At 66.7% G+C, this 54029-nt stretch carries 45 protein-coding genes and 1 pseudogene; 19 read left to right on the forward strand and 27 right to left on the reverse strand.

Features of this window, described 5'->3' with window-relative positions:
* Positions 1-244, reverse strand: a pseudogene (locus tag D580_RS15410) (IS5/IS1182 family transposase); the annotation flags it as partial.
* A 69-nt stretch (positions 245-313) separates the two neighbouring features.
* On the opposite strand from D580_RS15410, the gene D580_RS15415 reads away from it, so the two are divergent.
* Complete coding sequence (locus D580_RS15415) at positions 314-856, forward strand: TIGR02444 family protein (protein WP_081617270.1); 543 nt, start codon at positions 314-316, stop codon at positions 854-856.
* A gap of 236 nt (positions 857-1092) precedes the next feature.
* Here the strand turns inward: D580_RS15415 and pepN are convergent, their stop codons facing one another.
* Positions 1093-3732, reverse strand: coding sequence for an aminopeptidase N (gene pepN, locus D580_RS0110130; RefSeq protein ID WP_018954275.1), 2640 nt, complete (start codon positions 3730-3732; stop codon positions 1093-1095).
* A 319-nt stretch (positions 3733-4051) separates the two neighbouring features.
* Between pepN and D580_RS0110135 the strand changes: the two genes are divergently transcribed.
* The 5 genes from D580_RS0110135 to D580_RS0110155 all read left to right on the forward strand — a co-directional run bounded on the left by D580_RS0110135 (position 4052) and on the right by D580_RS0110155 (position 7610).
* Entirely contained in the window at positions 4052-4489 is a 438-nt protein-coding gene (locus D580_RS0110135; RefSeq protein ID WP_018954276.1) for a rhodanese-like domain-containing protein, read from the forward strand.
* 217 nt (positions 4490-4706) lie between these two features.
* On the forward strand, positions 4707-6578 hold the full coding sequence (locus D580_RS0110140) for a methyl-accepting chemotaxis protein (RefSeq protein ID WP_018954277.1): 1872 nt from the start codon (positions 4707-4709) through the stop codon (positions 6576-6578).
* A gap of 67 nt (positions 6579-6645) precedes the next feature.
* On the forward strand, positions 6646-6867 hold the full coding sequence (locus D580_RS0110145; protein ID WP_018954278.1) for a hypothetical protein: 222 nt from the start codon (positions 6646-6648) through the stop codon (positions 6865-6867).
* 235 nt (positions 6868-7102) lie between these two features.
* Positions 7103-7420, forward strand: a complete 318-nt coding sequence (locus D580_RS0110150; protein WP_018954279.1) for a BolA family protein — start codon at positions 7103-7105, stop codon at positions 7418-7420.
* 4 nt (positions 7421-7424) lie between these two features.
* Positions 7425-7610: a hypothetical protein gene (locus tag D580_RS0110155; protein WP_018954280.1), complete on the forward strand. Its 186-nt coding sequence runs from the start codon at positions 7425-7427 to the stop codon at positions 7608-7610.
* Between the two features lie 113 nt (positions 7611-7723).
* On the opposite strand, the gene D580_RS0110160 is transcribed toward D580_RS0110155, so the two are convergent.
* From D580_RS0110160 to D580_RS0110170, 3 genes are all read right to left on the reverse strand, one after another.
* Entirely contained in the window at positions 7724-9892 is a 2169-nt protein-coding gene (locus tag D580_RS0110160) for an HAD-IIB family hydrolase (protein WP_018954281.1), read from the reverse strand.
* Positions 9889-11265, reverse strand: a complete 1377-nt coding sequence (locus D580_RS0110165; RefSeq protein WP_026289890.1) for a glycoside hydrolase 100 family protein — start codon at positions 11263-11265, stop codon at positions 9889-9891. Before D580_RS0110165 ends, D580_RS0110160 begins: the two co-directional genes overlap by 4 nt.
* Before the next feature lie 192 nt (positions 11266-11457).
* Entirely contained in the window at positions 11458-12525 is a 1068-nt protein-coding gene (locus D580_RS0110170) for an EAL domain-containing protein (protein ID WP_018954283.1), read from the reverse strand.
* A 119-nt stretch (positions 12526-12644) separates the two neighbouring features.
* Here D580_RS0110170 and msrB point away from each other — a divergent pair, with 119 nt between their 5' ends.
* Positions 12645-13052 carry a peptide-methionine (R)-S-oxide reductase MsrB gene (gene msrB, locus D580_RS0110175; protein ID WP_018954284.1) on the forward strand — a complete coding sequence of 136 codons (408 nt, stop codon included), beginning with the start codon at positions 12645-12647 and terminating at the stop codon, positions 13050-13052.
* 82 nt (positions 13053-13134) lie between these two features.
* On the opposite strand, the gene D580_RS0110180 is transcribed toward msrB, so the two are convergent.
* The 4 genes from D580_RS0110180 to D580_RS16985 form a co-directional block, all read right to left on the reverse strand.
* Positions 13135-16251 carry an efflux RND transporter permease subunit gene (locus D580_RS0110180; protein ID WP_018954285.1) on the reverse strand — a complete coding sequence of 1039 codons (3117 nt, stop codon included), beginning with the start codon at positions 16249-16251 and terminating at the stop codon, positions 13135-13137.
* Positions 16248-17351: an efflux RND transporter periplasmic adaptor subunit gene (locus D580_RS0110185; RefSeq protein WP_018954286.1), complete on the reverse strand. Its 1104-nt coding sequence runs from the start codon at positions 17349-17351 to the stop codon at positions 16248-16250. Before D580_RS0110185 ends, D580_RS0110180 begins: the two co-directional genes overlap by 4 nt.
* Positions 17352-17379: 28 nt before the next feature.
* Complete coding sequence (locus tag D580_RS0110190; protein WP_026289891.1) at positions 17380-18363, reverse strand: glutathione S-transferase family protein; 984 nt, start codon at positions 18361-18363, stop codon at positions 17380-17382.
* 185 nt (positions 18364-18548) lie between these two features.
* On the reverse strand, positions 18549-18683 hold the full coding sequence (locus D580_RS16985; RefSeq protein ID WP_018954288.1) for a hypothetical protein: 135 nt from the start codon (positions 18681-18683) through the stop codon (positions 18549-18551).
* Between the two features lie 128 nt (positions 18684-18811).
* Between D580_RS16985 and D580_RS0110200 the strand changes: the two genes are divergently transcribed.
* From D580_RS0110200 to D580_RS0110215, 4 genes are all read left to right on the forward strand, one after another.
* Positions 18812-19801, forward strand: a complete 990-nt coding sequence (locus tag D580_RS0110200; protein ID WP_026289892.1) for a LysR family transcriptional regulator — start codon at positions 18812-18814, stop codon at positions 19799-19801.
* A 162-nt stretch (positions 19802-19963) separates the two neighbouring features.
* Positions 19964-22615: a serine/threonine-protein kinase gene (locus D580_RS0110205; protein WP_018954290.1), complete on the forward strand. Its 2652-nt coding sequence runs from the start codon at positions 19964-19966 to the stop codon at positions 22613-22615.
* A 60-nt stretch (positions 22616-22675) separates the two neighbouring features.
* Positions 22676-23995, forward strand: coding sequence for an HD-GYP domain-containing protein (locus tag D580_RS15420; protein WP_018954291.1), 1320 nt, complete (start codon positions 22676-22678; stop codon positions 23993-23995).
* Positions 23992-25515, forward strand: a complete 1524-nt coding sequence (locus D580_RS0110215; protein WP_018954292.1) for a methyltransferase regulatory domain-containing protein — start codon at positions 23992-23994, stop codon at positions 25513-25515. The genes D580_RS15420 and D580_RS0110215 overlap by 4 nt, the downstream gene beginning before the upstream one ends.
* 167 nt (positions 25516-25682) lie before the next feature.
* Here the strand turns inward: D580_RS0110215 and gshA are convergent, their stop codons facing one another.
* Complete coding sequence (gene gshA / locus D580_RS0110220; RefSeq protein WP_018954293.1) at positions 25683-27257, reverse strand: glutamate--cysteine ligase; 1575 nt, start codon at positions 27255-27257, stop codon at positions 25683-25685.
* Between the two features lie 148 nt (positions 27258-27405).
* On the opposite strand from gshA, the gene D580_RS0110225 reads away from it, so the two are divergent.
* Together D580_RS0110225 and D580_RS0110230 are read left to right on the forward strand one after the other, a co-directional pair.
* Positions 27406-28164, forward strand: coding sequence for a zinc-dependent peptidase (locus tag D580_RS0110225; RefSeq protein ID WP_018954294.1), 759 nt, complete (start codon positions 27406-27408; stop codon positions 28162-28164).
* Between the two features lie 171 nt (positions 28165-28335).
* The gene (locus D580_RS0110230) at positions 28336-28755 is read left to right on the forward strand and encodes a flagellar basal body-associated FliL family protein (protein WP_018954295.1); all 420 of its coding nucleotides are present in this window, start codon (positions 28336-28338) and stop codon (positions 28753-28755) included.
* A gap of 72 nt (positions 28756-28827) precedes the next feature.
* Here D580_RS0110230 and D580_RS0110235 read toward each other — a convergent pair whose 3' ends face one another.
* The 3 genes from D580_RS0110235 to D580_RS0110245 all read right to left on the reverse strand — a co-directional run bounded on the left by D580_RS0110235 (position 28828) and on the right by D580_RS0110245 (position 32094).
* Complete coding sequence (locus tag D580_RS0110235; protein WP_018954296.1) at positions 28828-29451, reverse strand: MarC family protein; 624 nt, start codon at positions 29449-29451, stop codon at positions 28828-28830.
* 267 nt (positions 29452-29718) lie between these two features.
* Positions 29719-30015 carry a hypothetical protein gene (locus D580_RS0110240; RefSeq protein ID WP_026289893.1) on the reverse strand — a complete coding sequence of 99 codons (297 nt, stop codon included), beginning with the start codon at positions 30013-30015 and terminating at the stop codon, positions 29719-29721.
* A 186-nt stretch (positions 30016-30201) separates the two neighbouring features.
* Positions 30202-32094 (reverse strand): ATP-binding cassette domain-containing protein, encoded by a 1893-nt coding sequence (locus D580_RS0110245; RefSeq protein WP_018954298.1) that lies wholly within the window; start codon positions 32092-32094, stop codon positions 30202-30204.
* A gap of 211 nt (positions 32095-32305) precedes the next feature.
* Here D580_RS0110245 and D580_RS0110250 point away from each other — a divergent pair, with 211 nt between their 5' ends.
* Entirely contained in the window at positions 32306-33223 is a 918-nt protein-coding gene (locus D580_RS0110250) for a GGDEF domain-containing protein (RefSeq protein WP_018954299.1), read from the forward strand.
* Positions 33224-33491: 268 nt separating this feature from the next.
* Here D580_RS0110250 and D580_RS0110255 read toward each other — a convergent pair whose 3' ends face one another.
* The 11 genes from D580_RS0110255 to D580_RS0110305 all read right to left on the reverse strand — a co-directional run bounded on the left by D580_RS0110255 (position 33492) and on the right by D580_RS0110305 (position 44410).
* Complete coding sequence (locus D580_RS0110255) at positions 33492-33956, reverse strand: hypothetical protein (RefSeq protein WP_018954300.1); 465 nt, start codon at positions 33954-33956, stop codon at positions 33492-33494.
* 137 nt (positions 33957-34093) lie between these two features.
* On the reverse strand, positions 34094-34771 hold the full coding sequence (locus D580_RS0110260; protein ID WP_018954301.1) for a c-type cytochrome: 678 nt from the start codon (positions 34769-34771) through the stop codon (positions 34094-34096).
* A 13-nt stretch (positions 34772-34784) separates the two neighbouring features.
* Positions 34785-36131 (reverse strand): NAD(P)/FAD-dependent oxidoreductase, encoded by a 1347-nt coding sequence (locus tag D580_RS0110265; RefSeq protein WP_018954302.1) that lies wholly within the window; start codon positions 36129-36131, stop codon positions 34785-34787.
* Positions 36132-36136: 5 nt separating this feature from the next.
* Positions 36137-36469 carry a c-type cytochrome gene (locus tag D580_RS0110270; protein ID WP_018954303.1) on the reverse strand — a complete coding sequence of 111 codons (333 nt, stop codon included), beginning with the start codon at positions 36467-36469 and terminating at the stop codon, positions 36137-36139.
* 17 nt (positions 36470-36486) lie between these two features.
* Complete coding sequence (locus D580_RS0110275) at positions 36487-37713, reverse strand: hypothetical protein (RefSeq protein ID WP_018954304.1); 1227 nt, start codon at positions 37711-37713, stop codon at positions 36487-36489.
* Between the two features lie 4 nt (positions 37714-37717).
* Complete coding sequence (locus tag D580_RS0110280) at positions 37718-39139, reverse strand: c-type cytochrome (RefSeq protein WP_018954305.1); 1422 nt, start codon at positions 39137-39139, stop codon at positions 37718-37720.
* A 317-nt stretch (positions 39140-39456) separates the two neighbouring features.
* Positions 39457-40782: a sigma-54 interaction domain-containing protein gene (locus D580_RS0110285; protein ID WP_018954306.1), complete on the reverse strand. Its 1326-nt coding sequence runs from the start codon at positions 40780-40782 to the stop codon at positions 39457-39459.
* A gap of 305 nt (positions 40783-41087) precedes the next feature.
* On the reverse strand, positions 41088-42233 hold the full coding sequence (locus D580_RS0110290; RefSeq protein ID WP_018954307.1) for an NAD(P)/FAD-dependent oxidoreductase: 1146 nt from the start codon (positions 42231-42233) through the stop codon (positions 41088-41090).
* Positions 42234-42389: 156 nt separating this feature from the next.
* The gene (locus tag D580_RS0110295; RefSeq protein WP_018954308.1) at positions 42390-42560 is read right to left on the reverse strand and encodes a rubredoxin; all 171 of its coding nucleotides are present in this window, start codon (positions 42558-42560) and stop codon (positions 42390-42392) included.
* A gap of 101 nt (positions 42561-42661) precedes the next feature.
* Positions 42662-43156: a rubrerythrin family protein gene (locus D580_RS0110300; protein WP_018954309.1), complete on the reverse strand. Its 495-nt coding sequence runs from the start codon at positions 43154-43156 to the stop codon at positions 42662-42664.
* Between the two features lie 324 nt (positions 43157-43480).
* Entirely contained in the window at positions 43481-44410 is a 930-nt protein-coding gene (locus D580_RS0110305; protein ID WP_018954310.1) for a hydrogen peroxide-inducible genes activator, read from the reverse strand.
* 218 nt (positions 44411-44628) lie between these two features.
* Here D580_RS0110305 and D580_RS0110310 point away from each other — a divergent pair, with 218 nt between their 5' ends.
* The gene (locus D580_RS0110310) at positions 44629-46647 is read left to right on the forward strand and encodes a TonB-dependent copper receptor (RefSeq protein WP_018954311.1); all 2019 of its coding nucleotides are present in this window, start codon (positions 44629-44631) and stop codon (positions 46645-46647) included.
* A 140-nt stretch (positions 46648-46787) separates the two neighbouring features.
* On the opposite strand, the gene D580_RS0110315 is transcribed toward D580_RS0110310, so the two are convergent.
* From D580_RS0110315 to D580_RS15425, 3 genes are all read right to left on the reverse strand, one after another.
* Positions 46788-47753 (reverse strand): sigma-54 interaction domain-containing protein, encoded by a 966-nt coding sequence (locus tag D580_RS0110315; RefSeq protein WP_018954312.1) that lies wholly within the window; start codon positions 47751-47753, stop codon positions 46788-46790.
* A 78-nt stretch (positions 47754-47831) separates the two neighbouring features.
* Entirely contained in the window at positions 47832-48500 is a 669-nt protein-coding gene (locus tag D580_RS0110320) for a sulfite exporter TauE/SafE family protein (RefSeq protein WP_018954313.1), read from the reverse strand.
* A complete protein-coding gene (locus D580_RS15425; RefSeq protein WP_155999812.1) occupies positions 48500-48820 on the reverse strand; it encodes a DUF3301 domain-containing protein in 321 nt (106 codons plus the stop codon). Before D580_RS15425 ends, D580_RS0110320 begins: the two co-directional genes overlap by 1 nt.
* 131 nt (positions 48821-48951) lie before the next feature.
* On the opposite strand from D580_RS15425, the gene D580_RS0110330 reads away from it, so the two are divergent.
* The 4 genes from D580_RS0110330 (at position 48952) to D580_RS0110345 (ending at position 53856) form a co-directional block, all read left to right on the forward strand.
* On the forward strand, positions 48952-49776 hold the full coding sequence (locus tag D580_RS0110330; protein ID WP_018954315.1) for an inositol monophosphatase family protein: 825 nt from the start codon (positions 48952-48954) through the stop codon (positions 49774-49776).
* A complete protein-coding gene (locus D580_RS0110335) occupies positions 49773-51236 on the forward strand; it encodes an adenylate/guanylate cyclase domain-containing protein (RefSeq protein ID WP_018954316.1) in 1464 nt (487 codons plus the stop codon). Before D580_RS0110330 ends, D580_RS0110335 begins: the two co-directional genes overlap by 4 nt.
* The gene (locus D580_RS0110340; RefSeq protein ID WP_018954317.1) at positions 51233-52297 is read left to right on the forward strand and encodes a hypothetical protein; all 1065 of its coding nucleotides are present in this window, start codon (positions 51233-51235) and stop codon (positions 52295-52297) included. Before D580_RS0110335 ends, D580_RS0110340 begins: the two co-directional genes overlap by 4 nt.
* Positions 52298-52653: 356 nt before the next feature.
* Entirely contained in the window at positions 52654-53856 is a 1203-nt protein-coding gene (locus tag D580_RS0110345; protein ID WP_026289895.1) for a TraB/GumN family protein, read from the forward strand.
* Positions 53857-54029 lie beyond the last annotated feature (173 nt).

Raw genomic sequence — 54029 nt, forward strand, 5'->3', positions numbered from 1 at the left:
TCACCCGCGAGGAAAACACCCCGTTGGCGTAGGCATACGTCAGCACCTTCACCATCATCGCCGGATCAAACGGCTGTCGGCGCCTGCCATCGCCTTCATAGCGGGCATGAAACGCCGTGAGATCCAAGGCGTCCACCGCATCGGAGACGAAGTAGGCCAAATGCTGCTCCGGAAGCCACTCCTTGAGCGACGCGGGCAACAGTAACTGCTGATCGGGATTGTAGGGGCGGTAGGTCGTCGGCATAGCCAATTCTAACGCTGCAGGTTTCTACCGCCCAGGCTCCTAGCCCCGGCGCTTCCGTTACCATGGGGCATGGATGCCCACCCACCGCCACTATCGGATCCTGCACCCCGTCTCTGGGACTACGCCTGTGCCGCCTATGCCCGCCCGGGCGTGGGCGAGACCTGTCTCGACTGGCAGGCCCGCTACCAGGCCGACATCCCCCTGGTGCTGGCCCTGTGCTGGCAGGCGGCGCGTCGGCGCGCCATGCCGGATCCCGCCGGGCTGTGCGCGTTGCGCGAGGCGCTGGCGCCCTGGCGCGGCGCTACGGTGCTGCGCCTGCGCGCCCTGCGCACCCGCCTCAAGCCCCTGAGCCCGCCTCGGAGCCGCGGCGCGCAACTGCGCGCCGCCGTGCTGGCGGCGGAACTGGAGGCGGAACGGGTGCAGCTGGAATACCTGGCCCGGGCACTGCCGGACGCACCAGGACAGGAGGCATCCACCGGGCCGGCCCGACAGGCGCTGGCGCACTATCTGGCAGGGCTGGGGGTGCCGGACGGCGAGCGGGATCAGGCCGTGGCGACCCTGCTGAGGCAGCTCGATGCCCCGCCTCACGATGGCCTGGAAACCGGGCGCTGACCCGTCGGGCTTGTTCGGCGCATCCCTGCGCCTCACCCCATGGGGGCTCGCGCGACGAATCGCTCCCGGCGATTCGTTCAGCCCGACCCGCATGCCTGCGGCAGTGAATTTGTGAGTCCGGGTATCAGTGCACGGGAGATGCATAGGACACCATGGGTTTCGGTTCAATCCATGTTCCCGCGTCCCTGAACTCCCCACGCGATCAGCGGTGTCCGCATCCGCCAAAAAGGCACCGCTCACTCCAGGCTGCGGCTGGCGATCTCGTAGACATCCCGCGACAGCCCGTGGGTGTCCACGATGCGCTTGAGGGCCTGCCGCATCAGCTTCTGACGGCCCGGATCGTAGCGTTTGAAACGGCTCAGGGACTTCACCAGCCGGGCGGCCACCTGGGGATTAAGGGGGTCCAGGGCGAGCACCTGGTCTGCCAGGAACTGATAGCCCGAACCATCGGCGGCATGGAAGTGCACCGGGTTGGCGGTGGCGAAGGCGCCGATCAGCGCCCGCACCCGGTTGGGGTTGCGCAGGTTGAAGCCCGGGTGATCCATCAGGCGCTTGACCCGCTCCAGGGCGCCGGGCAGACAGGTGGCGGCCTGCAGGCTGAACCACTTGTCCAGCACCAGGGGTTCGTCCTTCCAGCGCGCCTCGAAGGCGGCCAGCGCCGCCTCCCGCTCCTCGCAGGGGCAGTCCATGAGGGCGCGCAGCCCACCCATGGACTCGGTCATGTTGCGGGCATGGCGGAAACGGGCATAGGCCAGGGCGCGGCCATCGCCGTCACCGGTGGCGGCCAGGTAGGCGTAGGCCAGGTTGGCCAGCCGGCGCCGGCCCATGGTGGTGGCGTCCAGGGCCAGCGGGTCGGTGTCACCGTGCCGGTCGACGATGCCTCGCCAGCCCTGGCCGAGGCGATCCCCCAGGCCCCGGCGCAGGAACTGCCGGGCCTGGTGAATGGCATCCACGTCCACCACCTCCATCTGCTCCGCCAGGTAGCTCTCCCCGGGCAGGCTCAGGGCCTCGGCCACCAGGGCCGGGTCCAGTTCCCGGTCGTCCAGCACCCGGGCCACCGCCTCGACGAAGCGCGCGTCCAGGGCGGGCTTGCGCCCGGCCTGCAGCTCGGCCACCAGCTTGAGCAGGATGCGCACGGCGTACTGCTGGCCCGCCTCCCAGCGGTTGAAGTCGTCGCCGTCGTGGGCCATGAGGAAGGCCAGCTGCGTGTCGCTGTAATCGAACCTGAGCTTCACCGGTGCGGAGAAGTTGCGCAACAGTGAGGGCACCGGCGCCTCGGGCACGTCCTCGAACACGAACACGTGATCCGGCGCGGTCAGCTCCAGGACCCGTTCGCCGCCGGCGGCACGACGCTCGCCCTCCAGGCGCAGGGGGATCTCCCGTCCCTCGCTGTTCAGCAGGGCCATGGCCAGGGGGATGTGCAGGGGCAGCTTCTCCGCCTGGCCCGGCGTGGGCGGGCAGGACTGGCGCACCGTGAGCCGGTAGCGCCGGGTCTCGGCATCGTAGGCCCCGGCCACATCCAGCACCGGCGTGCCGGCCTGGTCGTACCAACGGCGAAACTGGGAGAGGTCCCGGGCGCTGGCGTCCTCCATGGCGCGCACGAAATCGTCGGTGGTCACCGCCTGGCCGTCGTGGCGCTCGAAATACAGGTCCAGCCCCTGGCGGAAGCACTCGCGGCCCAGCAGGGTCTGGATCATGCGCACCACCTCGGCGCCCTTCTCGTACACCGTCATGGTGTAGAAGTTGTTGATCTCCATGTACGACTGGGGACGCACCGGGTGGGCCATGGGGCTCGCGTCCTCGGGGAACTGCAGGCTGCGCAGGCGCTGCACATCGTCGATGCGCTTGACCGCGCGCAGGCTCTGGTCGGCGGTGAATTCCTGGTCCCGGAACACCGTCAGCCCTTCCTTCAGGGACAGCTGGAACCAGTCCCGGCAGGTGACCCGGTTGCCGGACCAGTTGTGGAAATACTCGTGGGCGATGACCGATTCGATGGCCACGAAGTCCTCGTCGGTGGCGGTGTCGGCACGGGCCAGCACGTACTTGGAGTTGAAGACGTTGAGGCCCTTGTTCTCCATGGCCCCCATGTTGAAGTCATCCACGGCCACGATCATGTAGACGTCCAGGTCGTACTCCCGGCCGAAGGTCTGCTCATCCCAGGCCATGGACTTCTTGAGCGAACGCATAGCGTGGTCGCACTTGTCCAGGTTGTGCCGCTGCACGTAGATGCGCAGGGCCACCTCCCGCCCGGAGCGGGTCACGAAGCGATCCTCCTGGCAGGCCAGATCGCCGGCCACCAGGGCGAACAGATAGCTGGGCTTGGGGAAGGGATCGTGCCACAGGGCGTAGTGCCGGCCGCCGGGCAGGTCGCCGCGCTCCAGCAGGTTGCCGTTGGACAACAGCACCGGGAAGGCCGCCTTGTCGGCACTCATGCGCACCGTGTACTCGGCCATCACGTCGGGACGGTCCGGGAACCAGGTGATGCGCCGGAAACCCTCCGCCTCGCACTGGGTGCAGAAATTGCCGCCGGAGACGTACAGCCCCTCCAGGGCCGTGTTGCGCTCCGGGTGGATGAGGGTCTCGATGGCCAGCTCGCAGCGCTCAGGCAATCCCTGGATCCACAGCTGATCCCCCTCGATGCGCCAGGAGGCCGCATCCAGGGCGCGGCCGTCCACGGCCAGGGAGACCAGGGTCAGATCCTGGCCATAGAGCATCAGAGGCTGGCCGTGCGCGCCCTGTTCACGGGCGATCGAAAGCCGCGAACGCACCCGGGTCTCGGCGGGGTCCAGCTCGAAATCCAGGCTCACCCGCTCCACCCGCCAGGCGGGCGGCGTGTAGTCCTTGAGGTAGATGGTGCGCGGGGCGGCGTCTTTCATGGAGCGAGTCCTGGGGCTGGAGGTGCCCGGAGGCGGGGCAGAAGATGGATTCAAGACTATAGCCTCAGCCGGCACCGGGAGACCAGACGACCTGGGGCCAGTGAGGCTTTACAGCGCTGAACTTAACAAAATTGTCATGTTTCGGACGGGCGGTAGAAAAGCCGGGCACAACCGTGCATGGGTCTCACTTTTCCAAACACTGTATTCAATCTAGCCTTACACACAAGGGCAACGCTAACGGTTCGCAGGGAAACCGATGGATACGCGGCCCCACATGTCAACACACCAAATAAGACCCGCATCACCTGGAGTTGAAACCATGAAAACCAAGAACCTGTTCGCCCGTCTGAGCCTGATGCTGTTCTGCCTGCTGCCCGTCGTGGCCGCGGCCAACTACGCCTCCCCCGAGACCGTGCCCGGCACCACCTACGTGAGTCCCGCCGATGCCAAGGCCCTGTTCGACCGTGGCGTGCCCTTCGTGGACGTGCGCACCGCCTCCGACTTCGAGGCCGGCCGCATCCCCGGCGCCGAGAACCTGACCGTGGAGCGTGACCAGTCCCAGAGCAAGATCACCGAGCAGAGCCTGCTGGAAGTCATCGGCTCCAAGGACGCCGAAGTGGTCCTGTACTGCAACAGCACCCCCTGCTGGCGCACCGCCGTGGCCGCCGAGCGCGCCGTGGAATGGGGCTTCACCAAGGTCTACTACTACCGTCTGGGCTTCCCCTCCTGGCGTGACGCCGGCTACCCGGTGGAATAAGCGGGCCTGAACACCGGCGCGCCCCGGACACCGGGCGATGCGCCCACGCAGGGAAGGCGCGCAAGGCCTGTTTCTATGGAAACGCCTTGCGCGCTTTTTTTTGCCCACCCCGATGCCCCGAGCATCCTAAAGACCCACCGCGCTCGGCCGACAAACATACAAGAACCATAACAAGGCGCACCACAGCGCCGACACGAACTGCACAGAGGAGTTTTCCATGTCCCTGAAGATGCGACTGACGCTGCTCGCCCTGGGCGCCCTGCTGTTCGCCTCCATCGCCCTGATCGGCACCGCGCGCATGGCCCAGAGCGAGGCAGAGACACGCTTCGAGGCCCTGATTCTGAGCAGCAAGGCCGAGCTCTGGGGCAAGATCCTGAGCACCGAGGTGGAGCGCATGGGTACCGGCATGCAGGGCCTGACCCGGGATCGCAACACCCTGGCGGCCATGGCCGCCGGTGATCGTGCCGCCCTGGCCGACAGCGCACGCCCCACCTTCAACCGCCTGAGCGCCTCGGAGACCATCTCCCGCCTGCAACTCACCGATACGAGCGGCCAGGTGCTGTTCTCCGCCCCGGCGGATTTCACCGGTGTCACCCGCAAGGCGGTGGTGCAGCAGGCACTGGCGGAGCGCGCCGTGGTCCAGGGCTTGCAGCGGGACGAGGACGGCACCCTGGTCACGGTGCTGGCCTTCCCCATGTACCAGCGCGGCCAGCTGGCCGGTGCCGGCGTGTTCATGCGTACCCTGGACACGGCACTCTCCGACCTGTCCATGGCCAACGAGTCGCGCAACTTTATCGTCGGTCAGCGGGGCGTGGAGTACAGCACCGACGAGGGCTTCCTGCAGACCATCACCGGCGACACGGCCCGGCTAGTGGCCGGTGAGCCGGTGCAGCGGGTCCGGGATCGCGACGGCCGCTGGTACTCCGTGGCGGTGATCCCCGTGACGGCCCCCGACGGCCAGGCCCTGGCGCACCTGGTCAGCGTCAGTGACTACACCGAGAGCTTCAATTCCCAGGCCAACATCAACCGCCTGGCGATCCTGATCTCCGTGCTGGTGCTGGTGGTGCTGGCGGTGCTCATCTACTGGTACACACAGCGCGCCTTCGCGCCGCTGCTCGGCGCCGTGGACACCCTGGACGCCATCGCCAAGGGCGACCTGAGCCACGACCTGCCCGAGATCAACCGCCGCGACGAGACCGGCCGGCTGATGACCGCCATGCGCACCATGCTGCTGCGCCTGCGGGACATGATCAACGAAATCAACGCCGCCACCGGCCAGGTGGCCGCGGCGGCGGAACAGATGTCCGCCACCACCCAGCAGACCAGCGCCGGCATCCAGCGCCAGCGCGGCGAGATCGAGCTGCTGGCCACGGCCATGACCGAGATGAGCCAGACCACCCAGGACGTAGCCCGCAACGCCCAGGAGGCGGCCGACTCCGCCAACGCCGCCAAGCAGGAATCCACCAGCGGCGAGAAGGTGGTGCACCAGACCATCGGCGCCATCGAGGCCCTGGCCGCCTCCGTGGAGGAGACCGCCCAGGTGATCCAGCGCCTGGAAAACGACACCGACAACATCCGCGTGGTCCTGGACGTGATCCGCGGCATCGCCGAGCAGACCAACCTGCTGGCGCTCAATGCCGCCATCGAGGCCGCCCGGGCCGGTGAGCAGGGCCGCGGCTTCGCCGTGGTGGCCGATGAGGTGCGCACGCTCGCCACCCGCACCCAGGATTCCACCCAGGAGATCCAGCGCATCATCGAGCAGCTCCAGGGCGGCGCCGGCGAGGCGGTCAAGGCCATGGAGAACGGCCGCGGCAAGGCCCACAAGACCGTGGAGGAAGCCGCACGGGCGGGCGAATCCCTGTCCCGCATCCGCGCCGCGGTGGAGGTGATCACCGACATGAACCACCAGATCGCCAGCGCCGCCGAGGAACAGAGCGCGGTGGCCGACAACATGAATCAGAGCGTGGTGACCATCAACCACGTGGCCGAGGAGACCAGCGCGGGAGCGGTACAAACCGCCAACGCCTCCGAGGAGCTGGCGCAGCTGGCGATGCGCCTGCAGGAGCTGGCGGGCCAGTTCCGCACCTGAAGGCGGCTTGAAAATGACGCCGTGGGGGCCATACTCCGGGTAGGCATACCGAACCCGGGAGGCCCCCATGTTCGTCAAAGACCGCAACAATGGCCATCTCGTCGAGGTGATCGACGGCGCCGCCCTGATGGACCCGATCCAGAAGCAGTTCAAGGGACGCTACAACTGGGGTGAGGATCTGCCCGAGCCCGAGGCCTTCACCAAGGCCGACATGATCTTCCCCTCCGGCGAACCCCTGCCCCGCTGCTGGCTCGACATCCACTACCGCGACAACGAACTGCGCCGCTGAGACAACCCTGCGGCCCGTGTGCTTGAAACCGCGGCGGGCCGCAGGGAAGATGGGTCTGCGAAAAACCTTCTGCCGCAGAGACGCGGAGAAAGGAATCGGACAGGATTAACATGATTTACATGATAGTGAAGGCTTCGCCTTGACTGAATTAATCCCGTAAATCCTATTAATCCTGTCGATGTTTTCAGTTCTCTGCGTCTCCGCGCCTCTGCGGCAAATCGGGAAACAAACAACCATGAATATCCAGACCGACATCGAGCGCAAGCTGCGCGAGGCCTTCGACCCCGTTCACCTGGAAGTGGTCAACGAGAGCGCCAATCACAACGTGCCGCCCGGCTCCGAATCCCACTTCAAGGTCACCATCGCCAGCCAGGCCTTCGAGGGCGAGCGGCTAGTGGGGCGCCACCGCAAGGTGAACGCGGTGCTCTCCGAGGAACTGGCCGGGCGCATCCACGCCCTGGCCCTGCACACCCTCACCCCGGACGAGTGGTTCGAGCGCGCCGGCAGGGTGCCCGACTCGCCCCCTTGCCTGGGCGGTTCCAAGGCCGGCTGAACACGTGGGCGATGTCATTCAATTCAAGCGGCCCAAGGCCGCGGAGAAGCACAAGGGCAAGACCCTATGCCGCTCCAACTTTCACAAGTGGGAAGTGCTCAAGGAAAAGCAGTTCGACGTGAAGCAGGGCAAGCTGGTCACCGTGGAGCGTTGCGCCCGCTGCGGCGAGATCCGGGTCAGGACGACCTGAACAAAGGCAATTCAAGATTCAAAATTCAAGATTCAAAGGTGATGGGGTTCCTTTGAATTTTGAATCTTGAATTTTGAATCTTGAATTTTGAATCTTGAATTTTGAATCAAACATCACTCCCCCGGCACATCGCACCGGCCGAAGAAGTCGAAGTGATCCAGACCCTCGCTGATGCCACCCGCGTGCCCGGCGCGGGCGAAGTAGATGCGCTGGAAGCCCTTCAGACGCCGCAGCTCCGGATGGTGGTTGCCCACCACCACCCCCAGGGTGCTGCCGCGCAGCATGTCCTCGTCGTTGCCCGAGTCCCCCGCCACCAGGATGCGCTCCAGGGGGATGCCCCACTTGTCCGCGAAATAGCGCACCGCGAAGCCCTTGGAGGCCCGGGCCGGCAGCAGGTCCAGGAAGCGGTCGTGGGAGTAGATGATGTTGGCGTGCAGGTCCTGCTGGTGCAGCAGACGTTCGATCTCCTGCATGGAAGGGGCCAGCTCCGGGTCCACGAAGAAGCTCAGCTTGTGGCGGCGCTGATCGATCTCCGGCTGCAGTTCGATCCCCGGCAGCTCCAGCAGCTGCACTTTCAGCCCCTCCCGGTCCCAGCGGTGGTCGATGTGCTGTGACCAGCCCTGGTCGGGCGTGATCTCCGGGCCGTAGTGGACCTCGGCACCCACGGAGGTGATGAGCAGGTCCGGCGTGGGCACGCCCCATTCCTGGAGCACTTGCAGCGCCGAATCCAGGCGCCGCCCGGTGGCGATGCCGAAGGCCACGCTGCCGCCTTCGTCCTTGAGACGCTGCACCAGGGCACGCAGGCTGTTGCGATCCCCCAGCAGGGTGTTGTCGATATCGGAGATGATGGCGCGATCCGCCCTGGCCAGCTTGCCCGAGAGACGCTGCTGCCCGCGACGGAAGCGGCTGGCCTCCCGGCGCAGGGATTTCACCTGCCTGATGTACTTCTCCGCATGTCCCTCCCAGGCATAGTGCCTGCGCACGCCCTTGAGTCCGCTCTCGGACAGCTTCTTCCAGTGTTCCCGGTCGCTGACGATCTTCCAGATGGCCTCGGCCATGGCCCGTGCGTCCAGGGGATCCACCAGGGTGCCGTTGTGACAGTGGCCCACGATGTCCCGGGGACCGCCGTCCCGGGTGGCGACGATGGGCGCGCCGCAGGCGGCGGCCTCGATCAGCGTCAGGCCGAAGGGCTCGGTGAGCGCCGGATTGACGAACACGCCCCGGCTGCGGGTCACCAGGCGATAGAAATCGGGCACGTCGTCCGCGCTGTGATGCTTCGGGTAGGCCACCCGGCCGTAGAGGTCGTACTCGTCGATGCGCAGCAGCACCTCGGTGAGGACCTCGCGGGCGCCCTTGTCCAGATCGCGGATTGCATCCCGGTTGCCGGCCACCACCACCAGGTTGGCGTGCTCGCGCAGCTTGTCATGCCCGGCAAAGGCCTCAATCAGGGTGGGGATGTTCTTGCGCTCGTCGGGCCGTGACAATGCCAGCACCAGGGGCAGATCAGGCCTTCTCAGGAAACGACTGAGCACATCCCACACCGCCGGGCGGCGGCCGCGGGGTTTCGGCGGCGAGAAGCGCCCCAGGTCGGTGCCGGGGGGCAGGACCACCATGCGCTCGGGACGGTAGTGGTCGTAGAGGCCGTACTGCTCCTCCACCTCCTGCTGGGTGCTGGCCACCACCCGGTAGGCGTGGGCCAGGGTCTCCTCTTCGGCCTCGATGCGCCGGGACATGTTGTAGCGGGACTCGATGTCCTCGTCCTTGAGCCCCTTCTCCCGCAGGCGCTCGCGCTTGACCCGCCCCAGGGAATGCCCCGTGTGCACCAGGGGCACGCCCAGCAGGTTGGACAGGCGCGTGCCCACGTAGCCCGCATCCGCGTAGTGGCTGTGGATCACGTCCGGCATCAGGCCCACGCTGCGCACGTGCCGCAGGGCGTTGTCCGCGAAACAGTCCAGGTAGGGCCAGAGGGTCTCCTTGCGCAGGTAGCGGCGCGGACCGCAGGGCAGGCGGATGATCCAGGCGTTCTCGGCGAGCGGCTCCTCGGGCCGGGCGTAATCATCGGAGACCTTGGCATCGATCACCTGGCGGGTGATCAGATCCACGCGCCCCACCTCCGGATGGGCCGCAAGCGCGCGGGCCAGTTCCACCACGTACTTGGTCTGACCGCCGGTGTCTGCGTCGCGGCCCAGCTCCAGCTCTTCTGCGCGGATCAGGCCGTGCACGCTGACGAGCACGATATACAGGCCCTCGCCCTGCCGGGCCTTGCTCTGGGTCTTCTTCATGGGGCTTCCTCTGCACCTCCGAGTCGCAGCATGTCGAGGCCCGAAGGATCCTTGATGAATTTGTCCGCCAGGATCAGCGCGGTGGCGGACCAGGTCTGGTTGTAGTTGGCGCGCCGGCCGATCAGCCGGCCGTTGCGCCCGTCGTAGTATTCGGGCCAGCCGTCATGGGCCAGCCGGTGCAGGGCCACCTCCCGGGCGCGCTCGGCGAGATAGCCATGGCCGGTATTGAGCGCCGCGGCCACCAGGGCCCAGATGAGCGTCGGCCAGTTGCCGCCGTTGTGGTAGGACCAGGGGATGTTCTTGGGGTCCGAACCGGTGAGCAGGCGCCATTCCTCGCCCTCCATGGCGGGGTAGCAGATCTTCACCGGCATCATGCCCGCCAGGTCGTCCCAGCGCTGCTGGAACACCTCCATAATGAGCCGCGACTGGCGCGCATCCGCCAGGCCGAACAGCACGGCCAGCAGGTTGCCGAAGGAGAAGAAACGAAAATCCATGCGCCCCGGCCCCAGGTTGCCCACCAGGTAGCCGGCATCCTCGGGCAGCCAGTCGGTGACCCAGTCGGGGATGCTCTCCGGGTAGATGTTCAGCGCGTTCTCGATGTCGTGGCCGAACATCTCGGTGCGCGCCCGGTGGATGTGGTTGAGCCGCGCGAGATCCAGCCAGTAGTAGTGGCGCACGTAGTCGGTGAGCTGATCGAGCCGCTTGCGGGACTGGCGGATCACCGCCTGGCTTTCGGCGTCCGCGGGATCGAGCATGGCGAGCCCCGCCTGCAGTGCGCCGAAGAACAGGGCCTGGATCTCCAGGGGATGACCGTAGACGCCCATGCGGCGGTCAATCATGAATGAGCCGTCGGGCACCAGCAGGGTGGGGAACACCTCGAAGCGGTCCTGCAGGCAGATGTTGAGGATCAGCCGGATGCCCCGCTGGCACTCGGTGCTGCGCACGAAGCCCGTATCGCCGGTCACCCGGCAGTAGGCACGCAACAGGATGATCCACCACATCATGGAATCCACCGGCGCCACCCGGCCGATGGCCCGGTCGCCGAAATCGGCGTGCAGTTCCTCGCGGCCGTCCTCGTGGACCAGGACGCGGAAGCTGGCGGGCATCACCTTGGGCAGCAGGCGATGACCTTCCATCTCCTCCTGCTGGTCGCGCAGTCGCAGCACGATGGAGAGAAAATTGCGCACGATCTCGCCCCGCCCATCGAGCAGAAACACCAGGCCCGAGGGCACGAAGTCGCGAATGAAGCAGTCGGCGTAGTTCTCCGCCGGGGCATGGGCATCGAGACTGGCGATGGTGCCCACCGGCTGGCCCTGGTAATGCACCATCGAGGCCTCGAGCAACCGGTAGGCGGAAGCGATAGGGTCGGTCACGCCGGTTTCCCTGAAGAGAACGGATGAATGGAATGCTTATTTCATACTACCGGATCAGAACGGGGGAGACACGGGTTTGAAGTAGGAAGTAGGAAGTGGGAATTGGGAAGTGCGAACTGGGAGCCTTTACTTCCCACCTCCCAATTCACACTTCGCACTTCATTTCCCACTTCCCAATTCACACTTCGTACTTCACCGGGGGTGGACCGGCATCGGCGGCGGTGTGGCGGGTTTGGCAAACAGGTAGCCCTGCACGTAATTCACGCCGGACCCCTGGAGCCACTGCCATTCGGCGATATGCTCCACGCCCTCAGCGATGGTCTGGATGCCCAGGTCCCGGGCCATCTCCACCAGCTTGCCGAGCACCTTCTGCTTAAAGGAATCCTCGTGCACGCCGGAGACCAGTTCGCGATCAAACTTGACGAAATCGGGCTTGAGCTGGGCGAGCAGGTTCAGGGAGGCGTAACCGGCACCCAGGTCATCCAGGGCAACGCGGAACCCCTTTTCACGATAATAATTGATGATGCGCAACAGGTGCGGCACGTCGCCCACGTGCTCGCTCTCCACCACCTCGAACACAAACTGTCCGGGATCGACCCCCACCTTCTCTGCCTCCTTCACCGTGGTCTGCAGACAGAAGGAAGGCTCGTAGATGGTGGTGGGATTGAAGTTGATGAACACCGGCGTGGAGAGGCCGTGTCCCACCGCCTGGCGGATGGCGTTGATGCGCGCGGCACGGTCCAGGTGGAAGGTGAGTTCCGAGGCCTTGGCCTGGGCCAGCAGCTTGCCCGGATAGACCACGGTGCCATCCGGCATCTGCCCGCGCATCAGGGCCTCGTAGGCGAAGGGTTCGGCGGGGCGGTCGATGTGCACGATGGGCTGGTAGTGGAAGCTCAGGCGCTCATCGTCGATCATGTCCATCAACCAGTCGCTGCTCAGGCGCGACAGCAGGGTCGAGAGGGGCTGGGTCTGCATCAGCTGGGCGATGCCGAAGCCTTCCCCCCGGGGCAGGAAGACGGCACGACAGCCCTCTACCTCGGCCTCGCTCATCAATCGAGTGAGCAGATCCCCCAGGGACTGGATGCCCTGTTCGCTCACCGGCACACCCAGCACGCCGGGGGCCGGCACATCCACCATCAGACCCTGCTCGGCCAGGCGCTTGGCAAGCGTCTGGTGGGTGTGACTCAGGAAGGGCGCGAGGAACAGGGTACCCGGGCCGTTCTCGGGCCGGCGGATGGTTTGACAGTCTTTGCAGGCCATGTGGGAACGCCTTAATGTGGGTTGAGCGGGCATGACCCCGGAACACACTGGGATGCCTGTCACATAATTGGGTCCAGAATACCCCATCGACCTGGTGCGATTAAGAGGAGAGTGCCCCGATGAAAGACCCGAACGACGAAACCGGCGATTACAGCGACGAACGACTGCGCGAGCGGCTGAGCCCCGAGGCCTTTGCGGTCACCCGACGGGCGGGCACCGAGCCGCCCTTCAGCGGCAGCTACTACGATCACCACGAACCGGGCACCTACCTGTGCGTCTGCTGCGGCGCGCCGCTGTTCAGTTCCAGCCACAAGTTCGACTCCGGCAGCGGCTGGCCCAGCTACTGGCAGCCGGTGTCGGAATCGGCACTCACGGTGCACCGCGACACCAGCCACGGCATGATCCGCGACGAGGTGCGCTGCGCCCGCTGCCACGCCCACCTGGGCCACGTGTTCCCCGACGGCCCGCCGCCCACCGGCCTGCGCTACTGCATCAACTCGGTAGCGCTGGCATTTGAGAAAGGCTGATTCAAAATTCAAAATTCAAAGTTCAAAGGTGGAGGCCCTCTCTCCGTGCATTCCCTTTGAATTTTGAATCTTGAATGTTGAATCAGATCTTTGCTTCCCCGTAGCGCTCCTCCAGCTCCCGGATGCGTCGGCCGGTGTCGCCGGGGGAGCCGCTGTGGCGGGCCAGGGTCTGGTAGGCCACGGGCACCACGAACAGGGTGAAGAAGGTGGCGAACAGCACGCCTGAGAACACCACGGTGCCGATCACGAAGCGGCTCTCGGCGCCGGGTCCGCTGCCCAGGATCAGCGGCAGGGTGCCCATCACCGTGGTCACGGCGGTCATCAGTACGGGGCGCAGGCGCAGGCGCGCGGCATCCATCAGGGCCTGGTGAAACCCGATACCCTGGTCACGCAACTGGTTGGCGAACTCCACGATCAGGATGCCGTTTTTGGCCGCCAGGCCGATGAGCATGACGATGCCGATCTGGCTGTAGATGTTGAGCGTCTGGCCAGTCACCCACAGCCCGAACAACGCGCCGGCGATGGCCAGCGGCACCGTGAGCATGATCACCAGCGGGTGCACGAAGCTCTCGAACTGGGCCGCCAGCACCAGGAACACCACCAGCAGGGCCAGGGCGAACACGAAGATCACCGCCCCGCCCGCCTTGCGGAATTCCAGGGAGTCCCCCTTGTAGTCGATGCGCGCGGTCTCCGGCAGCAGCTCGGCGGCGATCCGGTCCAGGTAATCCAGGGCCTCGCCGAGGGTGTAGTCATCGGCCAGCCCGGCGGTGATGGTCACCGCGCGCATGCGGTTGTAGCGGTTGAGGCTGGCCGCGTCCGCCTGCTCCACGAAGGTGACCAGGTTGGACAACGGGATCAGCTCGCCGCTGCGCTGGGACCGGACGTAGATGTTGGTGATGTCGTTGGGCGTGCGGCGCTGCTCGCGCTCGCCTTCCAGGATCACGTCGTACTCCTCGCCCCGGTCGATGTAGGTGGTCACGCGCCGTGAGGCCAGCATGGTCTCCAGGGTGCGGCCGATGGTCTCCACGGACACGCCCAGGTCCGCGGCCCGGTCCTTGTCGATGGTCACCATCAGCTGCGGCTTGGTCTCCTTGAAGTCGGAATCCAGGCCGCGCAGGCCCGGGTTTTCCGAGGCGCGCTCGATGATCAGGTCGCGCCAGCGTGCCAGCTCCTCGTAGTCGGGGCCGCCCAGCACGAACTGCACCGGCTGGCCGGCGCGTCGCCCGCCCAGTCCCTGGCGCATCACGGTCACCGCGCGCACCCCCGGGATCTGGGCCAGCTCCGGCTGCAGGGCGGTCATGATCTCGCTGGCCGAGCGTGAACGCTCGTTCCAGTGCTGCAGCACCACGATGCCGATGCCGTCGTTGACCACCTCGGAATTGCCGAAGCTGCGCGGCGTGCGCGCCAGCACGCGGATGGCCTCGCCGCTCTCCAGCAGCGGCATGAGCCGCTTTTCCACCTCGCGCATGTTTTGCACCATGGTGGGATAGCTGGTGCCCTCCGGCGCATTGACGAACACGAAGAAGGCGCCGCGGTCCTCCCGGGGGGCATACTCGTTGGGGATGATCTGGATCAGCACGGCGATCACGGCGAACAGGCCGATGAGCACCACGCCGGTGACCACCGGGACCTTGAGGGACAGGGCCAGCACTCGGCCATAGAGATTGCCCAGGCGCTCGAAGGCCACGTGCATCACGTGGCTCAGGCCCGTCTTCTGGTTGTCGGCGCGTATCAGGCGCGCGCACATCACCGGCGAGAGGGTGAGCGCCACCAGGCTCGAGAAGGCCACGGCAGCGGCCATGGCCAGGGCGAATTCCGTGAACAGCCGGCCGATGTTACCCTGCAGGAAGGCGAGCGGCACGAACACCGCGATCAGCACCAGGGTCGTGGCCACCACCGCGAAGCCCACCTGCCGCGCACCCCGGTAGGCGGCCAGCAGCGGCGGCTCACCCAGTTCGATGCGCCGGTGGATGTTCTCCAGCACCACGATGGCGTCGTCCACCACCAGGCCGATGGCGAGCACCAGGGCCAGCAGGGTGAGCAGGTTCACCGAGAAGCCCAGGGCATAGAGCGCGGTGAAGGCGGCGATCAGGGACACGGGCACGGTCACCGCCGGGATGAGCATGGCGCGCACGTTGCCCAGGAACAGGTAGATCACCAGGATCACCACGCCCATGGCGATGAACAGGGTGGTGTAGACCTCCTTGATGGCGCCCTCGATGAACACGGAACTGTCGTAGCTCTGATTCAGATAGACGCCTTCAGGCAGGCTCGGCCGGATACGCTCGGCCTCGGCCTTCACCGCCTGGGCCACCGCCAGGGTGTTCGCAGTGGACTGCTGGATGATGCCCAGCCCCACCATCGACACACCATTGCCGCGCAGCTCGGTGCGCTCGTCCGCCGGGCCGATCTCCACCCGGGCCACCTCGCCCAGGCGCACCAGGTGCCCGTCGTCGCCACGCCGGACCACCAGGCGCGCGAAATCCTCCGGGGTGCTGTAGGCGCGCGCCACGCGCACGTTGAACTCCCGGTCCAGGGATTCCACCCGACCAGCGGGCAGTTCCACGTTTTCGCGCCGCAGGGCCTGTTCCACGTCTTCCACGGTGAGCCGGCGGGCCGCCAGGGCCTCCCGGTCCAGCCAGATGCGCATGGACTGGGTCAGCGCTCCGCCGACACGCACCAGTGCCACGCCCTCCACCACCGAGAAGCGATCCACCAGGTAGCGTTCCGCATAGTCGGTGAGCTCCATGCGATTGAGCCGATCGCTGGAGAGATTGAGCCACAGGATCACGTCGGCGTTGGTATCAGCCTTGAACACCATGGGCGGGTCCGCCTCGTCGGGCAGCTGGCGCACTACCCGGGAGACCGCCTCGCGCACGTCGTTGGCGGCGGCATCGATGTCGCGGCCCACATCGAACTCGATGGTGATGCGCGAGCGTCCGTCGGCGCTGTCGGACTGGATCCACTGGATGCCCTCGATGCCGCTGACCCGGTCCTCGATCAGCTGGGTGATCTTGGTCTCCACGATGGCGGCATTGGCGCCCGGGTAGTCGGTGAGGATAGTGACCACCGGCGGGTTGATGTCCGGGTATTCGCGCAACGGCAGGCGGTCGAAGGAGATGATGCCGAAGGCGATCAACAACAGGCTGATGACAACCGCAAAGACCGGCCTGCGGTTGGCGACATCCGAGATGATCATGGGCGCTGTGCCTCGGCCTCGTCCTGCGCCTGGGTACCGGCCGGCTCGCGCGGGGCCACCTTCACGCCGGGACGCACCCGGTGGGTGCCCTCCACCACCACGCGCATGCCCTCCTCCAGGCCCTCCAGCACCTCGACCCGGCCCGGGGCACGACGTCCGGTGCGGATCAGCAGGCGCTCCACCCGATCCTCGTCGTTGACCACGAACACGTACTGCTCGTCACGCACGGGCACCAGGGCGCTCTCGGGGATGGACAGGGACACCGCCTCGTTTTTCTCCAGGCGCACGGTCAGCAGCATGCCGGGACGCAGCAGCCTTTCATCGTTGGGGATCTCGGCGCGCACGATGCCGGCTCGGGTGGCGGGGTCGATGCGCGAGTCCACGGAGGTGACCGTGCCGCGGAAGTCCCGGCCCGGGTAGGCGGCGCTGCGCGCGGTGATGGTCTGTCCGGGGCTTACGCCGGGCAGGAAGGTCTCCGGCACGGTGAAGTCCAGCTTGATGATGCTGATGTCGTCCAGGGTGGTGATCAGGGTGCCCGGGCTCACCAGGGCGCCGACACTCACCCGGCGCAGGCCCAGCACCCCGCTGAAGGGGGCGCGGACCACGCGGTCGTCCAGGCGGGCCCGGGCGGCCTCCAGCCGGGCCTGCGCCTCGGCGACCCGGGATTCCTGCTCGTCCAGGCGCTGGCGCGGCAGGGCACGATCGGCCACCAGGCCGCGGATGCGGTCCAGTTCGCGGCGCTGCTCGGCCAGGCGCACTTCCGCCTCGCGCAGCTCGGCCTGCTCCTCGGCGCTCTCCAGGCGCACCAGCAGGTCACTCCGGCGGACCTGTTGCCCGTCGGTGAAGTTCAGCGCCTCGACGCGCCCGGTGACCTTGGCGGCCAGATCCACGGATTCGTTGGCGCGGGCCGTGCCCAGGGATTCCAGGGTGGTGACGTAGGTGTCACGACTGACCTCGGCCAGCACCACCGGTACCGGGCCGCCGCCTGCGCCGCCCCCGCCCGCCTGACGGGCCGGGCCCTGCTGCTGGAAATGCATCACCACCGCCACCGCAATGACCGCGGCGACCATGAGCACCAGGGGCGCGAGACGCTTTTTCACGCAATCGAATCCTCAGGCAAGGTGTGGGTCAAACCAGGTGCTCGCGCCCGTGGGGGGCACCGAAGTCGACCTCCGGCCCGCGGGGGACGATACCACTGGGATTGAGCTGTGCGTGACTGCCGTAGTAGTGGGTCTTGATCTGGTCAAGATGCACGGTCTCGGCGATCCCATCCATCTGGTACAGCTCCCGGGTGTAGGCCCAGAGATTGGGATAGTCCACGAGCCGACGGCGGTTGCACTTGAAATGGCTGTAATAGACCGCGTCGAAACGCACCAGGGTAGTAAACAGGCGCCAGTCGGCCTCCGTCAATCGATCGCCCACCAGGTAACGCTGCCTGGAGAGCCGGTCCTCCAGCCATTCGAGGGTCTCGAATAGCCGCTGGTAGGCCGCCTCATAAGCCTCCTGGGTGGTGGCAAAGCCGCAACGGTAGACACCGTTGTTGAGGTTCTCGTAGATGCGCTCGTTGACCGCATCGATCTCCGCGCGCAAGGCCTCGGGGTAATAGTCCTCGTGGCGGTCCGTGAACGCCTCGAAGGCGCTGTTGAACATGCGGATGATCTCCGAGGACTCGTTGTTCACGATGGTGTCGCGCTGCCTGTCCCAGAGCACGGGCACGGTGACGATGCCCGTGTATTCTGGATCGGCCCGGCTGTAGAGCTCGTGCATATAGCGCGCGCCATGCACATGGTCCTGGGTGGAATCCGGGTAGGGCTCGAAGGTCCAGCCGGCCTCGTGCATGTAGGGGTTGACGATGGAGAGCCCGATCAGGTCCTCGAGCCCCTTGAGCTTGCGGAAGATCAGGGTGCGATGCGCCCAGGGGCAGGCCCAGGAGATGTACAGGTGGTAGCGTCCGGGCTCGGCGGGAAAACCGCCCTCGCCACTCGGTCCGGCCGCGCCGTCGGCGGTGACCCAATTTCGGAACTGGGAGTCCAGGCGCATGAATTCGCCGTCCTGGCTCTCCGCCTCCAGCCAGTCCTCGTCCCGCAGGACACCCTTGATCATCAAACTCATTGTTTTTCCTCTGCGAATTCATCCCCCCAACCGATCCAGGGCGGCCTGCCGGCCGTCGATGCCCTGCGGGCAAGGGAATGGATGACCTGACTGGCGCATCCTCCATGCGACATGGCAAGGGCCCCGGGAGTTCACCCCCGGGGCCCTGCCCATAAACCCCGCCTGTCCCGGCGGGCTGGACGGCCTCAGCGGCCGCGGCGAGCGTCGATGCTCCAGGCACCGGCACCGTGGGCAAAGACGTACAGCAGACCGGCGAGCAGGAACATCACGCCCAGCAGGATGCGTCCGACCAGGGTGGAGACGGGATTCAATGCGTTCATTGTCGATGTCCTCTAGATATGTGTATTGACTTCCATGCCCATTATCTACGCATATTTTCGATATAAAAGCGCAAAATATTGACTTATTTGATCTAATAAATAGATAGATTTCACGAGTAAGGGATGACATGAAAACTCCCCGGGTCACCTTGGAACAATGGCGCGTCTTCCAGGCAGTGGTGGACTACGGCGGCTTTTCCCAGGCCGCGCGCCAGCTACACCGCAGCCAGTCCTCGGTGAGCTACGCCGTGGCGAAACTGCAGGAACAGGTGGGCATCCCCCTGCTGCGCATCGAAGGTCGCAAGGCGGTACTGACCGAGGCGGGCGAGGTGCTGCTGCGCCGCTCCCGGACCCTGCTCAAGGATGCGGGCAGCCTCGAGGAGCTGGCCCGGTCCATCAGCGAGGGCTGGGAATCGGAGGTCCGCCTGGTGGTGGACGCCGCCTTCCCGCCGGAACTGCTCATGGAGGCCCTGCGCCGCTTCATGCCGCTCAGCCGCGACACCCGCGTGCAGCTGCAGGAGGTGGTGCTCTCCGGGGCCGAGGAGCTGCTGCTGGCCGGTAATGCCGACCTGGTCATCGGCACCAGCGTCCCGGCCAGCCACCTGGGCGACCTGCTCATGGAGATCGAATTCATCGCCGTGGCCCATCCCGCGCATCCCCTGCACCAGCTGGACCGCACCCTCACCAGCCAGGACCTGCGCGATCACATGCAACTGGTCATCCGGGACTCGGGCTCCCGCCGGCGCACCGACTTCGGCTGGCTGGACGCGGAACACCGCTGGACGGTCACCAGCCTGGACACCGCCGTCAGCGCCGTCACCGCGGGGCTCGGCTTCGGCTGGCTGCCCCGGCACCGGATCAGCCAGGCCCTGGCGCAGGGGCGCCTCAAGGCCCTGCCCCTGAACGCGGGCCTCACCTACACCGCGCCCCTTTACCTGGTGTTCCGCGATCAGGACAACGCCGGGCCGGCCACCCGGGCCCTGGCCCGGGTACTGAACCAGATCTGCCGCGGCGAGACCGCCGAAGAGCCGGAGACCTCGCCGGACATGTCAGCTTTCCCGACGGATGGCTACCCGGAACCCTCTGATTCGGGGAATAATGGGGCACAATACTCATAAGATATTCGCCGCCTCCGTCTGAATGTCAGGTAGCCCGTGGCGAGTGACCCAAGATGACCACCACCAGGGAGCCGATACCGTGAGACGGACCGGAAACGAGCACGCGTTGCCGGGCGGGATCGACAATCGTCCGCCCACCCGGTCTGCCTCCCCAAGGACAGGATGTCCGGTGACCCCATGGCCCTGAGCGGCATCGACAAGACCCTCCAGGCCCCACGCCGGCGCGGCTCCGATCCTGGCAGCGCGCCGTCCGAAGGGGCCAAGCCCGGCCAGCCCTGGCAGCTGCGGCTGCCCAATCCCACCCGTCAGTACCGCCTGCTGGCGGGCCTGCTCACGGCCCTGATGCTGGCGCTCTCCTATGCCCAGTGGCCGCAGGTGCTTGATACATCCGCTTATCAGCTGGCTGCGCGCCTGATCCCCGCCGAGGCCGACGTCTCCCGGGTCGCTTACGTGGAGCTTGGCGATCAGCCCCGCAGCCTGAATTACGATCACCTGGCCCAGACCGTGCGTGCCCTGCAGTCCCTGGGTGTGCAGACCCTGGGTATGCATCTACCCCTGGACCAGTCCCAGTCACCCGCGAACATCAACCGCCTCATGCAGGAGGCCGAACGCCGGGACCCCGGCGCACCCGACCCCCGCTGGCTGTCCCAGCTGGACCGTGATACCCGACTGGCCACGACCCTGAACCGCCATGGCGGCGTGGTCCTCGCCGCCCTGCCGCTGACCCGATCCGCGCAGCCCGGGGAATCCACCCTGGGCATCCTCTCGCCGGTGACGGTCGGGGAGTCTGCCTGGCATGCCCACCCCTGGCTCAAGCTCTGGATGCGCCCCCCGGCGGGCAGCGCCCCGCCGCCCCTGAGCGCCCCCCTGTCGCCCCTGAGCGCCCCCCTGTCGCCCCTGGCCACCGCCGCCGTGGGCGTCGGCGCCGCCCTGCCCGCCACCGACAGGCAGGGCGTGATTCTGGCCCTGGAGGATGCATCAGGACCGAGGGCCGGCTTCCTGCTGCCCCTGCTGGCCCTGTCCGGCGACACGCCACGGGCCGCGATCCTGGAACCGGGCCGCGGCCTGCGCCTGGGTACTGAGCTGATTCCCCTGGGCCCGGACATGGGCGCCCATGTCCTGCCGCCGCGCCGGGACCTGCGCCGGGGCGGCGTGGAACGACTGTCCATCGACACGGTGATCAACGCCGGCCCCGGCAGCGAGCGCCTGGCCGGACGCACCGTGATCCTCGGTCCCGGTGTCACGCGCAGCCTGGGCGGTCAGCCCGAAGGCGCGGTGCCCGATGCCCTGTGGCAGACCTACGTGCTCGGCAGTCTGCTGAATGGCAGCTGGGTCCAGGTACCCGCCTGGTTCCACGGCATGGAGAGACTGCTGCTGGTGCTGGCCGGCCTCTACCTGCTGGCCATGCCCATGCGCCTGATGGACCGCCCGAGCGGCCTGCTGGTGACCGTGCTGCTGGCGGTGGTGATCTTCAACGCCGGCCTGCTGGCACTGCTCATCCGCCAGATCTGGCTGCCGGTGACCCTGCCCGTGGTCGCCCTGCTCGCGAGTCACGCCCTGCTGTGGGTCTGGCTGAACCATGCCCGGCGTCTGGAACAGGACCGCCGCGAGGCGGACAAGGCCCATCGCGAGCTGGGCAACCTGCTGCGCACCCAGGGCCAGCTGGAAGCGGCCTTCACCCAGTTCCGCCAGGTGCGCCAGATCGACGAGGAACTCCAGGAGGCCCTCTACCAGCTGGGCCACGACCTGGTGCGTCGCCGCCAGTACGGCCAGGCCCGGGAGGTCTACGGGCATCTGGAATGGATCTCGCCGCGCTACCGGGACGTGCTGGTGCGCATCGAGCGCCTCAAGGGCCTGTCGAAGCAGAACCGCCCGCGCCTGGGCCCGGAGCCCGGCACCGCGGACCAGACCCTGATCGTGGACGGCGAGACCCTGGAGAAACCCACCCTGGGCCGCTACCAGATCGAGTGCCAGCTGGGCCGCGGTTCCATGGGCGTGGTGTACCTGGGTGTGGATCCCAAGATCGGCCGCAAGGTGGCCATCAAGACCCTGGCCCTGAACCAGGAGTTCGAGCAGGAGATGCTGGAACAGGTGAAGTGGCGCTTCTTCCGCGAGGCGGAGGCCTCGGGCCGTCTCAATCACCGCAACATCGTGACCATCTACGACGTGGGCGAGGAACACGATCTGGCCTTCATCGCCATGGACTACCTGGAAGGCAGCTCCCTGGACGCCTACACCCGCCGGGAGACCCTGCTGCCCGTGGACGAAGTGCTGGATGTCTGCGCCCAGGTGGCCGAGGCCCTGGCCTACGCCCACGGTCAGCGCGTCATCCACCGGGACGTGAAACCGGCCAACATCATCTACGACCGCAGCCACGGCTCGGTGAAGATCACCGACTTCGGCATCGCCTGCCTCACCGACAACAACCGCACCCGCACCGGCACCATCCTGGGCACCCCGGCCTTCATGTCCCCCGAGCAGGTCTCCGGCAAGGATGTGGACGGTCGCTCCGATCTGTTCGCCCTGGGCGTGACCCTCTACCAGCTGCTCACCGCAGAACTGCCGTTCACCGCCGACACCATGGCCGGCCTGGTCTACCAGATCACCCAGACCCGGCATCAGTCCCTCTCGGAGCTGCGTCCGGAACTGGGGCCGCTGGTGGCCCTGATCGTCAACAAGGCCCTGGAGAAAGACGCGGACAAGCGCTACCAGACCGGCACCGAGATGGCCAAGGCCCTGCGCGACTGCGCCATCGCCCTCAAGCGCAGCCCGCGCTCCGGGCAGTTCAGCAACCCGCGCGCCATCACGCCGTAAGGCCGGGATCCTTCAGCCCACCCCTTGAACCCGGCCCGTGGCCGGCATGACAATGACCCCATGAGCCAGGACCGTCAGGACGAACGGGATGCATACAGGCGCAGAATTCCCGTCGAGGACCTGCGCATGGGTATGTATGTCTGCGAACTAGACCGCCCCTGGCTGGAAACCCCCTTCCTGCTGCAGGGTTTCCCACTGCACACGGACCGCGAACTGGAGACCCTGCGCCAGCTGTGCCGCTACGTCTACGTGGACACGGAGCGCAGCGAACCTGGCAGCATCCCGCTGCGACACGAGTCCAGCCTCCCGCACCCGGCCAGCAAGGAAACGGTCACCATCCGTGAGACCCCGTCCAACCTGACCCCGCCGCCCACCGAGCCTGCCCGATTCCAGGATCACCTGAAAAAGGCGGCCCGGGTCCGCAACAAGACCCACGACTACCTTCGCCGCACCCTGGAGCACGTGCGCCTGGGCGAGACGGTGGACACCGCCGAGGCCCAGCAGCTCATCTCCGAACTGGTGGAACAGGTGGTCGAGACCCCCAGCGCCATGGTCTGGATGACCCAGCTGCGCAACCGGGACGAGTACACCTCCATCCACAGCGTCAACGTCTGCATCCTGGCGCTGACCTTCGGGCGCTACCTGGGCCTGAACAAGGACATGCTCAAGATCGTGGGCATGGGCGCCCTGCTGCACGACATCGGCAAGCTGTGCGTCCCCCTGGAGGTGCTCAACAAGCCCGGCGCCCTGAGCCACGAAGAATTCGAGATCATGAAGTCACACCCTACCGCGGGACACACCCTGCTGTGCGAGGATCCCAACGTGCCCGTAGGATCGCTCGAAGCGGTGCTCTACCACCACGAGCGCGGCGACGGGCGCGGTTACCCGCGTGGTCTGACGGCGGAGCAGATCCCCTTCACCGCGCGCCTGGTGTCGATCGTCGACATCTACGATGCCATGTGCAGCGACCGGGTCTACCACGACGGCCTGCCGCCCCAGGAGGCCCTAAGCCGGATCTACCGACTGGGCGGTCCCGCCCTGGACCGGGAACTGGTGGAGGCCTTCATCCGCTGCATCGGCGTCTACCCCATCGGCGCCCTGGTGGAACTGACCACCGGAGAGGTGGCCGTGATCGTGGGCCTGAACGAGCGCCAGAAACTGCGCCCGGTGGTCCAGCTGCTGCTGGAGGCGGATCAGCGCCCCCCCAGCGAACGACGCCTGATGAACCTGGGTAGCAGCGCCTGGCGCGGGCGGAAAGATGCCCCGGCGGTGCAGCGCATCCTCGAACCCGGCGCCCTGGGCATCGACCTCACCGCCCTGATCCTCGAACAGACCGAACAGCCCCCCAGCGCAACCAAGCCCGAGGAGATGCGCCAGTGATCGACCCGGTCGCCGAGAGCTACGACCAGATCCCCTACGAAAGCCACCCCATCACCGAAACCCACCCGGATCGCCTGGCGGCCATCGCAGGTCTGTTCGGCATCGATGCACCCCCACCCGCCCATGCCCGGGTCCTGGAACTGGGCTGCGCCGCCGGCGGCAATCTCATCCCCATGGCCTGGCACCAGCCCGGCGGACACTATCTCGGGGTCGAACTGTCCGGTGCCCAGGCCGCCCACGGCAGCCGCATGATCGCCCACCTGGGCCTGCCCAACGTGGAGGTGCGCCACGGGGACATCATGGACGTGGCCCTGGACGGCGAGCCCTTCGACTACATCATCGTCCACGGGGTGTTCTCCTGGGTGCCGGACTTCGTGCAGACCCGCATCCTGGAGATCTGCGCCCGGCGCCTGTCTCCCACGGGCGTCGCCACCATCAGCTACAACACCCAGCCCGGCTGGGGCCTGCGCGGCATGGTGCGCCAGATGCTGCTGCACCACACCCGGGGCATCGAGGGTCCCGCCGCGCGGCTCGCCGCCGCCCGGGAACTGCTGGACTTCCTCGCCACCCCCATGGATCACCCGCCGCCGGGCCACGACTGGCTGCTCAAAGAGGTCAGCTACCTGCAGAAGGCGAGGGACAGCTACCTCTATCACGAGTACCTGGAAGACTCGAACAGCCCGATGCTGTTCTCCGAGTTCATGACCCGGGCACGCAGCGCCGGTCTGCAATACCTGGGCGACGCCCAGCTGCACACCCTGTTCCCCAGCACCCTGGGCGAGGCGGTGGCCGAGCGATTCGAGGCCATGGACGACCTGGAGCGGGAGGAACAGTACCTGGATTTCCTGCGCCTGCGACCCTTTCGTCAGAGCCTGCTGTGCCGTGCGGACCTGTCCATCGTGCGCGAGATCGACCTGGACTGGCTGGCCGGGCAACGGCTCTACAGCCCCCTGCGCGCCGACCGGGACGACCAGGGCCACACGCTCTGGCGCAGCCCCGGCGGCACCGGCTATCACGTCAGTCATCCCCAGGCCCACCGAATGCTGGGCGCCCTGGCCGAAGCCTATCCCCGCGCCCTGACGCTGACCGAGGCCCTGGGCAAGGCCCGCCCCGACGGGGCCCTGATGGGCGAGCTGTTCAACCTGTTCGTCTCCGGCGCGGTGCAGATCACCCGCCTGGACAACCCCGACCTGCCCCGCGCCCGCCCCGTGCGCCCCCGGGTCTCGGCACTCGCACGCATGCAGGCCGAGATGGGCGAAGGCCACCTGGCCACCTTCCGTCACGAAAGCCTCGGGCTGGACCAGGTGTCCACGAAACTGGTGTCACTGCTGGATGGCCACCGGGACCTGGAGGCGCTGGTGGACGCGCTACTGAAGGAGGCCGAAACCGACCCGGCCCTGCGTGATGCCATGGGCCTGAAGGCGGCAGGAAAGAAACCGCCCCGCGGGCAGGTCAGGGCCAACGTGGAGCGGCTGCTGCAGATCTTCGCCCATCATGGGCTGTTGCTGGACACCACTTGAGGTAACGAGCGCAACACTGGCACTTGATCTCGCAGCGTGACAGACGCCACAGATGCGACGGATCCTCTCACAGAGCCACGGAGACACGGGGTCTTGAAATGAAATACCTTTCTCCGTGACCCCGTGTCTCCGTGAGAGGACGGCTTTTTGCTTCGAGCCCCGAATCGTTACACCTGCTCGAAATACTCCCGCAGATAGGTCTCGAAGGACACCCGATCGGCGGCCTCGATGGCCTGCTGGCGTTCCAGGGAGGCGCGCGCCTCGGCCTCCAGTTCCGCCTCACGCTCGGGGGGCAGCGTGAGGCTGCGGAAGTAATCCCGGTGCTGCATGGACAGGCGCCGGGCGAAATCGTAGAAGCCTTCGTGACGCTCGGCCATTTCGGCCAGCATGCGTGCCGAGGGGGTGAGCGAGGGATCCTCGACCTTCTCGCGCTGACGATTGAGGGCGGTGGTATAGGGTCGCGTCGGGTCATCGCCGTCCAGCACGGCGCACAGGGGCTGCATGGACTCCAGCACCCGGTCCGCCCAGATGCGCAGGGGGACCTCGTCGCCGTTGCGCAGCAGCATGAGCTTCGGATCCCGGCCCCGGTGCGCGGCGGCGCTTTGGTTGTGGTCGATCTGCAGGCGTTCTACCTCGCCGATCACCGGGCTTTCGCGCAGCAGGCAATAGAGCATGAAGGCTTCCAGAAAACGCATCTGGGTCTCACAGACACCCAGGGGCTCGAAGGCATTCACGTCCAGGGAGCGCAGTTCCACGTAGCGCACGCCGCGCTTGCGCAGGGCCAGCACCGGCTTTTCGTTGCCCTGCAGGATGGGCTTCGGACGCACCGAGCTGTAGTACTCGTTCTCGATCTGAAGGATGTTGGCATTGAGCTGTCGGTACTCGCCATCGACCACCACGCCGATCTTCTCGTACACCGGTGAGGGGGTGCTGATGGCGCAGGCCAGGCTGTCGGTATAGGCCTCAAGGCTGTCGTAGGAGGCCTTGATGCCGGTCTCCTCTTCCTTGCGGTTCTGGTAGCCGATGTCGCCCATGCGCAGGCTGGTGGCATAGGGCTCGTAGTAGGTGTTCTCGTTGAACTCCGGCATGTGGGTGGGCCTGCCGCCCAGGAAGGACTTGCACACCGCCGGCGAGGCGCCGAACAGGTAGGGCACCAGCCAGCCCAGGCGCTGCAGGTTGCGGATCATGGCGAAGTAGCCCGCGTCGATGAAGCGGCGCAGATCCCCCGACTCACCCTCGAGCTTCTGGAACGCCGGCCAGAAGGCCTCGGGCACGGAGAAATTGAAATGCACCCCGGCGATCACCTGCATGACCCGGCCGTAGCGATGGCCCAGCCCCAGGCGGTAGACGGTCTTCATGCGCCCGGCGTTGGAATTGCCGTACTGGGCCACCGGGATGGCCTCCTCGCCGGCCAGCACGCAGGGCATGCTGGTGGCCCAGAGGAATTCCGCGCCGATGCGGGGATAGGTGAAGGTCTGCAGGTCGCGCAGGAAGCCGAGCGCCTGCCCCGGCTCGACGAAGGGCGGCGTGATGAACTCCAGCAGGGCCTCGGAATAATCCGTGGTGATCCAGGGATGGGTCAGGGCCGAGCCCAGGGCGTGGGGATGGGGCGTGCGAGCGATGCCCCCCTCGGGGCTGACCCGCAGGCTCTCCTTTTCCAGACCCATGAGCGAACCCCTCAGCAGGGGATGGTGTCCGGCATCGAGCAGGCGCTCAAGGCGCGCTTTGAAGAGATCGGTCAACGGGGCGTATCTCCCGGGGAAAAGTCAGGCAAGATAACCGTGTTGCGCCATGATGAACAAGTCATGACATGATTCACCCTTCGACCCTGAACCACAATCAGCGTGCGGTGTCCGGTAGACACACCCAAACAAAACCTTATTTGTATCCATGTTGAACCGACTCAAGGACTGGCGCGAGCGCCGCATCCTGAAACAACACCCCATACGCGAGACCCTGTGGGTAGAGGGTCTGCGCGCCCTGCCCATGCTGGGCCGGCTGGACGCCGGGGAGCTTCACCAGTTGCGCCGCCTCACCACCCTGTTCCTGCACCAGAAACGTTTCCTGGGCGCCGGCGGCCTGGAGGTGGCCCCCGCCATGGCTCTGGACATCGCCCTGCAGGCCTGCCTGCCGATCCTGCACCTGGGCCTGGACTGGTACGAGGACTGGGTCACCATCATCGTCTACCCGGACGATTTCCTGGCGGAGCACGAGTACACCGACGAGCACGGCGTGGTGCACGTGGAGCGGGGTCCGCGCAGCGGCGAGGCCTGGGACCAGGGTCCGGTGCTGCTGTCCTGGGCGGAGGTGGCCCAGGGCGAGGGCCTGGTGCTGCACGAGTTCGCCCACACCCTGGACATGCGCAACGGCCAGGCCAACGGCATGCCGCCGCTGCATGCGGACATGTCCAGGGAACACTGGGCCGAGGTGATGAGCGAGGCCTTCGAGCGCCTCAACACCGCCGTCGACCGGGGCGAGGAGACCGAGATCGATCCCTACGCGGCCAGCGATCCGGCGGAGTTCTTCGCCGTCACCAGCGAGTATTTCTTCGCCGAACCCCAGACCCTGTGGCGGACATTCCCGAAGGTCTACGAACAGTTCGTGCGCTTCTATCGCCAGGACCCGATGGCCGCCTACCTCTCGGCATGAGCCGTTGCAGCCGTCATGTCACTGACCTGCGGCAGAAATTCACGGATCGAACACCCGTCACTGCCCGCAGGCGGCCGTTAGAATGATGCCTGAACCTCCGGTCTTTTCCGGGGTCGATCAAACGACGTCGTCAGAATTCACACACACGCCCAAACCCCAGGACACCCCGGCATGATCCTTCTCAAGCCCTGGCGCTTCAGCCTCGCCGCCCTGTTCCTGTTCGCCCTGCTCTCCTCGGCCCTGCTCTCAAGCACCGGCCATGCCCAGCAGGCCACCAGTTCCTACATCGCCATGGACCCGCCCGTGGTGGTGAACCTGGCCAACCCGAGCCGGGCCCAGTATCTGCAGATGGTGGTGGAATTGCAGGTGGGTTCGGTGGAGGACGCGGGCATCGTGCAGGCCCACATGCCGGTGATCCGGGACACCCTGATCCTGTTCTTCGGAGGGCGCGACCCCGCCGAGATCCGCCCCGTGGCCAACCGCGAGGAACTGCGCGCCGAGGCCCTGGCGGCCATCCGCGAGGCCCTGGAGACCCGATCCGGCCGGCCCGCGGTCGAGGGCCTCTACTTCACCAGCTTCCTGATTCAGTGAGGTTTGTTATAGGTCATTTGTCAGTAGTCAGTGGTCAAAACAACTGACTACTGACCACTGACAAACAACAATCTACAATCCCAGCCCCACCCGCACACCGTCCAGGATGAACTGCACCGCGAGCGCGGAAAGGATCAGGCCCAGCAGTCGATTGACCACGTTGATGCCGGTCTCGCCCAGGCCCCGGACGATCAGGGGTGCGAACCACAAGGCCAGCAGGGTGAGCGCCAGCACCAGGATCACCACGCCGATGAGTCCCGCCATCACCCCCGCGCCATGGCCGGCGGAGGCCATGAGCAGCACCGTGGTCATGGCGCCGGGTCCGGCGATGAGCGGGAAGGCGAGCGGGAACACGGAGATGTCCTGGCGCTTCGTGGCCTCCTTCTGCTCCTTCAGTGTGGTGGCACGCAGACCCGACTGGCGGGCGAAGATCATGTCCAGGGCGAGGATGAACAGCAGGATGCCACCGGCTACCCGGAAGGCCGGGATGCTGATGCCCAGCATGCTGAGCAAGGTGCCACCCCCCAGCATGAAGGTGATCAGGATGGCTGCCGCCAGCAACACGCCGTTGCGTGCGATGCGCCGCTGTTCGCTCAGACTGGAACCATGGCTGAGCGCGGCGAAGATGGCCGCCACACCGATGGGATCCACCACGATGAACAGCAACACGAAGGCTGCCAGCAGGGTCTCAAACATGCCGGCAGTATAGCTTGAGATGCGAGCCTGATCGCTCGCCTTCTCAGGCCCTGATGCTCAGTCGAAAAATTCTTTTGCCACAGAGGGCACAGAGATCACAGAGAAAACCCGGTCATCTCGCAAAGACGCAAAGGCGCGAAGAAAACCTGATCAAATGGTCTTCTTTGCGACTTTGCGTCTTCGCGAGAAATCAGGCTTTTTGAGCATTTGGAATTTTAACTCTGTGCCCTCTGAGGCTAAGCGCCTTTCAGCAATCCTCAGACCGATTCAATGCGGCCGGTGCAGATAAGGCATCTCGCCGCGATGCACCATGTGGCGGATCAGGTCCGCGCGGCCGGGGTCTTCCTGGTTGAGCTCCTCGGCGCAGACCGAAGGCACGTGGGCGGACTCCGCCAGCAGCACCTCCAGCTCCCGCAGGTCCACCTTGGGCTCGGTGAGTTCCTCCGGGGCCGGGTTCTCCTTCATGCGGGTCTCCCAGAACATGCGCGGATGCCAGCAGTGCAGCTGCACGTCCGGATGCTGGAACAGCTCGACGCAGCGGCGGTTGAGTTTGTCGTGAGGCATGGAAGCGTTCGCCATGGAAATCCTCCTTGTTCACGGTGGGGATGAATGAAACACGCCCCTTAATCCTAGTAAATTGATCGGAAATTTCAAGCGACTGTTCTGGTGAGGCGAGAGGCGTCAGGGGTTAGGCGTGCACCCGTGAACTTCGCCCCCTTACCCCTTACGTCTCACGCCTCACGCGCCATTTCACCCTTCCAACTTCATCAGCGCTTCCATCCACTCCGCCTCCACCGTCTCCAGCGCCCGCGTCACTTCCCCCTGGCGGGCGAGCAGCTTCTGCAACTCGGCCTTGTTGGCCTCGTCGTAGATGTCCGGCTCGGCGAGCCGGGTCTCGATGCGGCCCTTCTCGGCCTCCAGTTCACCGTGGCGCTTTTCCAGGCGCGCGCAGGCGTCCCGAAGCGGCTTGAGACGCTGACGTTCCTCGGCGGCCTCCCGGCGCAGGGCGCGCCGGTCCTGGGCGCTGTTCCCGCCCCCGGATGGCTCCGCCGCACTGGCCGGGGGGGATTCCCGGTCCTGGCGGGCGAGCCACTGGCGGTAGTCCTCGAGATCCCCGTCGAAGGGCACGGCGCGGCCGTTCGCCACCAGCCACAGGTCGTCGCACACGGATTCCAGCAGGTGCCTGTCGTGGGAGACCACCACCAGGGCGCCTTCGTAGTCCTGCAGGGCGATTTCCAGGGCCAGGCGCATCTCCAGGTCCAGGTGGTTGGTGGGCTCGTCCAGCAGCAGCAGGTTGGGACGCTGGTAGACCAGCATGGCCAGCACCAGGCGCGCCTTCTCGCCGCCGGAGAACGGCGCCACGGGGGCGAGCGCCGCATCACCCACGAAGCCGAAGCCACCCAGGAAATCCCGCAGGGACTGCTCCCGGGCCTTGGGGTCCAGGCGCTGCAGGTGCAGCAGCGGCGTGGCCTGGGGGTCCAGCTGCTCCAGCTGGTGCTGGGCGAAGTAGCCCACCGCCAGATCCGGGGCCGGTTCGCGCACACCGGACAGTGGTGCCTGGCTGCCGGCCAGCACCCGGATCAGGGTGGACTTGCCGGCCCCGTTGGGGCCCAGCAGACCGACCCGGTCACCGGGTCGCAGGGCGAGGCGCACCCCGTCCAGGACCACCCGCTCGCCGTAGCCGGCGGCCAGGCGATCCAGCTGCAGCAGCGGGTTGGGCAGGCGCGCGGGGGGCGGGAAGCTGAAATGAAACGGCGAATCCACATGGGCCGGGGCCAGCCGGGCCATGCGCTCCAGGGCCTTGACCCGGCTCTGGGCCTGGCGGGCCTTGCTGGCCTTGGCCTTGAAGCGGGTGATGAAGGCCTCCATGTGGGCGATCTCCCGCTGCTGGCGTTCGTAGAGGGCCTGCTGCTGGGCCAGGGCCTCGGCGCGACGCTGCTCAAAGTCGCTGTAGTTGCCGGTGTAGAGGGTGAGGGCCTCGCGCTCGATGTGCAGCACGTGGTCCACCACCGCGTCCAGGAAGGCCCGGTCATGGGAGATCAGGATCAGGGTGCCCGGATAGCCGGCCAGCCACTGCTCCAGCCACAGCACCGCGTCCAGGTCCAGGTGGTTGGTGGGCTCGTCCAGCAGCAACAGATCGGAGCGGCACATGAGCGCCCGGGCCAGGTTCAGGCGCATGCGCCAGCCGCCGGAGAAATCCGACACCGGGCGCGAAAGGTCCGCATCGGAAAAGCCCAGGCCGTGCAGCAGCCGCCCGGCCCGGCTCTCGGCCCACCAGGCGTCGATGGCGTCCAGGCGGGCATGCAGCGTGCCCATGCGGGTGCCATCGCCGGCGGCCTCCGCCTCCGCCAGTTCCGCCTGCAGGACGCGCAGTTCCGTGTCACCGTCCAGGGCATAGTCCAGAGCCGAGCGGCTCACCGCCGGGGTCTCCTGGGCCACCGAGGCGATCACCCAGTCAGGCGGCAGGCTGCAGCTGCCGGTGTCGGCGTGGAGTTCACCCCGGATCAGGGCGAACAGGCTGGACTTGCCGGTGCCGTTGGCCCCGGTGAGACCCACCCGCCAGCCGGCATGCAGGGACAGGTCCGCCCCCTGGAACAGGATCCGGGGGCCGCGGCGCAGGGTGAGGTCGGTGAACTTGAGCATGGGCGCGAAGTGTAGCAGCGGCGGGCCCCTTCGTACCGGGCCACGGATTTCTGACACCCGAGGCATCGACGGGCGGCAAACCTCGGCCGCCCGGCGTCATTTTTCCGGCATCGCACAAAATAACAGCCATAACCCGCTGTATTTTCAAGAATAAAAAATGTGGCACGGAAATAGCTTGAGACAGGAGCATCCAACCCTGGAGAACCGGGCCATGAAGCTGACCTATCGCCACAACCCTCTGCAAAGCCAGCATTCGCCGCTGCCTGGCAATGCCGCGCCGGGCCGTGCCCGCACGCCGGCACCGCTCAGCCCCCTGGAGCTGGCCCAGCGTCTGCAGACCAGCCTGGAACTGGAGCGGGTGCTGGAAATGTTCTCCGAGACGATCCAGTGGGCCTTCCCCCACGACGGCATGACCTACGACCACCCCGGCCTGGGTCTGCATGCCTCCTGGGGCCGGATCTCACGGCACAGCTGCTGCTACAACCTGGTGGTGGAGCGGGAGGAGATCGGCGAACTGCGTTTCCTGCGCGGCCGCAAGTTCCGTGACGAGGAGCTGACCGAACTGGAGAACCTCATGGGCGTGCTGGTCTATCCGCTGCGCAACAGCCTGCTGTATCGCCAGGCCGTGGAATCGGCCCAGACCGATCCCCTCACGGGCCTGAGCAACCGCGCTGCCATGGAACGCCTGCTGCCCCGCGAGCTGGCGAGCCTGCGCCGCGGTCAGCACGAACTGGCCCTGCTGGTTGTGGACGTGGATCACTTCAAGCGCATCAACGACACCCTGGGCCATTCCGCTGGCGACCGCGTGCTGCGGGCCACCGCCAAGTGCCTGCGGGAGGCGACCCGGGAGAGCGACATGCTGTTCCGCTATGGTGGCGAGGAATTCGTCATGCTGATGCGCACCGACAGCCCCGAGGACGGCCTGCAGGCCGGCGAGCGCATCCGCACCGTGTTGCGCGAATGCCCCGAGCTTCAGGCCGCCGCATCGGGCATGCAGCTCACCGCCAGCATCGGCGTCGCCCAGGCCCATCCCCTGGACACCCCCGCCACACTGTTCGACCGTGCCGACCAAGCCATGTACCTGGCCAAGCAGGCGGGACGGGACAGGGTGGTTGGAAGTGAGAAGTGAGAAGTGGAAAACAAACCACCCTCACCCCGGCCCTCTATTCCGGGCGTCCTGCCCTCCACCCTTCGGACCAGCCTGCCGGCTGATCACAAATCTGTCTGGAACAGATTTGATCGTCCGATAGGACGACCCGGAGGGTGGAGGACAGGATGTCCGAAATAAATCCGCCCCCAGCGGATTTGTCCCTGAGGGAGAGGGAAGCGCTTCTACTTCTCACTTCTCACTTCCCAATTCCCACTTCGTACTTCCTTCCCAATTCACCCTTCCGACTTCAGCGACACATGGCACTGGTACCGGGGACGCAATCGCCCTCGGCCTGGCTGCTGCGATAAAGATCGGTGAGCGTCCGGTACTGTTCAGCACTCAGATTCTCCCGCACCGCCTGCACACAGTTCATGCGCATGTTCACCAGCCGGGTCTCCAGCTGCCCGATCTGCTCGGCGATGGCCTCGCGATCGGACAGGTCCGCGCCGGTCAGCACCTTCTCCCGCAGCTGCTGACGCAGCTTCAGCTGTTCCTGCTCCACCGCCTGACGACGGGCCGGTGCCGTGGCGCGCCACTCGCTCACCCAGGCCCGCTGGGACTCATCCAGACCCAGCGCATCGGCATGCCGCACCAGCAGGGGCATGAAGGCCACGATGGGCCGGGACAGCTCCCGCTCGGCAGCACCCTGGGCCAGGGCGTTACCGGCGCCAAGCACCACCAGCAGGGCAACAGCGAATACAGACTTGCGCATGATCAGATCTCCATTGTTTCAAGTGAGGGGTCAGGGTTTAGGCGTGAGGGGTGAGGAGTCAGGCGTTAGGCGTAGGAGCGGGATTGCTTTTCACTCCTCACGCCTAACCCCTCACGCCTCTCATACAAACCACCACTTCAACGCGCGTAGTACTCCGCCAAGGCGCGGATCTCCTCGTCGCTCAGATCCCAAGCGAACTGGGCCATGCCCTGGTGCACGTCGTTGTGACGGGTGTTGTCACGGAAGGCCTTGAGGGTGCGCACCAGGTACTCCGGGCGCTGACCGGCCAGGGACGGGGTCTCGTTGCGACCGCCCTGCCCCTCCACGCCATGACAGCTGGCGCAGGGGGTGATCAGGCGCTGGGGATCGCCGCGACGCACCAGGTCGTTCACCGGGTGTCCCTTCTTGAGCGGCGCACTGCCGGGCAGGGGCTGGGCGGCATAGAAGGCAGCCACGTCGGCCATGTCCTGCTCGCTCATCATGCGCGCCAGCACCACCATCATCTCGGCCCGGGCGTCCTCGTGGCGCAGGCCGTCGCGGTAGTCCAGCAGCATCTTGTAGGTGTAGGGCGCACGCTGACCGGAAAGCGCCGGCCAGTGACGACTCAGGGACTCGCCCCGCTCGCCGTGGCAGGAGGCGCAGAACAGCGCATCGTGCAGTCTCGCGCCCCGCTCGGCATCCCCTTCCGGCATGGCGGCGAGCGCCGCGTGCAGGCGCACCGGCGTCCAGGTCTCGGCAGGCGCTTCGCCCTGCCCGGCCAGGGCCTGCCCGCCCAGGACAAACAGCAGCAGGAACAGCAACAGGTGTTTGCTCATGATTCTCTCTCCCCTACGCGAAGCAGTCTTCGGTGAAGGTACGCATCCAGTTCTGCTGGTACAGGGCGCCGATGCGGATCTGGGCGCGTGAGGCATCCAGGGGCAGGAAGCGCGGCCCCTCCATGCGCGTGATGCGTCCGTCCACCAGGCGGAAGATGTCGGCCACGTACAGGCCGTACTCGGTACCGGCCAGGGCATAGCAGGTGTTCTCCCACAGGGGCGCCTGGGTGTCGCGCCCGGCCAGCAGGTCCACCACGGCCCGGGCGGCCACCTTGGCCTGGGTGTTGGCGGAGAAGCCGGACTTGGGCATGGCATCGGCCACGCAGGCATCGCCGATCACGTGGATGCCCGGATGACGGGTGGACTCGTGGGTGCGGCGGTCGATGGGGCAGTAGCCTCTCCCGTCCACCAGGTCCAGCTCGAAGGCCACGCGGCCGGCCACCATGGGCGGCACGATGTTGAGCACATCCGCCTTGAAGCGCCCGGCCTCGGTCTCGACGCTCAAGCTTGCGGGATCCACGGACAGCACCCGGCCGCCGTCACGCCCGGCCACCCAGTCCAGCATGCCCGGCGCATCGTGGATCTTCATGGGCCACTCGCCCTCGGTGGGCATGCCCTCCTGGAAGCGCTCCGGCACGTTGTAGCCGTACAGGCGGTTCCAGCCCAGCAGCATGCTGGGGCCCGGCACGAAGCTGTCCTTGGCATCCAGGATGATCACCTTGGCGGTCGGGTTGTGCACCTTGAACCATTCGGCCATCAGTGCACCGCGCTCGTAGGGCCCGGGTGGGCAGCGGTAGGGGTTGGGCGGGGCCACGATCACGAAGGTGCCGCCGGGGCGCATGGCATGCAGCTGGTCGCGCAGCAGTCGGGTCTGGGTGCCCGGGATCCAGGCGCTGGGGATGCGGCTCTCGGCCACGGACGCGCTGTAACCCTCGATGCGCTCGTAGAGCAACTGGATGCCCGGCGAGACGATCATGCGGTCGTAGCCAAGCGTTGCACCGCCGGCGGTGCGCACCGTGCGCCGATGGGGATCCACGCCGGTGACCATGTCGAACAGGAACTCGATGCCGTAGCGGTCGCGCAGGCGATCGTAGCGGACCTCCAGATCGTCCATGCCGATGTGGTCGTTGAGCACCTCGCTGGAACCGTAGGGACGCAGGTAGACCGGGTTCTTCTCGATCACCGTCACGCGGATGTTCGGATCGGCCAGCTTCAGGTACTTGGCGGCCGTGGCGCCGCCCACCCCGCCGCCCACGATGACCACGTGGGGCGCGGCATTGGCGAACACGCTCTTGATGGACAGACCCGAGGCCAGCATCGCGCCGGCGCCCAGGGCCTTGAGAAAATCACGTCGCTGCATGGTCTCTACTCCTCGGTTCCCTGGGCGGCGAAGAACTCGGCCATGGCCCGGTATTCCTCGTCGCTGAAGCCCACCGCCACGCTGTGCATGAGCGTGGACGGGCGAGTGCCGTCGCGGAAGGCGCGCATGGCGCGCACGAACTCCTCCACCTCCATACCCGCCAGGGGCACGAAGGCGGCGGTGCCGAGGCGGCCATAGGTGCCATGGCAGGCGGCGCAGGTGTTGCCCATCATCTCGCCCGTGGGGCGTTCGGTCTGCTGCGCCACGGACTCCTGGGCAGGGGCCGTGGCGGCGAACAGCGGCAGGAGCAGGGCGAGTGTGTAAACAAACTTCTTCACGGTCGTCTGCCTCCTCATCACAGCGCCCACCAGACAAAGCCGAGCACGAAGTAATGCACGATCCACAGCACCAGCATGGCGATGGCGATGTTGCCCATGCGGTCCACCACGGCGCTGGCGGTGTACACGCCACGGGTTTGTCCGGCCCGCCAGGCCACGGTCAGGTAGTAGGCCAGCACGCCGACACCTAAGACGCCGAAGGTGACGAAGAAGGTGAGCGTGCTGTACCAGTCCATGTTGATGCTGTAATCCAGGGCGTTGTAACCGTGCACGCCGTGGAGCTTCGCCCAGCGCAGGGCCTCCCGGGCCACCGCCACCAGGATGATGGCCACGGTGCCCACGCCGAGCACGGCATAGGCCCAGGGGCTGTCCCCCTTGCCGCGCACCCAGTGGGCAAAACCTACGAAACCCAGCAGACCGGCGGCCGCCACCCACACCCAGGGGGAGAAGGCGAAACCCGCCACCGCTTCCGGCAGGGTCGCCATCCACACCGCGCCCAGCACCAGGGACACCACGCCGCCCAGGTTGATCAGCCGGTAGGCGAGATCGCGCACCCAGTCCAGGTAGTTTGGTTCGACGTCATCCCGGGCACGGAAATAGCGCTGGTAGGCCACCAGCAGCGCGCCGGTGACCGGCGCCGACAGGGAGATGAAGAACAGGAAGCGCCAGGGATGGAAGGCGTGCAGCGCCGTGCCCCGGGTCTCCAGGTCGCCATGGGGGGCGTACCAGCTCATCCAGTGCTCCGGCTGCAGCATCTGCTGGGCGAGCACGTGCATGATGAAACCCACCACCAGCAGCAGGACCACCGAGGCCACCATGGCGCCGGGACAGCTCAACTTGCGCGCCGGGTCGGCCAGGTGGTGGTTGCGCCAGTAGAAGACGTACATCAGGGTGTAGCCCACCAGCAGGATCAGGATGAAGCCGATCACCCACCAGGCGGACAGCACGTTGGCGGTGTACCAGAACGGGTCGTAGATCACCTGCACGAACAGCAGCGGCGCGACCCCCAGCACGATGGCCACCGAGACCATCACCTTGGCCACGTTGATCATGGACTGGGCCAGGCGGCGGCGATGGGCGTCCTTGCTGAACGCCCCCCACAGGGTCAGGGTCGAGGCGCCGAGCATCATCTGCACGGCGGCGATGTGCAGCGCGAAGGTCAGCACCCCCAGCACCAGGAAGATCACCGGGTGGGAGGGGATGCCCGCCGGGTCGCGCAGGGCATAGAGCAGTTCGGTTTCCATGGCCTTACTCCTTCATGGAGACGGAAGCGGGCAGATCGTCCGCCTGTGCAATCGCGGCGCGCTGCGCGGCGTAGCGCGCGGGCACCTGCGGGTCGTTGAGGCTGGCCATGTACACGGCCAGGGCCTCGGCCTCGTCATCGGTGAGCGGGATCAGGGGCATGTACAGGGTGTTGCCCGTGGTGAGCGCGCCCTTGAGATAGGTCTTGATGCGCGCCACGTCGGTGTGGCCGCCCAGGTAATTGCGCAGCGGGCGCATGCCGGTGTCGGTGACGCTGTGGCAGTTGGCGCACATGGACAGCGCGATGGCGCGTCCCACCCGGGCGGCGTTCTCGCCGTTCACCTCGCGCAGTTCCTCGGGCAGGAACACGTGGGTCTTGAGCAGGCCGTGTTCCTGGATCACCGGGATCTCCGAGCGGATGCCCATGCCCGGCACGTCACGGCCGATCACCTGGTTGGAGTAGACGTACTCGCCTGCCACGAAGGGCTTGCGGATGGACTCGCGCGCCACCTCCTCGGGCCACAGGCCGAACACCAGGATGGACACCGTGGCGATGGAGGCCACCACCGGCGTGAGCAGGCGCGGCTGGATCAGGGAGGCGATGAAATACACCAGGATGCCGCCCAGCACCGCCAGCAGGCTCACGGAGAACCAGTCGGGCAGACGGGCCTGCATCACCAGGTGCGCGTGCTCAGGCAGGGTGCTGGTGTACCAGCTGAACAGCGCCGTGCCGGTGATGGTGGAGACGATGCCCAGCCAGGCCAGCTTGCGGATGATCTCCCGGCGCAGGTCCAGGTCCGTCAGGCGCGAGGCCACGATGCCGCCCACCACGGCGGTCATGGTGAACATGAAGGCCGAGCGCATGGCCAGCTGGGCGAAGGTGTTGGAACCGTAGAAGCCGTTGAGATAGCCGCCCTCGGCGAACCACGCCTCCTTGCCCGGCCAGAGCATGAAGGACAGGATGCCGATGATGATCAGCATGGTGGCGTAGGAGGCCAGGGCGAAGATCCAGGTGATGCGCAGGTGGGTGCGCTGATCCACCTTGCCCACCAGGTAGACCACCATGTACACGCCCACCACTTCGATGACGAAGAACACCCACTCGGTGGCCCACTTCCACACGAAGCTGTGGATCAGCGCCGAGATGCCCCGCGGGCTCGCCACCGTGGTGGAGTACCAGATGCCGACGCCGGTGATCGACCCCGCCACGTAGGCGAACACCAGCAGGAACAGCCCGTAGCGCTTGATGAAAATGAGCAGCTCGGGCTTGTTGCGCCGGTAGGCGATGGTCGCCAGGAAGGCGAAGAAGATGGCCGCCCCCACGGAGGTGTGGGAGAACAGCACGTGGATGGTGGCGATGAGACCCACGACCCAGCCGCTGCCGATCGTAGGCTCGTACCACGTGGGATAAAGGCCGATGAGTTCCATCGAGACCCCCTGCTGATATGGCTTTGTGTCGGATCGCCTGCCGCGCGCTGCGGCAGACACCTTTCGTTGTATCGGCAAGGCCTTGTGCACAGGCCGTGCCAGCAGGGGGATTACGCCTCGGAGGGACTGTCAACTGCTTGAAATAATGAGAAATCCATCAAGCTGCCTGTTCTCGTCCAAGTCGGGACCGGCCAGCTCGATGCGTCATAAATGGCAGCAACAGACAAAAAGACCGCCAAATATGGCGGCCGCGAAGAAAAGACCCGGGGACGGGTCAGCAGGATGACTCGGCGGTGTTTGAATGCTTTTAAATCCTGTTAATCCTGTCCATGATCCCGCCCTTCCCGAAGCCCTTCCAGCTTCCGGTACAGGGTGCGCTCGCTCACCCCCAGCAGCCGCGCCAGTTCCCGGCGCTCGCCCCGGTAGCGGGCGCTGACCCGACGCAGGTAGCGGCCCTCCAGCTCGTCCAGGGGGATGATCTCGCCCGATTCGGGGCACAGGTTCTCCTGCCGGGCCGGGTGGGGTCCGAGCGCCAGGTGGCGGGCCTCGATCTCCCGGTCGTCCGCCAGCAGGCTTGCCCGCTCCAGCAGGTTGCGCAGTTCGCGGATGTTGCCGGGAAAGGGGTAATCGCGCAGCGCGGCCAGGGCATCCCGGCCCAGGCGCTTGCCCCGGGCCGAGGGGATGCGCGCCAGCAGCGCCTCTGCCAGCACGGCCAGGTCCTCTCGCCGCTCCCGAAGGGCCGGCAGTTGGATGGGAAACACGCTGATGCGGTAGAAGAGGTCTTCCCTGAACTCACCGGCGCGCACCAGGGCCTCCAGGTCCCGGTGGGTGGCGCACACCAGCCGGAAGTCCGCCTTCTGGGGCTCGATGCCGCCCACCCGCCGGAAGGTGCCGGTCTCCAGCAGGCGCAGCAGCTTCACCTGCATGCCCAGGGGGATGTCGCCCAGCTCGTCCAGGAACAGGGTGCCGCCGCGGGCCGCCTCCACCAGGCCCACCTTCATGCTGGTGGCGCCGGTGAAGGCACCGCGCTCGTGGCCGAAGAGCTCGCTTTCGAACAGGGTCTCGGTGAGGCCCGCGCACTCCACCGCCACGAAGGGGCCGGTGTGCCGTGGACTGAGTTCGTGGATCGCCTGAGCCACCAGTTCCTTGCCGGTGCCGGTCTCTCCCAGCAGCAGCACCGTCGCCTCGCTGGGCGCCACGCGCTGCACCAGCCCCAGCATGTGGTTGAAGGCAGGCGAGCGCCCCACCAGCTTCTCGGCACTGGGCCTGGCGCTGGCCACCTTGCTCTGGCGCATGATCTCCAGCACGTAATGCACACGCCCATCGGCACGCGGTATGGGTCGGGTCTCCACGTCCACGTGCTCCTCGCCCCGGGGTGTCTGGTGCAGATGCAGGACCCGCTGGGCCTGCCCCGTCTCCAGACACCCCTTCAGGGGACAGCTCTCCCCGGCCTGGTCACAGGGAACCGTGTAGCCATGGGAGACCTGGAAGCACTTGCGCCCGCGGCCCGCCTCGCCGTAGACGCGCCGGTAGGCGCTGTTGGCGGCCAGGATGCGGTAATCGGGATCCAGCAGCACCGCCGGCTCGTCATGGGAGTCCAGCAGTCCGAGGAGTTCCGGGGAGAGGGGAGCAGGAGAGGACATGGGCGACAGGCCTGAACTGCCAGAATTGACAGATCACACGATACAAGATCCAAGAGACAAGAGAAACCCGCCCCTCTTGCCTCTTGGATCTTGTCTCTTGGATCTTGCCTCTTGTCTCTGCCGTCCTAGCCCGCATATCTCACCACCGTTCGTAGCGAGGGCGCCGAGATGCCGCTGTGACGGGGCGCGCGGAGCGGAAGACGGCGCAGGCGTAGCCGACACTACGTCAAGCCGGCTGGAGGGAGCACGCCCCGTCACAGCGAGCAGATCGGCGGCCGCAGTAGAAGGGTGGTGAGATATGCGGGCTAGAGCACGGCCGGCACCTGCTTCGACAGGGCCTGCTTCTCCTTCACCGCCTCGGCGCCGGTGAGCACGAAGCCGCCCACCTCATCGCCCTGACTGAACACCGCGCGCACGCCCTCGCCCACCGACTCGATCTTCCACTCGCCCACCGCACCGGGCGCAGGCGGGGCCACCACCACCGGGTGGGCGGGGGTCTTCACCACTACGGGCATGGCCGGATAGCTGACCTGGGTAGGTTCGCCGGCCAGGGTCTTCGCCAGGGCCCGGGCCGCGTGCATGATGGGCATCACGTAGGGCAGCACCAGACCGGCCACCTGGGCACAGTCACCCAGGGCATAGACGCCCTCGGCGGAGGTGGCGAGAGTGCGATCCAGCACGATGCCGCGATCCACTTCCAGACCCGCTTCCCGGGCCAGTCGGGTATCGGGGCGCAGGCCCACGGCGGAGAGGATCGCGCCGGCCTCGACGGTCTCGCCGTTGTCCAGGCTCAGGCGAAAGCCCGTGTCCTTGCGATCGATGCGCTTGACCACGGTCTCCAGGTGGAATCGGATACCGGCGGCCTCGAGCCCCTTCTGGATGGCGCGACCCGCCGCCTCCGGGACCAGGCGCCCCAGGGGGGCGGTGTCGGGCCCGATCACGTCCACCTCGCGTCCGCTGCCGCGCAGGTCATTGGCGAACTCGCAGCCGATCAGGCCAGGGCCGATCACGGCCACGTGCCCCACCCCCTCGATGGCCTCGCGGAAGCGCCCGTAGTCCTCGCGGCTGTTCACCGACAGCACCGCATCGGCACCGTCGCCTTCGTAGGAGAGGCGAATGGGCTCGGCGCCCACCGCCAGCACCAGGCGGCCGTAGTCCAGGGACTCGCCGTCCTCAAGGCGCACCTGCCGTGCGGCGGTGTCGATGGCCGCCACCCGGCGCCGGGTCAGGATGCGCGCATCCAGCTGCCCGGCCATGGCCTCGGCGCTCTGGCTGATCAGGGCCTCGGGATCCTTGTTGGAGGCAAACGCATTGGACAGCATGGGCTTGGAATAGAAGGCCCCGTCGTCCGCCGTGACCAGGGTCAGCGGCGTCTCTTTGTCCAGCTTGCGGAACTCACGGGCCAGGGTATAGCCGGCCAGTCCCGTGCCGATGATGACGATTCCCGACATGTCTTCAGGCTCCCGCGTAGCAGCGGCCCAGCAGGCGCCACCATTTGATGATCGGTTTGTTTTTCATGACATTGCCTCCATTGAGGCAGGTCAGGCGTGAGGTGTCAGGCGACAGGCGTGACACTGCACCACGCCTCACCCCTCACGCCTCCCACCTTACGCCGCGACCAGCACCATCTCGAAGTCGGCCTTGGCCACGCCGCACTCGGGGCATTCCCAGTTTTCCGGGATGTCTTCCCAGCGGGTACCCGCGGCGATGCCGTCCTCCGGCATGCCCACGGCCTCGTCGTAGATGAACCCACACACCACACATTCCCACTTTCTCATGATCGATCTCCAATAACCTGTTCAGTTGTCTGTTTGAGGCGGGGCAACGCCCCGCCCCCTTGTCTCTTGCATCTTGCATCTTGGATCTTGTCTCTGCGCCTTTATGCGACCTTGCGAGCCGCTTCCACCCGCGCCAGCGCATCCTTGTAGTGATTGGCGTGACGCTCTTCCACCCGGGCCAGGGCGGCGAAGCGCTTGGCGGCCTTCTCCAGGACGCCCTGGAAGTAGTCGGCGTGCTCAATGGACTCGGCGATCTGCTCGTCGAACTCGCGCACCGCGGCCTCGTTCTTCTCCTGCATGGCCATGTGACGGAACTGCGGGTACATCTCGCTGTATTCGTAGGTCTCGCCCTCGATGGCCAGTTCCAGGCACCGGGCCGGGTTCATCTTGGCCTTGGGAAACAGCAGGTCCAGGTGACCGAATGCATGCTGCACCTCCTGGGCGGCGGTGGCCTCGAAGGCCTGCGCGGACTCGATATCGCCCATCTCGCGGCACAGCTTGGCGAAATACAGGTACTTGATATGGGCCATGGACTCGCCGGCAAACGCGGCTTCCAGGTTCTTGACGGTGACCGAACCGTTCTCGGACTGCTTCATGATGTTGACCTCCGGGTTTGAAAAGTTGCGCCGCGGTGTTGCGGCATGGAGGTCATATTAGGAATTGACTATCGATATATCCAATTTAATTAAACGAACACCATGATAGCTTTGGGCTATGATGGACTGAAAAATCATGGGGTCCGCAAATGAACGCGAATCAACGCAAATAAACACAGAGCACCATGGTCGCTGCCTTTATCGCCCCCTCCAAGGAAGCAGTCAACGAGCGCAGAACGGACTGGTTCAGACCTTTTCGTAATTTGCGTTGATTCGCGTTCATTCGCGGACCCCCGGGGTTTTGCGGACCCCCGGTTTAAGGATTCAGGGCCTGATCGGTTCCACGCAGCTGAGGTCGGCGTCCAGGATGGCCTGGCGCACCGCCTCGATGGCCTTGGGGCGGGGGAAGCTCACCCGCCAGGCCAGGGCCACCCGGCGGGTGGGCACGGGTTTGGCGAAACGGCGGATGGTCAGCAGGCGCTGGGCGTAGCGGTCGGCCCCGGCGGCGGTGCAGGGCAGGACGGTCATGCCCATGCCCGAGGCCACCATGTGCCGGATGGTCTCCAGCGAACTGCCCTCCACGGTGCGCTGGATGCTGTGGTCCGAGGTCACGGTGCGGTGGCAGTTGGGACAGAGTTCCAGCACCTGGTCCCGGAAGCAGTGGCCCGCGCCCAGCAGCAGCAGATTCTCCGAGGCCATGTCGGTGAGCTTGATCGTCTCCCGTGCGCTCCAGGGGTGGCCGGCCGGGAGCACAGCCACGAAGGGCTCGTCGTAGAGCGGCAGGGTGACGATGCCCGGTTCCTCGAAGGGCAGGGAGATGATGATGGCATCCAGGTCCCCCTGCTTGAGGCGCTCCGAGAGCCGCGCGGTGTAGTTCTCCTCGATCACCAGGGGCATGTTCGGCGCCGACTCCCTGAGCGCCGGGATCAGGTGCGGCATGAGGTAGGGGGCGATGGTGAAGATCGCCCCCAGGCGCAGGGGTCCGCTCAACTGGTCCTGCCCCTGGCGCGCGGCAAGCACCACCGCGTCGGCCGCCTCCAGGGTGCGCTGAGCCTGGGCCACCACCTGCTCGCCCACGGGGGTCACGGAGATCTCCCCCCGGTTCCGCTCGAACAGAGTCACGCCCAGCTCATCCTCCAACTTCTTCACCGCCACGCTCAAGGTCGGCTGGCTCACATGGCAGGCCTCGGCGGCGCGGCCGAAATGGCGTTCCCGGGCAACGGCGACGATGTAGCGGAGTTCGGTGAGGGTCATCAGTAAGGCGCTAGAGACAAGTGGCTAGAGACAAGATACAAGAAAAACCTGTTGGGCGAGACCTTCAGTCATGGGGCATTTCACACACCTGTGTGGCATATGGCCCGCAACTCCCAAGATGCATCGTTCTGCCCCCCTGTCGCCGCGCCGTTTGCGGCTGTGGCCTGGTAATTGCCTACAGGTCGAAGGGATAACGACAACCACTATGGGGAGACACCATGCCACACCATCGCCTGGCCCTGGCCATCGCAGTTGCACTGAGCATTCCCTGCGCCCACGCGGACATCATCCTGGCGCCCATCACCGTGACCGCCACCCAGGAAGTCGCGATACCCGCCACGGATCAGCTTACCGAGCACACCCCGCTGCAGAGCCCCAAGGCCGACGCGGGCGAGGCCCTGCGACTGATCCCGGGGGTATCCGGCTCGCGCATGGGTCAGCACGGCATCGACCCCATCATCCGGGGCCAGACGGCGGATCAGCTCAACGTGCTGATCGATGGCGGCTTTGTATTCGCCGCCTGCCCCAACCGCATGGACCCGCCCACCAGTTTCGGCTCATTGATGCTGTATGACCGTATCGTGGTGGAAAAGGGGGTGCAGAGCCTGCTGCACGGCCCGGGCGGCAGTGGCGGCACCATCCTGTTTGAACGCGACACCGCCGAGATGGCCGCCGAACCCGGCGTGCGCGGGCGACTGAGTTTCGGCGCCAACGACAACGGCCTGCACGGCGACGTGGGCCTGGACATGCTGATGAGCAACGGCCAGGGTTATGTGCGCGTGCTGGGGGAGGCGCTCAACGCCGGCAACTACGAGGACGGCGATGGCAACGAGGTCCCCTCCTCCATGAAAAAGCGCGCCGTCACCCTGATCGGCGGCTACCGCCACGACAATCACAGCGGCGTGGAGGCCTCGGTGGATCGATCCCGGGTCACCGACGCTCGCTATGCCGGCGCCGGCATGGACTCTCCGGATGATGAGCTGAGCGCCTACCGGCTCAAGGGCTGGGCCGAGGCCCTGGACGGACCGGTCAGCGGCGTGAAGGCGGAAGCATGGCGCAGCGACGTGGACCACGTCATGGACAACTTCTCCCTGCGCGAACCGGCCAACCCGATGATGCTCAGGCGCTCGCCCACCACCTCCCGCACCACCGGTGGCCGGCTGATTCTGAGCTCGCAACTGGATCGCGCCGAGTTGGACTACGGCGTGGATCTCCGGCGGGTGGACCGCGATGCGGTCCTGCTAGACGCCCTGAGCGGTGACCTGCTGTTCCGCACCTGGCCGGATGCACGCCAGGACAACCTGGGACTGTTCGCCCAGGCAGACATGCAGACTGGCACGGCCGGACTGCTGCGCGCCGGTCTGAGGGTGGATCGCCACGAATCCAGTATCGACAGCGATCTGGAAGGACAGAGCATCGCCAACGCCATCGCGCCCTGGGTGCCGGAAGGCACGGCGGAAGCGGCCGGCAAGACGCGCAGGGACACCCAGGTCAGCGCCCTGCTGCGTTATGAACATGCGATCAACGGCTCGCTCACCGCCTTCACCGGCCTGAGCCGAACCATCCGCCAGCCGGATGCCACCGAGCTCTACTTCTACCGACCGCACATGACTGAACGGCTCATCGGCAACCCGTCCCTGGACGCCGAGAAGCACCATCAGCTGGACCTGGGCGTGGTCGGCCAGGGACCGCGCCTGAGCTACGAGGCCGCGCTTTTCTACGACCGGGTGGAGGATTTCATCCTGCGTGACGATGTGGGCAGCACCCTCAGCTTCCGCAACGTCAGGGCCACGCTCTGGGGCGCGGAACTGGGCGCCGGTTTCCGCCTGCATGATGACCTGATCCTGAGCGGCGCCCTGGCCTACGTGCGCGGCCGAAATGAAAGCGATGGCCGCGACCTGCCGCAGATCCCGCCGTTGAACGGGCATGTGGGCCTGGAATACCAGCCCGCTCAGTGGCTGCTGGGCGCGCGCACCCGCTTCGCCGACAAGCAGACCCGCATCGACACCCTGGGCGGCCTGGACACCATTGAAACCCCGGCCTGGGCCGTGCTGGATCTGTACGGCAGCTACCGGGTGAACCGGCAGCTGGAAATGCGCGCGGGCGTGGACAACCTGTTCGACCGTCACTACGCGGAACACGTCAACCGCAACTACTCAGCCCTGTTCGGAGACCCAACGGATCGCATCTACGAGCCGGGCCGCACCCTGTGGGCGCGGGTCAACGTGACGTTCTGAGAGAGGTGTGAGGTGTGAGGTGTGAGGTGTGAGGTGTGAGGCAGAGCATCCCCGCCTTACGCCTTACGCCTTACGCCTTACGCCTTACGCCTTACGCCTTACGCCTTACGCCTTACGCCTTACGCCTTACGCCTTACGCCTCACTCCCCCTCCAGGGCGTACTTCTTGATGCGATACAGGAGGGTGTCCCGGGTCAGGCCCAGCAGACGGGCGGCCCGGGTGCGGTTGCCCTGGGTACGGCCCAAGGCCTGGCGGATGAGGCCTGCCTCCAGCCGATCCAGCTGCACGCCGTCCCGGGGCAACTGCCAGTCAGGCAGGTCTCCGAGCGCATTGGAACGGACCTCCAGCTGCAAGTGTTCCGGGTCGACCGTCTGACCGCTGTAGAGCACGACACAACGTTCGCAGAGATTGCGCAACTCCCGCACGTTGCCAGGCCAGCGATGACGGGTCAGCAGACGCCGGGCCTGAACGGAGAAGCGAGGCGGGCTGACCCCGTGGCGCGCGGCCAGCTTTTCGGTCAGGGCATCCAGCAACACCCCGATGTCCCCCGGCCGCTCCCGCAGGGGTGGCAACTCCAGGGGGATCACGTGCAGCCGGTAATAGAGGTCTTCCCGGAACCGGCCTGTATCCACCCAGTGGCGCAGGTCGCGATGGGTGGCCGCGAGCACGCGGACATCCACCGGTTCCGGAGTATCACTGCCCAGGGCCTGGCATTCTCCCTGTTCCAGGAAGCGCAGCAGCTTTGCCTGGGCACTCAGGGGCAGCTCGGCCACCTCATCCAGAAACAGGGTGCCGCCCTGGGCCTGGCGGATGCGCCCGGGCCGGTCCGTCATGGCGCCGGTGAAGGCACCTCGCCGGTAACCGAACAGCTCCGCCTCGACGAGATCCCGGGGTAAGGCGGCACAGTTGACCGCCACCCAGGGCCCGCGAGCACGTCGGCTCTCGTGGTGGATCAATCGCGCCAGCAGCTCCTTGCCGGTGCCGGTTTCCCCGAGCACCAGGGCGGTGGCGTCAGTGGCTGCGACCACCCGCGCAGCGCGTAACACCGAGAGGAATTCCGGGGATTCGCCGATCATATCCTGGGGATGAAAGCCAGTGGGCTGCATGCTTAGCTCAGGTTCGGTTTGAAGGTCGATGGGTTTCATACATTGTCGGCCCGACAGACACCGTTTCAAGCCTGCCAGTTAATGCATCATCAGCGGCAACGGCGCCATGACCACGATCAACAGCCCGGCGGTTCGCCGCACCCCTGGCCGCCGGGTGAACCGGGCCAGTTGCCCCGCCATGACACCGGCGCTCACCAGGGCCGGCAGGGTCCCCAGGCCAAAGAAGCCCATGAACAGGGCGCCCGCCAGGGCGCTCTCGGCACTCACACTGTAGATCAGCGCGTAGTAGACCAGGCCGCAGGGCAACCAGCCCCAGATAAGGCCGAAGCCGAAGGCCTGCCAGAGACTGCGCACCGGCAGCATACGACGCCCCAGGGGCTCCAGTCGCATCCACAGCGGCCTGCCCAGGTGCTCAATGCGGCTGAGCTGCGGCAGCAGGCCAGCAATGTACAAACCCAGGGCCATCAGGAAGACCGTTCCCGCCACCCGTGCGACCATCCACACATCGGGACCGAGACGGGCACTCAGAAAGGCGCCGCCGGCACCCATCAGGGCGCCGGCCAGCATGTAGCTGCTGACACGACCAAGACCGAAGGTGGTGTTGAATAGGGCCACGCGCGCGGGGGTCGAGCGCGCCGTCGGAGACAGACTCATGCCCAAGGCCCCGGCGATGCCGCCGCACATGCCCAGACAGTGAGTGACGCTGAACAGCCCGATCAGGAACGCCACCATCCACTGAAGATCCATCACCCGAGCACCACCCGTCCCTCGGGATGATCCAGACTCAAGCCCATCACCCGCTGCCCCAGACACACCACGTGGCCGGCGTGCCGGTCGGCGCCGTTGAGGCTGAAATCGAAATGGTATTCCCGCCGCAACAGCATCGTACCCGACTCGCTCCTGGCCAGTCCCATGCGCGTTCGCACAACGGACTGATCCAGGAACTGCACGTTCATCTGATCACAGGCCCGGCGCGCCGCCCGCAGCACGTTCTCCCGGCATTTCAGACTGTCGTTGATGTACCAGAGGATCAGGCTCGCCAGCAGGATGAGAAGGATCGGCGTCATGGGAGGAAAGTGTAACTTGAAGTGGGAAGTGAGCATTGGGAAGGACGAAGTGAATGATGTCACGCCTTTTTCGCACTTCCCAATTCACACTTCGCACTTCGCCTCACCTGATCCGGGTTAAAATACCTGCCATGCCCCATACCGATTCTCCCCTGCCCGACCTGAACACCCTGGTTTCCCTGGTCCGTGACGCGGGGCGCGAGGAACTGCTGCCGCGCTTCAACCGCATCGGCCACGAGGTCAAGGCGGACGGCTCCCTGCTCACCGAGGCGGACCTGGCCGTGGACCGGCGCCTGCGCACGGCCCTGGCGGACGCCTGGCCGGAGGTGGCCTTCCTGAGCGAGGAGATGAGCGCCGAGGAGCAGCGCCGGCTGCTGGCGGACACCAGCCGCCCCCTGTGGTGCCTGGACCCCCTGGACGGCACCAGCAACTTCGCCGCCGGCATCCCGCTGTTCGCGGTCTCCATCGCCCTGCTGGAAGGTGGCAGGCCGCGCCTGGCGGTGACCTACGACCCGGTGCGGGACGAATGCTTCAGCGCCATCGAGGGCGAAGGCGCCTGGCTCAACGGGGAACGGCTCAGGACCAAGTCCTTCGACACCCCCCTGTCCCGGGGCGTGGCCCTGGTGGATCTCAAGCGCCTGCCGGCGCCCCTCGCCCGGCGCCTGGCGGAATCCCCCCCCTACGGCTCCCAGCGCAACCTGGGCAGCTGCGCCCTGGAATGGGCCTGGCTGGCGGCGGGGCGCGGGCATGTCTACCTGCACGGCGGCCAGAAGCTCTGGGACCTGGCCGCCGGCGTACTGCTGCTCACCGAGGCCGGCGGTCGTGCCAGGACCCTGGAGGGCGAGCCCCCCTGCTGCCGGGGCACGGGGCCGCACTCGGCCATGGCCGCCCTGGATCACGCCCTGTTCGAGGCCTGGCAGGCCTGGCTGGACACCCCCGCCAGCGGGGCTCCGTGAGCAAACGCGGCACACTGCGCTGGCTCTCCTCCCGGCTGCGACGCCGCTGGCCCAGCCACGTCCCGGTGGCCCACAAGCTGGCCCTGATCATCGCCGCCCTGGCGGTGCTGGTGATGGGCATCCTGGGCGCAATCCTGCTGGCCCAGCACACCCAGACCCTGCGCGGCCAGGCGGAGAGCTTTGGCGAGACCCTGGCCCGCCAGCTGGCCGGCGCCTCGGCGGAGCTGGTGATGGCGGAGGACCGGCTGGCGCTGGCCGCCCTGGTCAACAACTTGGTGCAGAGCGAAGACATCCGCGGCGCGGCGATCCTGGCCGTGGACGGCACCCCCATGGCCCAGGCCGGCGTGCAGCCCGACAGCGGCGTGGTCTCGGAACCCTGGGGTCAGGGACGCCGCTGGCTGATCCGGGAGACCCAGGAACCGGTGGCCTCCCACCGGGCGGTGCTGCGCTACCAGCAGGTGGAACTGGGCCAGGTGGTGGTCACCCACAGCCTGGCCCCCCTGGAGGCCACCACCCGGCGCGCCATCGGCCTGGTCACCGGCGCCACCCTGCTCATGGCCCTGCTGGCAAGCCTGGCGGCCGGCATCCTGGGCAAGCGCCTGTCCCGGCCCATCGACGATCTCATGGACGCCAGCCGCGCCATCGGTGCCGGCAACTACGGCTTTCGCTTCACGGAACGGCGCAACGACGAGATCGGCCACCTGATGGAATCCTTCAACGAGCTGGCCCGGGGGCTGCTGGAAAAATCCCAGGTGGAGGCGGCCCTGTCCCGCTACGTCTCCCCGGGCGTGGCGCGCCAGATCCTGGACAACTTGGAGCAGGTGCAGCTGGGCGGCCGTCACGTGGAAGGCACGGTGCTGTTCGCCGACATCGCCGGCTTCACCAGCCTGTCGGAACGCCTGCCCCCGGCCCGGGTGGCGGACCTGCTCAATGAATACTTCGGCTACATCACCCGCATCGCCACCCACCACCAGGGCACCATCGACAAGTTCATCGGCGATTGCGCCATGGTGGTGTTCGGTGTCACCGACCCGGACCCGGACCATCATGTCCACGCCCTGCAGTGTGCCCTGATGCTGCAGCGGCTGGTGGCACGGCTCAACCGGCAGCGCGATGCCCGGGGTGAGCCGCGGGTGGAATTTCGCATCGGCATCAACAGCGGCGAGATGCTGGCGGGCAACCTGGGCGCCAGTGACCGGATGCAGTACACGGTGGTGGGCGATACGGTGAACCTGGCCTCGCGGCTCATGGGCATCGCCGAACCGGGGCAGATCGTGGTGCGCGACGAGATGATGCAGGACCCCAGGGTGTCCGGCATTGTTCACGCCCGCCAAAGCGACGAGATCCGGGTGCGCGGCCGGGAGGCCCCGGTGGTCACCTACCGCATCGAGCCCGCCCGGGAGGAGCCGGAACTGGACCGGGACATCGACCAGCTGCTGCACGCGGAGCCCCTGCGATGAGACACCTGCTGCCCGTCCTGTGCATCGCCCTGCTGAGCCTGGGCGGCTGCGCCATGCTGGACCCGCTGAGCGCCGACCCCCAGGCCCGCATCGAGGCCCTGGACGAGGCCGGCGAATACGGGCGCGCCCTGGCCCTGCTGGACCGGCAGCTGGCCGCAGACCCGGACAATGCACAGCTGCGCCGGCAGCGCGCAGACCTGGCCCGGCGCGCCGCGCGCTTCGAGCAGCGCATCCTCATCGAGGCCGCCGAACACCTGCGCCGGGACAACTGGGCCGGCGCCCGTGAGCGCTACGACCACGGCATCGCCGTGCTGCCCGACAGCCAGGCCCTGATCGCCGCCCGGGACGCCTTCGAGGTCCAGCGCCAGGAACATCTGCGCATCCTGCGCACCCGCCTGATGCTGGCCCGTGCCCATGGCCTGGTGCGGGAGCGCCCCCTGGTCGACGAGATCCATCGGGTCGCGCCCGGCAGCCTGCGCGCCCGGCAGCACTTCCTGCGCACCGAGCGCGAGGCCCGGGAACTGGCCGACGAGCTGACCCTCCTGGGCGAGCGGGCCCTGGCCGAGGACGATCCCATGCTGGCCGTGGAGGCCCTCACCCTGGCCCACGCCCTGGCGCCGGCCCATGACAGCGCAGAACGCCTGCTGGCCGCCCGCGAGGCCCGCCAGGCGCGCTTTCCGCCCCCGGCCGAGGAACTGCCCGGGGATCCCTCGCCTGAGAGTATCGCCACGGAAGCGACGACCCAGGCCCTGAAGGCCCGCTTCCAGGCGGCCTTCGCCGCTCAGGATCTGGCCCTGGCCCGGCATCTGCTGGAAGTGCTGGAGGCCCGCAACGGCAGCGACCCGGCGTTGCGCCGCCAGCGCCAATTGCTCAACCAGGCCATCGACACCCAGGTGAGCGCCGGCCTGGAGGAAGGCCGAGTCCTCTACGCCCAGGGACGCATCCGGGAGGCCCTGGAGATCTGGCGCCCCCTGAAGGCCCTGGCCCCGGAAAACCGCGAACTGGAGGCCCATGTGGAGCGGGGGGAACGGGTGCTCAGGCGGCTGGAAACGGGGCATTGAGAAGGATGAAGGTTGAAGCTCGTAGGCCCGATAGAGCGCAGCGGTATCGGGCGACACCTGCCGGACACCGCTATCGCTCTGTCCGACGGGACTCTGAAAAGAGGAAAAATAAAAATCATCCTCTCACGGAGACACGGAGGCACGGGGAAAGCGTTTCAGCAGATCTTCTCAGTGTCCCCGTGCCCCCGTGAGAGGAGTCTCAGCGGGAAAAAGTGGGCGTGTGATGGGTTGGCGAGATGCTACGAGATAGGAGACGAGATGTTGAAAAGGGGGAAATAACCGGCTTCCGGCTTTCCAATTCACACTTCCTTCCCCGGATTTGTTAAGGTGCCGCCTCCCCCAAAGCCCCGGTGATCATGTCCGAGCCCACAGCCCAGGAACCCCGCTACACCGTCCAGGTCGGTGACACCCGCATCACCGTGCTGGGTACGGCCCACGTCTCCCGCGCCTCGGCCGAGGCGGTGGAGGCCCTGATCCGCAGCGGCGAGTTCGACGCCGTGGCCGTGGAGCTGTGCCCCAGCCGGCACAACGCCATCGTCAATCCCGACGACTTGGCGCGCATGGACCTGTTCCAGGTGCTGCGCCACGGCAAGGTGCCCATGGTCACCGCGAGCCTGGCGCTCGGCGCCTACCAGCAGCGCCTGGCGGAACAGTTCGGCATCGAGCCCGGCGCCGAGATGCGCGCCGCCATCCGCGAGGCCCAGGCGGACCACCTGCCGGTGCTGCTCATCGACCGGGAGGTGGGTACGACGCTCAAGCGCTGCTACCGCAACGTGCCCTGGTGGCAGCGTTTCAGCCTGTTCGGCGGCCTGCTGGCCGGGGTGATGAGCAAGGAGAAGGTCAGCGAGGAGGAGATCGAGCGCCTCAAGGAAGGCGACATCCTGGAATCCACCTTCACCCAGTTCGCCCAGGAATCCCAGTCCCTCTACGAGCCGCTGATCGCCGAACGCGATCGCTACATGGCGGCGCGCCTGCGCCAGGAGGCGAACCACGGCGACTACAGGCACATCCTGACGGTGGTGGGCGCGGGGCACATGAAGGGTATTCGCGAGAATCTGGAAGCCGAGTGCACCGACTCGCCCCAGGCGGTGCTCAACCACCTGGACCAGGAACCGCCGCCGGCACGCTGGCCCAAGGTGCTGCCCTGGGTGGTGGTGGCCCTGATCCTCACGGGTTTCGCCATCGGCTTTGCCCGCAATCCGGAACTGGGCTGGCAGCTGGTGCTGGACTGGGTGCTGATCAACGGCGGCCTGGCCGCCGCCGGCGCCCTGATCGCCGCGGCCCACCCGCTGACGGTGCTGACCGCGGCGCTGGCCGCGCCGCTCACCTCCCTGAACCCCACCATCGGTGTCGGCTTCGTCACCGCGGCGGTGGAGACCTGGCTGCGCAAACCCAGCGTGGGGGATTTCGCCCGGCTCAAGCAGGACACCACCCACCTGGGCGGCTGGTGGAGCAACCGGGTGTCACGCATCCTGCTGGTGTTCTTCTTCTCCACCCTGGGCTCGGCCATCGGCACCTACGTGGCCGGCTTCCGAATCTTCGATCGCCTGGTGGGGTGAGGACGATTTAAAATTCAAGATTCAAAATTCAAAATTCAAAGGGAAGAGCGCCGGATTTACCCGCATCGGGATTTAGCACTAGGAGCCTGGGCGGTAGAAGTTTTCGGTCGAGCATAAATCGATGCTGATCTGCTGGGGCCGGGTGGCGCCGGGACTGTTATCCAGCCACAGTG

This window comes from Thioalkalivibrio sulfidiphilus (assembly GCF_000377945.1).
Lineage (GTDB): Bacteria > Pseudomonadota > Gammaproteobacteria > Ectothiorhodospirales > Ectothiorhodospiraceae > Thioalkalivibrio_A > Thioalkalivibrio_A sulfidiphilus_A.

Coding starts and splice junctions, on each gene's coding strand:
- D580_RS15415 (WP_081617270.1), top strand. CDS start 314: ATGGATGCCCACCCACCGCCACTATCGGATCCTGCACCCCGTCTCTGG.
- pepN (WP_018954275.1), bottom strand. CDS start 3,732: ATGAAAGACGCCGCCCCGCGCACCATCTACCTCAAGGACTACACGCCG.
- D580_RS0110135 (WP_018954276.1), top strand. CDS start 4,052: ATGAAAACCAAGAACCTGTTCGCCCGTCTGAGCCTGATGCTGTTCTGC.
- D580_RS0110140 (WP_018954277.1), top strand. CDS start 4,707: ATGTCCCTGAAGATGCGACTGACGCTGCTCGCCCTGGGCGCCCTGCTG.
- D580_RS0110145 (WP_018954278.1), top strand. CDS start 6,646: ATGTTCGTCAAAGACCGCAACAATGGCCATCTCGTCGAGGTGATCGAC.
- D580_RS0110150 (WP_018954279.1), top strand. CDS start 7,103: ATGAATATCCAGACCGACATCGAGCGCAAGCTGCGCGAGGCCTTCGAC.
- D580_RS0110160 (WP_018954281.1), bottom strand. CDS start 9,892: ATGAAGAAGACCCAGAGCAAGGCCCGGCAGGGCGAGGGCCTGTATATC.
- D580_RS0110170 (WP_018954283.1), bottom strand. CDS start 12,525: ATGGCCTGCAAAGACTGTCAAACCATCCGCCGGCCCGAGAACGGCCCG.
- msrB (WP_018954284.1), top strand. CDS start 12,645: ATGAAAGACCCGAACGACGAAACCGGCGATTACAGCGACGAACGACTG.
- D580_RS0110180 (WP_018954285.1), bottom strand. CDS start 16,251: ATGATCATCTCGGATGTCGCCAACCGCAGGCCGGTCTTTGCGGTTGTC.
- D580_RS0110190 (WP_026289891.1), bottom strand. CDS start 18,363: ATGAGTTTGATGATCAAGGGTGTCCTGCGGGACGAGGACTGGCTGGAG.
- D580_RS16985 (WP_018954288.1), bottom strand. CDS start 18,683: ATGAACGCATTGAATCCCGTCTCCACCCTGGTCGGACGCATCCTGCTG.
- D580_RS0110200 (WP_026289892.1), top strand. CDS start 18,812: ATGAAAACTCCCCGGGTCACCTTGGAACAATGGCGCGTCTTCCAGGCA.
- D580_RS0110205 (WP_018954290.1), top strand. CDS start 19,964: ATGTCCGGTGACCCCATGGCCCTGAGCGGCATCGACAAGACCCTCCAG.
- D580_RS15420 (WP_018954291.1), top strand. CDS start 22,676: ATGAGCCAGGACCGTCAGGACGAACGGGATGCATACAGGCGCAGAATT.
- D580_RS0110225 (WP_018954294.1), top strand. CDS start 27,406: ATGTTGAACCGACTCAAGGACTGGCGCGAGCGCCGCATCCTGAAACAA.
- D580_RS0110230 (WP_018954295.1), top strand. CDS start 28,336: ATGATCCTTCTCAAGCCCTGGCGCTTCAGCCTCGCCGCCCTGTTCCTG.
- D580_RS0110235 (WP_018954296.1), bottom strand. CDS start 29,451: ATGTTTGAGACCCTGCTGGCAGCCTTCGTGTTGCTGTTCATCGTGGTG.
- D580_RS0110240 (WP_026289893.1), bottom strand. CDS start 30,015: ATGCCTCACGACAAACTCAACCGCCGCTGCGTCGAGCTGTTCCAGCAT.
- D580_RS0110245 (WP_018954298.1), bottom strand. CDS start 32,094: ATGCTCAAGTTCACCGACCTCACCCTGCGCCGCGGCCCCCGGATCCTG.
- D580_RS0110250 (WP_018954299.1), top strand. CDS start 32,306: ATGAAGCTGACCTATCGCCACAACCCTCTGCAAAGCCAGCATTCGCCG.
- D580_RS0110255 (WP_018954300.1), bottom strand. CDS start 33,956: ATGCGCAAGTCTGTATTCGCTGTTGCCCTGCTGGTGGTGCTTGGCGCC.
- D580_RS0110260 (WP_018954301.1), bottom strand. CDS start 34,771: ATGAGCAAACACCTGTTGCTGTTCCTGCTGCTGTTTGTCCTGGGCGGG.
- D580_RS0110265 (WP_018954302.1), bottom strand. CDS start 36,131: ATGCAGCGACGTGATTTTCTCAAGGCCCTGGGCGCCGGCGCGATGCTG.
- D580_RS0110275 (WP_018954304.1), bottom strand. CDS start 37,713: ATGGAAACCGAACTGCTCTATGCCCTGCGCGACCCGGCGGGCATCCCC.
- D580_RS0110280 (WP_018954305.1), bottom strand. CDS start 39,139: ATGGAACTCATCGGCCTTTATCCCACGTGGTACGAGCCTACGATCGGC.
- D580_RS0110285 (WP_018954306.1), bottom strand. CDS start 40,782: ATGTCCTCTCCTGCTCCCCTCTCCCCGGAACTCCTCGGACTGCTGGAC.
- D580_RS0110290 (WP_018954307.1), bottom strand. CDS start 42,233: ATGTCGGGAATCGTCATCATCGGCACGGGACTGGCCGGCTATACCCTG.
- D580_RS0110295 (WP_018954308.1), bottom strand. CDS start 42,560: ATGAGAAAGTGGGAATGTGTGGTGTGTGGGTTCATCTACGACGAGGCC.
- D580_RS0110300 (WP_018954309.1), bottom strand. CDS start 43,156: ATGAAGCAGTCCGAGAACGGTTCGGTCACCGTCAAGAACCTGGAAGCC.
- D580_RS0110305 (WP_018954310.1), bottom strand. CDS start 44,410: ATGACCCTCACCGAACTCCGCTACATCGTCGCCGTTGCCCGGGAACGC.
- D580_RS0110310 (WP_018954311.1), top strand. CDS start 44,629: ATGCCACACCATCGCCTGGCCCTGGCCATCGCAGTTGCACTGAGCATT.
- D580_RS0110315 (WP_018954312.1), bottom strand. CDS start 47,753: ATGCAGCCCACTGGCTTTCATCCCCAGGATATGATCGGCGAATCCCCG.
- D580_RS0110320 (WP_018954313.1), bottom strand. CDS start 48,500: ATGGATCTTCAGTGGATGGTGGCGTTCCTGATCGGGCTGTTCAGCGTC.
- D580_RS15425 (WP_155999812.1), bottom strand. CDS start 48,820: ATGACGCCGATCCTTCTCATCCTGCTGGCGAGCCTGATCCTCTGGTAC.
- D580_RS0110330 (WP_018954315.1), top strand. CDS start 48,952: ATGCCCCATACCGATTCTCCCCTGCCCGACCTGAACACCCTGGTTTCC.
- D580_RS0110340 (WP_018954317.1), top strand. CDS start 51,233: ATGAGACACCTGCTGCCCGTCCTGTGCATCGCCCTGCTGAGCCTGGGC.
- D580_RS0110345 (WP_026289895.1), top strand. CDS start 52,654: ATGTCCGAGCCCACAGCCCAGGAACCCCGCTACACCGTCCAGGTCGGT.